The following is a 57,391-nucleotide window of genomic DNA, read 5'->3' as shown; positions in this document are numbered from 1 at the left end:
GGCAATTGCGACCTCACGGTCCCCGACCAGCGTGTGGTTTCCGACAATGGCGTCATCGTCATCGGCTACACCGATTTTCCGAGCCGCATGGCGGCGCAGGCCTCGACGCTCTATTCCACCAACATCCGCCACATGATGACCGATCTGACGCCCGCAAAAGACGGCAAGCCGGTTCACAATATGGAAGACGATGTCATCCGCGGCGCGACCGTCACCTATCAGGGCGAGATCACTTTCCCGCCGCCGCCGCCGAAGATCCAGGCCATTGCCGCGCAGAAGCCGAAGGAACGCGCCAAAGAACTGACGCCCGAGGAAAAACACGCGAAAGAACGGGCCGAGTTCAAGGCGCAGACCAAAAGCCAGGTCGGGCTGCTGGTCGTCGGTACCGCGCTTCTGCTTCTCGTCGGTCTTTTTGCACCGGCAAGCTTCATGAGCCATTTCATCGTCTTCGTGCTCGCCTGCTTCATCGGTTTCCAGGTCATCTGGAACGTCAGCCATTCGCTGCACACGCCGCTGATGGCGGTGACAAACGCGATTTCCGGCATCGTCATCATCGGCGCACTGCTGCAGATCGGTTCCGGCAACTGGCTGGTGGTGATCCTTGCCTCGCTTTCCGTCCTGATCGCGACGATCAACATCGTCGGCGGTTTCCTCGTGACACGGCGCATGCTCGCCATGTTCCAGAAGTCCTGAGCGTGCGGGGATTTAAATAAATGACCATTGGTATCGTTTCCGCGGCCTATGTTGCCGCAGCCGTTCTTTTCATCCTCTCGCTCGGCGGTCTTTCCGGACAGGAAAGCGCTAAGCGCGCCGTCTGGTACGGCATCGTTGGCATGGGCCTCGCCATCATCGCCACCGTCTTCGGCCCCGAAATCAGCAAGGGCGTCGGGCAGTGGCTCGTCGTGCTCTTGATGCTGGCCGGCGGCTCGGTTCTCGGCTACTTCGTCGCAAGCCGGGTGCAGATGACTGAAATGCCGCAGCTTGTGGCCGCCCTTCACTCCTTCGTCGGCCTTGCCGCCGTCTTCATCGGCTTCAACGCCCATATCGAGGAAGCGCACGTCGCCTCGCTCGATGAGACGGCACGATCGTTGCTGACCGGCTTTTCTGCCATTCTTGCCCACAAGACGCCGGTGGAACTAGCGATCATGAAGGTCGAGGTCTTCCTCGGCGTCTTCATCGGCGCGGTCACCTTCACCGGTTCGGTCGTCGCCTTCGGCAAGCTTGCCGGCAAGGTGGACGGCAAGGCGAAGAAGCTGCCCGGCGGGCATCTTCTGAACGCCGGTGCTGCGATCCTGTCGCTCCTGCTGCTCATCATGTATTGCAATGGCGCCGGCGCATGGACGCTCGTCCTGATGACGCTCGCCGCCTTCTTCATCGGTTATCACCTGATCATGGGCATCGGCGGCGCCGACATGCCGGTCGTCGTCTCGATGCTGAACAGCTATTCCGGCTGGGCGGCGGCGGCCATCGGCTTCACGCTTGGCAACGATCTCTTGATCGTCACCGGTGCGCTGGTCGGCTCATCGGGTGCGATCCTCTCCTACATCATGTGCAAGGCGATGAACCGCTCCTTCATCTCGGTCATCCTCGGCGGCTTCGGCGGCACGACGGGTCCGGCGATGGAAATCGAGGGCGAGCAGGTGGCGATCGACGCCGAGGGCGTGGCCGCAGCACTCAACGACGCCGACAGTGTCATCATCGTGCCCGGTTACGGCATGGCGGTGGCGCAGGCGCAATCGGCCGTGTCGGAACTGACCCGCAAGCTGCGCGCCGACGGCAAGACCGTGCGTTTCGCCATCCATCCGGTGGCAGGCCGTCTTCCGGGCCACATGAACGTGCTGCTCGCCGAAGCCAAGGTGCCCTACGACATCGTGCTGGAAATGGACGAGATCAACGACGATTTCCCGAGCACCGACGTCGTCATCGTCATCGGCTCCAACGACATCGTCAACCCGGCGGCACAGGACGACCCGAATTCACCCATCGCCGGCATGCCGGTTCTGGAAGTGTGGAAGTCGAAACTCGTCATCGTCTCCAAACGCGGCCAGGGCACCGGCTATTCCGGTATCGAGAACCCGCTGTTCTACAAGGACAATACCCGCATGTTCTATGGTGACGCCAAGAAGTCGATCAACGATCTACTGCCGCTGATCAAATAAATGAAAAGGGCGTTTCCGGGGGACCGGAAACGCCCTTTCTACGTTCAGGCAGGGAAAATTCCGACTGCGTTCAAAGCACCCGGTAACGCCGGTTGAAATACATCAGCGCTTCATCACCCGCATTGATCTTCATATCGACGACAGTGCAGATCAGAATGTCATGCGTGCCGCCGTCATGCGCCTCGCGGATGCGGCAGTCGAAAGAGACGAGTGCGTCTTCCAGAACAGGCGCGCCGGTTTCGAGCACGCCCCAGCTGCCGGCAGCAAAGCGTTCATCAGCAGGTGTCTTGCCGCCGAAAAGCGTGCTCAGAACCTCGTGATGGGCGGCAAGCGTATTGATGCAGATAACGCCATTAGACTTCACCACCTTGTAGGCTGAGGCATTGCGGTTGAGGCAGACGAGAAGCGTCGGCGGATTGTCGGAAACGCTGCAAACCGCCGTTGCGGCAAAACCGGCACGGCCTGCCGCGCCATCCGTCGTCACGATATTGACCGCCGCACCGAGCCGCGCCATGGCGTTTCTATAATCGAGGCTGCGCTGCTCAGCAGTCTTCGTCTCCATTTCCGCTTCCTTTTCAAGAGACATCATCTGCATCTAACCCATCCTTCCTTAACAGGCCATCAAGCCAGGAGACACGCGTCTTCAAAGCCAAGACGCGGCAGGCGGCCGAACAGCTTCGACGGATCGCCATAACCGAGATTGATCAGGAAATTGGATTTCCACGTCGTGCCCGCGAAAAATGCCGCATCCACCTTGGCCTTGTCGAAGCCGGACATGGCGCCGGTATCCAGCCCCAGAGCGCGCGCGGCAAGGATCAGATATCCGGCCTGAAGCGTGGCGTTGCGAAAAGCCGTTTCTTCGGCCACATCAGGGCTGGACGTGAACCACGAACGCGCATCGGCATGCGGAAACAGTTGCGGCAGTTTCTCGTAGAATTCGCTGTCAATGGCAGCGATGACAGTCACCGGTGCGGCCATGGTCTTTTCGAGATTGCCGGAAGACAGCGCAGGCTTCAGCTTTTCCTTGCCCTCCTGGCTGCGCACGAAGACGAAACGCGCTGGCGAGCAATTGGCCGAGGTCGGCCCCATCTTCGTCAGATCGTAAAGCGCCTTCAGCGTCTCGTCGCCAATTGGCTTGTCCATCCAGCCATTGTGGGTGCGTGCTTCGGTGAAAAGCGTTGCCAGTGCGGCGTCGTCAAGTGCCCCGTTGTCCAATACATTGTCATCAAGTGCTTTCGTCATCTTGCTCTAAAATCCTGTCATAGTGTCTGGTCGGCTGGCAGCAGGAACTGCAATAGCCGCTCGTTGAAAAGGTCGGGCTCGGTGATATTCACCGCATGGGCGCCGAAATCGAGTAGCCCAAGTTCGCTATGCCGCAGGCCTTCTGCCAGCCGCAGCGAGCGCGTATAGGGCACCAGAAGATCGTCCTTCGTTGCCACCACCAGCACCGGACTGCCGATCTCGCCAAGCCGGGCGTCGACGTCGAAAGCCCGTAGCGCCGCTATACGACGAAGCACGTTGGTCTTTCCCTGAAAATGCGCGACGCCATGGGCATCATCACGCGCTAGCCGCTCCTGATGTTCTGACATCCAGGCGGCCGGATAAAGAAACAGCGGCTGGGCTTTGACGAAGGCCTCGACACCGGATTTCTCCAGAAGCTCGATCCGCACGTCAAAGCAGCGTCCCGAATGCGGATCGGCCTTGCTCCACGCATTGATAAGCACCAGCCGGTCGATAAGGCCGGGCCGCCGCAGCGCGATATCGAGGCCGATCAGGCCGCCGAGAGCATGTCCCATGAAGTGGAATTTTTCGAGGTTCAAGGCCGAGACAATCTCCAGCACATCATCCGCCATGGCGGAAATCCCGCCATCCAGCGGCACCTCTCCGCCGGTCCTGCCGGTTCCGCGATGGTCATAAGTCACCACGCGGAAATGACGGGAAAGGGCTTCGATCTGCGGCGCCCAATAGGCACCCGATCCGCCCAGCCCCGAAGACAAAAGGATGGTGGGCGCCTCGGCATCAGTGCGGCCATGAACCTCGAAATGCATCATCTGCCGGTTCGCCCTATTTGCCGATATGGGCGACGGTGGCGATTTCCACCAGCGCATCTGGCTTCACAAGTCCGCACTGGATGCAATAACGCGCCGGCTTGTCGCCGGGGAAATATTCGGCATAGACCGTGTTGATGGCCTGATAATTGGCCCAGTCGGTGATGAAGATGTGGTTCATCGTCACGTCTTCCATCGTGCCGCCCGCGGTTTCGATGACCGACTTGATGGTTTCGAGAACGTGGCGGGTCTGGGCACTCGCATCGCCCACATGCACGACATTATTGTCCTTGTCGAAGGGCAGCGTGCCGGACACATAAACCACGCCATCGGCAAGCGTTCCCGGCGAAAAAGGGGCGATGGGTTTGCTGGTGCCGGCAGGCACGACGATCTTCTTCGGCATTTCGTTCTCCTCTTGTGGTTGGATATCAAGCGCTGACGGGTGCGGCCTGCGAGATGACGCCGCAGAAATCATTGACGGTGGCGACCCAGCCGAAAAATTTCTCGACATTGTAGACCGTCGCCTGCTGGATAAAATCCGGCCCCAGATGATGGGTGGCATCCTCCAGCATCACCCCGAAATATTCGAGATGGAAGGCATCGCGCAGCGAGCTTTCGACACAGACATTGGTGGCGATGCCAACGAAGACCAGATTGCGGATACCACGGGCACGCAAAACGCTATCCATATTGGTGTTGAAGAAACCGCTGTAACGCGTCTTCGGCACCAGAATATCGCCGGGCTGCGGCTGCAACTCGTCAACAATGGCATAATCCCAAGTACCCTTGGCCAACAGCTGGCCTTGTAGTTCTGGCCTTTTGCGCATGGTCTTCAGCGCATTGGACTTGTGCCAGTTGGGCGAACCCGGCCCGCCCGCCTCGACATAGTCCTTGTCCCAGCCATTCTGGAAATAAATGACCTGAACACCCGCCGCACGCGCCGCATCCAGCGTCTTCTTGATGTTGGCGATGGTGCCCTTGGCGCCTGATATGTCGAACCCGGCCAGATCGACATAACCGCCCTCGGTCGAATAGGCGTTCTGCATATCGACCACGACAACGGCGGTCTCGCTGGGTTTGAGGGTAATCGGCTCCGGCCTTGCGGGAAGTGTGACGCTTTCCGAACGGCTTTCCGGCCCCTTGTAACCCGCCACGACGGCTTCACTCATTCCGCTGCCTCCAGTTCGGCCAGCACATGCCGGCGGCTCTTCATCAGCGGCTGCACATATTTGCCGAATTTTTCGACACCCTCGAGGAAGTCGTCGAAAGTCAGCATTACGCCGCCGGTCCCCGGCACTTCGCTCATCTCGTCCAGCATGGCCGCCACTTCCTCATAGGAACCGATCAGCGTTCCCATGTTGATGTTGACCGCGGAAACGGGATTGGACATGTGCCGGACATTGGTGTCGGAGCCGGATTTGGTATCGACGGCGCTCTGCAGGCCGAGCCACTTGATAGCGTCTTCATCCGCACCCGCCTTGTAATGCTCCCACTTCGCCCAGGCGTCTTCGGATTTCTCCTCAGCAAGCACCATCGTCAGCACGACGGATTTGACCTCGCGGCCGCTTTTTTCCGTTGCCGCCAGAAGCCGCTCATTGGTGGGCGCAAAAGCCTTGGGCGTATTGACGCCAACACCGAAGCAGAAGCTGTAATCGGCGAACTTGGCCGAAAACGCCATGCCGGAATTGGAGGAACCGGCGCAGATGAGCTTCACATCCCCCTGCGGCACCGGCTTCATACGGCAATCGTCCATTTGGAAGAACTTGCCCTTGAAGTCCGACTGGCCCTCCGTAAGCAGCTCTTTCAGCACGGAGGTATATTCGCCGAGATATTCGTAACGATCACCAAAATAATCGTCACCCGGCCACAGTCCCATCTGGCTGTATTCAGGACGCTGCCAGCCGGTAATCAGGTTGATGCCGAAACGACCGCCGGAAATGGAATCGATCGTCGTCGCCATACGCGCAACAATGGCCGGCGGCATGACCAGCGTGGCGGCGGTGCCGAACAGCTTGATCTTGGAGGTAACGGCGGCGAGGCCTGCCATCAGCGTGAAGGATTCCAGATTATAGTCCCAGAATTCGGTCTTGCCGCCGAAGCCGCGCAGCTTGATCATCGACAGCGCAAAGTCGAAACCATATTGCTCCGCCTTCAGCGTGATCGCCTTGTTCAGGTCGAAGCTCGGCTTGTATTGCGGCGCGTTTTCTGAAAGCAGCCAACCATTGTTCCCGATCGGGATAAAAACACCGATTTCCATTTTGCTGTTCCCTTTTTTGCGTCAGGTGTCTCCTGACTTGAGAAAAGAGTAGCAGGTTCTGTGCCAGACCAAATACAATAATTTTATCAAATGGATAAAATTTTGGGACGCATCTAGCCTCGACCGAAAGGCAAAATTTTTATCATTTGGTAAAAATATTTGCCTGTTTATTCGGCAAATATTGAGAGCGATACGTCAAAGGTGAGCGGCTCTCGCAGTAGGCCTGAAAGTGCCGCAAGGCTCGCCTCACATTCTTCGTCATCCTCGGGCTTGTCCCGAAGATCTAACCATGTTGCGTAAAATCAATCGATTGCAGATCCTCGGGACAAGCCCGAGGACGACGAAGTACCGTTTCAGGAACTACGATCAACCCGCGGATAGCTCTCTGGAAGCTATGCCAAAACCTCAACCCATCCGCTGCTGCGCATAGGCATGCACCGCCCGGAATGCCGCCTCGGCACCTGCGACAACGCGCTCTTCCTCTTCCACCGTCAGCGAAATTTCATCAAGCGCCGCGGTGAAGGTGCGCCAGTGCAGGCCACGACCTTCGGGAGCGCCAGCGAGATGGCGGGCGCCGAATTCTTCGCCAAGCCCAAGCTTTGCCGCGTCCTTCAGCAGGAAGGCCGCACCGAGATTGGATCCTTCGACCACATAAAGCCAGCCCATGGCCTCCGGCAGATCGAAGGGCGTCTCGGCGGAAAAACGCGGCGCGGCCGTTTCGGGAATGGCAAGACCGAGATCGGAAAGATCCTGCTCGATCATGGAGAGACGACGGCGGCCCTTGAGGTCGGGCAGCAGGCCATCAAGCGTGGCATTGGAGAAAAAGGCATCGAGATCGCGATGGAAAAGATATTGCGTTTCGACGAACTTGCCGAATTTCTCGCGGCTCTCGAACGGCTTCGATGCCATGATGAAACTATCGAGATCGCCATGCGCCCCGCGCGTCGCTGCCTTCAGGCGCTTGACGCGGCTCTGCTCGGTCTCTGCTACAGGCGCTGCCGACTCCACAATAGTCATGATGATGGTCCCTTATCCCTATATTCAGACTGCCTGATAAAAATCTTTACTCCGACAGTCAAATTTTATTTTCGCATTTTTCCGTCTCCTTGCCCATGATGCTTGTGCGTCTCGCACCGCGATAAACCCATGCCCATCCAGACCAATCCAATCAATCCTCATCGGTGCTGGCAAGCCCACCCCAGAACTCATTTCCCCAGTAAAGTCCTTAACACTCACGCTCCGAGCAATCCTCTTGCAATTACTGCTTTACAACTAACATGTCAGTATGCCATCAATTCGCGGTCACCTTGGAGGAGCATCTTAATTGACCCAGAAATTCGGCCTTTCGGCAGCCCTGACAACCCCTTTCAAAACGGACGGAACGGTCGATATCGATGCCATGATCGCCCATGCCCGCCGCTGCCTGTCCAATGGCTGCGACAGCGTGACACTCTTCGGCACGACGGGTGAAGGCTGCTCCGTCGGCAGCCCCGAACGGCAGACGATCCTCTCCAGCTTCATTGCAGCAGGCATTGCACCGTCGCGTATCGTCACCGGGGTTCTGGTGGATTCCATCGAAGATGCGGCAGACCAGTCGGCGGAAGCCCTGAAAGCCGGCGCCCGCAATATTCTGCTCGCCCCGCCTTCCTATTTCAAGAATGTCAGCGATGACGGCCTGTTTGCCTGGTTCTCGGCGGTCTTTTCGAAGATCGGCAAGGATGCACGCGACATTCTTGTCTACAATATCCCCTCTGTGACGATGGTGACACTGTCTGTCGAGCTGGTCGGACGGCTGAAAGCGGTGTTCCCCGGCATCGTTACCGGCGTCAAGGATTCCTCCGGCAACTGGAGCCATACCGAGCGCCTGCTGAAGGAACACGGCGATCTCGCCATCCTGATTGGCGATGAGCGTGATCTCGCAAGAGGCGTCCGCCTCGGCGGTCAGGGCGCCATATCCGGCGTTGCCAATTTCCTGACGCAGGAAGTCCGCGCGATGGCCGTTGACGGCAAGGATGATCCCCGCATTGTCGATCTTGTTGTGGAACTTCTGAAATTCCCGGTTACGCCTGCCGTCAAGGTGCTGGTATCACACACGACAGGGGAAACTATCTGGTCGGATGTGCGTGCACCGCTCGTCGCGATTTCACCTGAGGATCGGCGGCAGATCGAGGGCGCTTTCGACGCGCTGTTTCGCAAACAGGCCGCCTGAACAAAGCTGAAAGGTTGAGCATGGACGATACCGGCGAACAGACATTGCGGGAACGGGCGTATGAGAGCTTTACGCACCACCTTCTCTCGCGCGACGTTCGCCCGGGGCAATTCATCTCGCAGCGCCGGCTCGTGGAACTGACGGGCCTGCCGCTCGGCGCGATCCGGGAAGCAATTCCGCGGCTGGAGGCGGAAGGTCTGATCAAGACGGTACCGCAGCGGGGATTGCAGGTCGCCCATATCGACATCAACCTCATTCGCGAGGCGTTCCAGTTCCGTATCTTTCTCGAGAAGGAGGCCGTGGCGCTCTTTACCCGTTCGGCCTCGGACGAGACCATCGCCAGGCTGCTGAAACAGCACCGCGATATCGCCGAGGCGACGGAAAACGGTGGGGAATCGCCGGAGCTCGATCAGCATGCCCAGCAGGTGGACTGGGGCATGCACGATGCCTTCATCGATAGTCTCGGCAACTCGATCATCTCGAACGCCTACAGGGTCAATTCCATCAAGATGCGCCTCATCAATCAGGAGCGCTTTCGCATCGCAGGCCACGTCAAATCGGTGATGAAAGAACACCTCGCCATTCTCGAAGCCATTGAGAAGCGATCCGTCGAAGACGCCGTAGAGCGCCTGACCGCCCATATCCGCAACGCAAGGGACAGGGCGCTGGCAGTATAGGGCAATTCCGGCAGGGCAGCAGAACGGTCCTGCGCCGGAATTGCATGAAAATAAGCAACAAGCCGGAGGTGAGGAGAATTTCCGGCTAACTGGAGGAGAACTGACATGAGGCATTCATTGCTCAACCCCACGCGTCGCGCCTTTCTGGCAGGCACGGCCGCGATTGGCGGCAGCGCGATGCTCGGCATTCGCCCGGCATCGGCGGCGGTGAACTGGAAAAAACACGCAGGCACGACGCTTGAAGTCAACCTCGTCAAAAGCCCGCGCAGCGAAACGCTGATCAAATATCTCGGCGAATTCGAAGAACTGACCGGCATCAAGGTCAATGCCGAAGCAACGCCGGAACAGCAACAGCGCCAGAAGGTGGTGATCGAGCTTTCCTCTGGAAAGCCCAGCTTCGACGTTGTGCATCTGAGCTACCACGTTCAGAAGCGCCAGTTCGAAAAAGGCAAGTGGCTGGCCGATATCAGCGGCTTCCTGAAGGACCCGTCGCTCACCGATCCGTCGCTCACCGAAAAGGACTTTGCCGAGGCCGGCATGCTGTTTGCGAAGGATAGCGACGGCGTGCTGCGCTCGCTCCCCTTCTCGGTGGATTACTGGATCGTCTACTGGAACAAGGAGCTCTTCGAAGCCAAGGGCCTTAAATACCCGGAGACCTTCGAGGAACTGGTAACGGCGGCGGAAGAGATCACCGACCCCGCAACCAACACCTATGGTTTCGTGGCGCGCGGCCTCAAGAACGCCAATACACCTGTCTGGACCTCGCTGATGCTGGGTTACGGCGCAAAACCAATCGTGGACGGCAAGATCAATACCGAATCCAAGGAAGCGGTTGAAGCTGCAAAGCTCTATCAGCGTCTGATGACCAAAGCCGCCCCTCCCGGCGTCTCCGGCTTCAACTGGGCGGAAGCGCAGTCGGCCTTCCTTCAGGGCAAGATCGGCATGTGGTTCGATGGCGTCGGTTTTGCGCCGCCGATCGAAAACCCGGAAAAATCCCGCGTTGTCGGCAAGGTCGGTTACGGCGTCATGCCGAAGGGTCCGGCAGCACAGGCCGCCGGCACCTTTGGCGATGGTCTCGGCGTCGTCGAAGCCAGCAGCAAGAAGGAAGCCGCCTATCTCTTCTGCCAATGGGCGATTTCGCATGAAATGGGCGCGCGTCTCTTGCAGGCCGGTGCGGGTGTTCCGTTCCGCCAGTCCATTCTCGAAGATCAGAAGGTCCGCGAAGGCGTCAAGATGCCGGCCACCTGGTTGGACGCCGTCGTCGGCTCCGGAAAGGTCTCGCAGCTGGCGCTCCCCGTCATCATTCCGGTGACGGAATTCCGCGACATCTACGGCGTCGGCCTCACCAACATGATCGGCGGCGCGGACCCGGCAACTGAGCTGAAAAAGGCAACGGAACAGTTCGCACCCGTTCTGGCGCGTAGCGAGGGATAATGGCCTCCGTGAGCATCGAAAACACCAAGACAGGCGCGAGCCGGAAAGAAGGGAGCAGGCCCGCAAGGCTTGCTCCCAATTACTGGCCCTTCGTCATACCGGCACTTGTCGTCATTTCGGCGGTGATCGTTTTTCCGTGGGTCTTCACCCTCTGGATGAGCGCGCATCGCTGGACGCTCGGACAGGAGCAGAGCTTTATCGGTTTCGAGAACTATATCAGGCTTGCAAGCGATATCAGGTTCTGGGAATCGCTCTGGCATACGCTCATCTATACCGTGCTGTCGGTCGTCGCTCCGCTTATCCTCGGAACATTGGCGGCGCTGGTTTTCGATGCACAGTTTCCGCTGCGCGGTTTTCTGCGCGGCGTCTTCGTCATGCCAATGATGGCGACCCCGGTCGCCATCGCGCTGGTCTGGACCATGATGTTCCACCCGCAGCTCGGCGTCCTGAATTATCTCCTGTCCTTCATCGGCATTGGGCCGCTGGAATGGATCTACAACCAGTCCACCGTCATCCCCTCGCTGGTGCTGGTGGAAACCTGGCAATGGACACCGCTCGTCATGCTGATCGTGCTCGGCGGTCTCGCCGCCGTGCCGCGCGAACCCTATGAAAGTGCTGAAATCGACGGCGCCAACGCCTGGCAGAAGTTCCGTTACCTGACCATGCCGATGATTGCGCCCTTCCTGATGATCGCCGTCATCATCCGCTCCATCGACGCCGTCAAAAGCTTCGACATCATCTATGCAATGACTCAAGGCGGACCCGGCACGGCATCGGAAACCATCAACATCTATCTCTACAACACGGCCTTTGCCTATTACGACATTGGTTACGGCTCGGCCATGGCGGTGGTCTTCTTCATCATCATCGTAGCACTTTCCTTCGTGCTTCTGATGGTGCGCCAGCGCTCGCAATGGAACGAGATGGAGGATCGCTGATGTCTGCAAAAATCCTGAAACGCAAAAATCTCGACCGGCTCGGCCTGTTCTTCGTGGCGCTGGTGATGATCTCTCCCGTCATCCTGTTCTTCATCTGGATGATCTCGCTGTCGCTGAAATATGAAATCGACAACGGCGCCTATCCGCCGATCCTCATTCCCGAACGCTTTGCCTGGTCGAACTATGTGAAGGTGTTCGAGGAGAATAATTTCTTCCTCTATTTCTGGAACTCTGTTCTCGTCACCGGCGCCGCCACCATTCTGGCGTTGGTGATCGGCGTGCCGGCCGGCTACGGCATTGCCCGACTGAAGGCTGAAAAATCGGCCGTCGTCATCATGATCGCCCGCATGACGCCCGGCCTTTCTTTCCTCATTCCGCTGTTCCTGCTGTTCCAATGGCTGAACCTGCTCGGCACACTCTGGCCGCAGATCATCATCCATCTTGTGGTGACGGTACCGATCGTCGTCTGGATCATGATCGGTTACTTCGAGACGACCCCGAAGGAACTGGAAGAGGCGGCAAGCATCGATGGCGCATCCTCCTGGCAGGTGTTCCGGCTGGTGGCGCTGCCGATTGCCAAGCCCGGCATCGTCGTTTCCTTTATCCTCGCGGTCATCTTCTCGTGGAACAACTTCGTCTTCGGCATCGTGCTGGCCAGCCGCGAAACGCGCACCCTGCCGGTCGCGGTCTACAACATGCTGTCCTTCGAACAGGTGAGCTGGGGACCGCTGGCCGCAGCCGCGCTGATCGTGACGCTGCCGGTGCTGCTGCTGACCATGTTCGCACAGAAACAGATCGTGGCGGGTCTCACCGCCGGCGCCGTCAAGGGCGGCTGAATTCAAGAAGGGCATTCCATGCCCTTACTCTTTTAACGCAATTCCGGACGCAAAACCGCGACGCACTTTTGCTGGAATTGCTCGTAACGGGAACCAAAAACATGGCACCGGTCAATATTCAAAATGTCCAGAAGCGCTTCGGCTCGGTCAACGTCATCCATGGCATCGATATCGACATCAAGGACGGAGAATTCGTCGTCCTCGTCGGCCCCTCCGGCTGCGGCAAATCCACTCTGCTGCGCATGATCGCAGGCCTGGAAGAGCTGAGCGACGGCGAGATCCACATCGGCCCGCGGGAGGTGAGCCACCTGCCCGCCCGCGACCGCGATATCGCCATGGTCTTCCAGAACTACGCGCTTTATCCGCATATGACGGTGAAGGATAATATGGGCTTTGCGCTGAAGCTGAAGAAGGTGAGCGCGGACGAAACCAAGGCCAAGGTCGACAGGGCCGCCGCCATTCTAGGGCTGGAAAAGCTGCTGGACCGTTATCCACGCCAGCTTTCCGGCGGCCAGCGCCAGCGTGTCGCCATGGGCCGCGCATTGGTGCGCGATCCGCAGGTCTTCCTGTTTGACGAGCCGCTTTCCAACCTCGACGCCAAGCTGCGTGTGCAGATGCGCGGCGAGATCAAGGCCATGCACCAGCGCATCGGCACGACAACCATCTACGTCACCCACGACCAGGTGGAAGCCATGACCATGGCCGACAAGATCGTGGTGCTGCATGATGGCGTCATCGAACAGATCGGCGCACCGCTGGAGCTTTACGACAATCCCGCCAATCTCTTCGTTGCCGGTTTCATCGGCTCGCCCGCCATGAATTTCATTCGTGGTCGGGTGGAGGAAGGCGTCTTCCGCACCGCAAAGGGCCTCAGCCTGCCGCTGCCCGCCCATGCCGATCTCGGCAAGCTCGGCGGCCGCGATCTCGTCTACGGCGTGCGACCGGAGCATATCCGCGCGGCCGAGACCGGCATCGAAGGCCGGGTCGAACTGGTCGAAGGCACCGGCTCGGAAATCTACGCCAAGCTCGATTGCAAGGGTGACGATATCGCCTGCCTGTTCCGCGAGCGCCTGAATGTCCGCTTCGGCGATACGATCCACATTGCCATCGACCCGGCAACGGTGCATCTGTTCGACAAGGACAGCGGCAAGCGCATCTGAACACGGCAGGACCGGAGAGAATGGTAAAGAAAGCGGGCGGCAAGCATGTGCTCTGCGTGGGTGCCGCCGTGCTCGACACCCTGTTTCGCGTGGCAGACATGCCGAAGGGCGAAGGCAAGGTCCTGCCTTATGAAATGTTGCAGATCGCCGAAGGCATGGCGTCCAGTGCTGCCTATGCCGTGCATCGCATGGGCGGCCGCGCCAGCCTGTGGGGCGCGGTGGGCGACGACGAGACCGGAAGCCGTATCCTGCGCGATCTCTCCGAAAGCGGCATTGATGTTGCCGGCATGACCGTTGCTTCCGGCGCGCGCTCGGCACTCTCGACGATCATCATCGATGATCGTGGTGAAAGGCTGATCGTGCCTTTCTACGATCACCGCCTTCACGAGAAAAAACGCGCCTGCACGCCGGAAGATATTGCCCCCTTCGATGCCGTTCTCGTTGATGTGCGCTGGCCGGAACTGGCGTTCGATGTGCTGACCGTGGCGCGAGCGCTTGGCAAACCCGCCATTCTGGATGGTGACGTTGCACCCGTCGAAACCCTTGAGAAGCTTGCGCCCGCCGCAACCCATATCGTCTTTTCCGAACCCGCCGCCGCCCGGCTGACGGGGCTTGAAACGGTGAAAGACATGCTGCCGGTGCTGCATGCCCGTTATCCGCAAACCTTCATCGCCGTCACCGCCGGTCCGGCGGGCTGCTGGTGGACGGAGGCCGGCGATCCGACGGTGCATTTCCAGACGACGATGCAGGTCAAGGCAGTGGACACGCTGGCGGCGGGCGATATCTTCCACGGCACCTTTGCGCTGGCGATGGCTGAAGGCATGCAAAGCCGCGCGGCCATCCGCCTCTCCTCCGTTGCCGCCGCGCTGAAATGCACCGTCTTCGGCGGCCGGGCCGGCGCGCCGACGCGCGAAGAGACAGAAGACGCGATGCGGCAATGGCTGGAGCGGGAAGGCGAAGCCGCGTTGCGCGCCTCCTGAGCGCATCCATTGCCCGCATAAAACTATTCCATTTTTGCGATGCCGTTTCACGGCGAAGTAGTCTAACGTCATGTCAGAGCAAAGCTTTTCATGAAGCCGCGCCTGTTCCACCTTGAGCCTGCATTCCGCAAAAGTGATCGCCCGATGCATCAGACGACCCGCCCGAGACTGCGCGATATCGGTTTCCGGCCCGGCCATTTCGAGACCGGCCCGCTCAACGCCATCACCGATGTCGAAGGCGTGACCATCGGCCATTCGACCGTCATCGAAGGCGAGACGATCCGCACCGGCGCAACCGCGATCCTGCCGCATGGCGGTAATCTTTTTCAGGACAAGGTGCCCGCCGGCTTCGCCGTCTATAACGGCTTCGGAAAATTTGCCGGTTCGACCCAGATCGACGAACTCGGCGAACTCGAAACACCTGTTATTTTGACCAATACGCTGGCGACAGGCCGTGCCATCGAGGCGATCAATCGCCATACGCTATCGCAACCGGGCAATGAAAAAGTGGTGTCGATCAACTCGGTGGTCGGAGAGACCAACGATTCCCGCCTGAATGACATCCGCGCCGGCCGCCCGACCGTCGAGGAGATCTCGGCCGCGCTGAAAAACGCTACCACAGGCCCGGTGGCCGAGGGTGGCGTTGGCGCCGGAACGGGCACGGTCGCCTTCGGCATGAAAGGCGGCATAGGCACCGCATCCCGCATCGTCCCCATCGCCGGGGAGACTTACACACTCGGCGTTCTCGTGCAGTCCAATTATGGTGGCCATCTGCTGGTCTGCGGTAAGCCCTATGTCAGCCCTGAGCATAAAGACAAGGACGGCTCCATCGTTATCGTGGTCGCAACCGATGCGCCGCTCTCCCCCCGCAATCTGAAGCGCCTCGCTGCCAGAAGCTTCGGTGGACTGGCCCGCACGGGCGCCGCACTCAGCAACGGCTCCGGTGACTATTCGCTGGCCTTTTCCACCGATGAGCGGCTGCGTCGCACGCCTGCGCGCCGCAAGACCGTCGCGGACTATCCAGAACTTTCCAACGATGCGATTTCGCCGCTCTTCGAAGCTGCGATTGAGGCGACGGAGGAGGCGATCCTCAATTCGCTCTGCGCAGCCACAACGACATCGGGCTTCAATGCCGGCACCGGCAAGGCCGCCACGGTTGAAGCCATTTCCATCGACACCCTTAAAACCCTTGTTTCAGCCTGATCTTCCAGACGGAGTTTTCATGACCAGCCCATCCGGCCGCATCGTTTACGTCAACGGCGAATTTCTGCCCGAAGCGGACGCCCGCCTTTCCATCTTCGACCGCGGTTTCCTGTTCGGCGACGGAATTTACGAAGTCACGTCGGTTCTGGAAGGCAAGCTGATCGACAGCGACCTGCATATGACCCGGCTGGAACGCAGCGCCCGTGAAATCGATGTGGCCCTGCCGGTCACGACGAAAGAGATCGTTGAAGCCGAACGTCGCCTGATCGCCGACAACAACCTCGTCGAAGGCATGATCTATCTGCAGCTGACGCGTGGCGCCGAAGACCGCAACTTCCTGTTCTCGGCCGATCTGAAGCCGACACTGGTCATGTTCACCCAGGCAAAAAAGCTGCTTGGCACCGCCGTCGAGGAGGCCGGTATCGCCGTCAAATCGGTTCCCGACCAGCGCTGGGAACGTCGTGACATCAAGACCGTCTGCCTGCTCCCACAGGTCATGGCCAAGCGCATCGCCAAGGCCGAGGGCTGTGATGAGGCGTGGATGATCGAGGACGGTTTCGTCACCGAAGGCGCGTCCTCGACCGCTTATATCGTCACCGCCGATAAAAAGATCATCACCCGCGGCAACAGCAACAAGACCCTGCCCGGCTGCACACGCCTTGCCGCTCTGGAATTGGCCAAGGAGGCCGGGTTTACGCTGGAAGAACGCCCCTTCACGCTGGAAGAAGCCATGAACGCCAATGAGGCCTGCCTGACGAGCGCCTCCAACTTCGTCGTCTCGGTCACCAAGATCGACGGCAAGCCGGTGGGCAACGGCAAGCCCGGCCCGATGGTAAGCCGCCTGCGCGCGCTCTACCTCGAAAACGCCCGCCGTACGGCGATTTAAGCAGGTATCAGCCTTCGAGAACCGCCCATATACGCTCGACAACGGGCCGGCGGTTCTCCTTCGAACGATAAAGCCTTATATCGACGGCAATGTCGAAACTCGGATCGGCGGCGCGCACAAGGGTGCCGCTGTCCAGCTCCTGCCGCATCAGGCTTTCCGGCACCCAGGCGACCCCCCAGCCTGCCATCGCCATGGCTTTCAGCCCCACCGACATGCTGCCCTCATGCACCCGCTCGAATTGCGGCAGCCTTGCGCTTAAGAGATCGCGCAGCAGCGGCCCGAAGAACGAGGCCTTTTCATAATCCAGATAGGCAAAGGGCTTTTTCGCATTCTCCACCAGCGCATGCAGCGGCGTGCCATCCTTAGTCGGGGCTGAGACCGGAATTATATTCTCTGCACCCAGCACACGAAATTCGAATAGCTGCGCATCAAGCAGCATCGGCACTTCATGGTGGGCATAGGTCAGAAGGAAATCGCTCTGCCCGTCCACCAGCGAGTTGAGGTTTTCCTCCATGCTGCCGGAGTCGGGCCGCAGCACGGAAAACAGGGGGCCAGCTGTGTCATTCAACCGTTTCAACCAGCCAGGAAAAAAGGTGAAGGACAGAGTATGGAGGGCGGTCAGCCGTACGGTCTTCGCATCCTCGCCATCTTCCTGCAACAGGGTGCGCCGCGCATGGTAGAGCTGTTTGAGCGTCTCCTGCGCCACTGGCACGAACTTCGCTCCTGCCTCCGTCAATCGTGAGGGATAGGATGCGCGGTCGACCAGCGTCGCGCCCACCCAGGCTTCCAGCTGCTTGATGCGCCGGCTGAAGGCGGATTGCGTCACATGCCGCTCATCCGCCGCCTTCGAGAAATTGAGCGTTCCAGCCAGCGCCAGGAAATCCTCGAGCCATTTGACTTCCAAGGGCCTGTTCTCCCACAAAGATGTTGTCCCGGCCTGCCGGGAACACGGGTCTTTATTAGGAGCAATGGAAGCCGATTGAAACCCTTTAGAAAGCTTCGGGTCGTTTAACAAACTGACTAGAGCCCGCTTGCGTCATCCTCGGGCTTGACCCGAGGATCCACAACCAAGTGCGACAATGGATCCTCGGGTCAAGCCCAAGGATGACATCGAGTTTGTAGGGCGCACCGGGATAGGCCTCAGTCGTTAGCGGCTTCTGGAATATTCGATCATCCGCGCCCGGCTGGACACCAGTTCGATCCGGTAGTCACCCAGCCGGTTGAGGCAGACCCGCTTCGTCCAGGGCCCATCGGTGAGCGTAAAGAGAAAACGGCCATTGCCGAGCGCCTTGAGCGGCATGCTGCGGCGGGTCGGGCCGATGCCCATTGTCAGCGAGGAACCGCCGATGATAAATTCCGCGCCCTCATCCGAACGCCATGCTCCCGAAAGATCATTCGGCACCATATGCTCTCCGACAGGCAGGAAACGGCGGGTGGCGTGACCGGCCTCGCCCACAATCGCATCGCCGTCTAACCTGAGACGCATGGGAGATGAGGCGGAACGGGAAGAAACCCAACCATCGACATCTTCATAAAGCGTGTCGTCGCTATCGATGAAGGTGGCGGTGCTGCCCTTGATCTCCAGCCACCACGGCCCGCTTTCGGTCACATAAAGACCATCAGGCAGGCTGGCGGCGGGTTTGGGCAAAGGCAGACCGGTCAAAGCCGCCATGCTTTCCAAAGCGATCTTGAAGCCGTTGGTATCCTCGCGGTTCGACACAATGACGAAGCCTGTGCCGTTTTCCGGATCGAGCAGAAAGTAAGTCTTGTAACCGGGATGCGAACCGCCGTGTCCGACAAACCGGCGCTCGCCCAAATGCGACCAGCGCAGGCCGAGGCCATACTCGCTCATCCGCCCGTCGGCGAGCGGCCGCTCAGCCGAAAGCCTGTCGAGAACACCCGCAAAGCTGCCCTCGCCCCGCATCAGCCCCTGCAACCAACGAGTAAGTGCTTCGGCGCTGCCGGCAAGGCTGCCGGATGCAGAGATATGCAGGCCGGCGGCAGAGAGCTGCCAATTCTCTTCAGACTTCCAGTAACCCGGGACAAGTCCATTGACCGGATCGTTCCAGACATCCGGCGCCTTCAGAAACACGCCGAACGGCCCGGAAATCTGTGTCTGCACGAAATCATCGAAACGGAAACCCCGGCGCTCCAGCACCGCTTCCACCAGACGATAACCCGTGTTGGAATAGGACACCTCGCTGCCCGCCGAAAAATTCAGCCGCGTCAGTCGAGAAAGATAGTCGAGGAGCGGCCCGGCTTTCGTTTCGGTATAGACGGAAAGACCAAGCAGCGACAGGCACTCGCGCGTATCCGGCAGGCCGCCGCTCATATCCAGCGCCTGCCCGACCGTAACGTCGCGCAGCGGCGATTGCAGCTCCGGCAGATGTTTGCCGAGCGGATCGTTGAGCCCGATCAGATCGGAATGGGCGAGCACCATGGCGCAGAAGGCGTGTTTGGTGACTGAGGCATAACGCACGACGCTCTGCGGCGTGAAGGGTGCGAAGGTCGAGAGACTTTCGACGCCGCCCGCATGGGCAAAACGAATGCCATCGAGATCAAAACCAATGACCGCTCCGCCCGGCTCGTTGCCCGCCCATTGCGAGACGAAGGTCTCTGAAAGGGTTGACGCGGCGTTCCAATCGAATTGATGTGGCATGGTTTGGTCTCGTGTGTTTATGGGTCGAATGCACACGCGAGGACAACGGTTTATCGCCGCCATCGCAGCTTGTTTCTTCTCCCCGCCGGGGAGAAGGTGGCCCGAAGGGTCGGATGAGGGGGCAACGTCAGCGATAAACTGAGAGCTTGCCCCCTCATCCCGCTGCCGCGGACTTCTCCCCGACGGGGAGAAGAAACGAGCAGCACCCGCTCGATCTATTAGCGACCCGACCTCAGGCCGGTTCTTCCAACCGGATACTCAGGCTGCGCAGCTCTTCCGTATGCGGATGTTTCGTGCGGCCCTCGCGCAGATCACCCGCGCTCAGTTGCTCCACCATTTCCCCGTTCAGCATCACGCCAACCTGCGGGCACAGATGCGCGATGACAGCCAGATTGTGGCTGACGAGAATATAGGTGAGGTTGCGCGCCGCCCGCAGATCCTGCAACAGGTTCAGGATTTCCGCCTGTACCGAGACATCGAGCGCCGAGGTCGGTTCATCGAGCAGCAGCACCTCAGGGTCGGCGATCAGGGCACGGGCAATCGCCACGCGCTGGCGCTGGCCGCCGGAAAGCTGGTGCGGGAACCGGAAACGCACGGCCTGCGGCAGCGCCACATCCGAGAGCGCCTGCTGGATGCGCTTTTCGATATTGTCCATGCCGTGCACCAGCGGCAATTCGCTGAGAATACGGTCGATGGTCTGGCGCGGATGCAGCGAGCCATAGGGGTCCTGAAACACCATCTGCACCTGCCGGAAGAATTCCGGCGTACGGCGCAGCGGCGCGTCCTTGCCGGCAAAGGCGATGCGGCCTTCCCAGCTTTCATTGAGCCCGGCCATGGCGCGCAGGATGGTGGATTTGCCCGAGCCGCTTTCACCGACAATGCCGAAGCTGCCGCCCTTTTCCACCGAAAAGGACACGCCCTTCACCACTTCACGGTCGCCGAACTTGATACGGAGATTATCGACGTCGATCATTGGCTGGACCACGCTGCATCACGGTTGAGAACGGGAAGACGCTCACGCGGATGCGTCAGCGAGGGAATGCAGTTCAGCAGTCCCTTTGTATAGGGATGTTCGGCTTTCAGAAGTTCGGACGCCTTCAGCTCCTCCATCACCCGGCCGGAATACATCACGGCGACGCGGTCGCAGAAATGCGAGACGAGCGGCAGGTCGTGGCTGATGAGGATGAGACCCATGCCGCGTTCCGACACCAGCTCCTCGATCAGCCGCAGGATTTCCGCCTGCACCGTGGCATCGAGAGCACTCGTCGGTTCGTCGGCGATCAGAAGCTCGGGATCGGGCGCCAGCATCATGGCAATCATCACGCGCTGACCCATGCCGCCGGAAACCTCATGTGCATAGGACGAGGCGACCTGACGCGGATTGCGGATCTTCACCTGATCGAGAAGCGCGATTGCCGCTTCCATGGCTGCCCGCTTGCTGCCGCCCTTGTGGGCACGCCAGGCTTCAGCGATCTGTGCGCCCATGGTCTTGACCGGGTTCAGCGAATATTTCGGATCCTGCAGAATGAAACCCGCCCGCTTGCCGCGGATCTGGCGCATCTGCCTTTCGCTGGCAGACAGCACGTCGATGCCGTCGAAGGCAAGCTTATCGGCGCGGATATCGGCATTGGAGGGCAGAAGCTTCATCAGCGCCCGGGCCGTCAGGCTCTTGCCCGAACCGGATTCGCCGACGATCCCGAGCTTTTCGGTACCAAGCTTCATGGAAACACCACGCACCGCCTCGAAACGGCTGGTGCGGGTCTGGAAGGCGATCTTCAGATTTTCGATTTCGACCAGCATGGCTCAATGTCCCTTCGGGTCGAGAACGTCGCGCAGGCCATCGCCGAGGAAGTTGAAGGCGAGCGAAACGAGGAAGATGGCGATGCCGGGAATGGTGGCGACCCACCATTGTTCGAAGATGAAGCGCTTGGCCGTCGCAATCATCGCGCCCCATTCCGGCGAAGGCGGCTGCGCGCCCATGCCGAGGAAGCCGAGGCTTGCGGCCGTGATGATGATCGAGCTCATGTCGAGCGTGATGCGCACGATAAGGCTCGGCACGCAGAGCGGCGCAATATGCCGGGCAATGATGCGCCAGGCGGAAGCACCGGTCAGGCGATAGGCCGCGACGAAATCACTGCCGCGCACCGTCATGGTTTCGGCGCGGGCGAGACGCGCATAGGGTGGCCATGCGGTGAGCGCGATGGCGAGAATGGCGCTTTCGACGCCCGGCTTCAGCGCCGCAACAAAGGCCAGCGCGAGGATGAGGCGGGGGAAGGCCAGGAACACATCCGTCACCCGCATCAGCACCGTATCGACGATACCGCCAAAATAACCGGCGATGCAACCGATGGCGAGACCGATGGGTGCTACGAGAACGACGACGGCAATGACCATGCCGAGTGTGACGCGGCCGCCATAGAGAATGCGCGAGAGAATGTCGCGGCCCAGCTCATCAGTGCCAAACCAGTGCTCGGCGCTCGGGAAGGCAAGGCGGTTGCCGAGGTTCTGCGTCGCCGGATCGTAGGGCGCGAGCAGCGGCGCCAGCAGCGACAGGGCGATGAAGAGGACGATGATGGTCAGACCGACCACCGCCAGCGGATTGGACTTGAGATTGAGCCAGATGCGATACCGGTTGCCCCAGGCAGCCTGTGTTCGCGAATGCGGCGTCTCATCCAGCGCCCAGTTTCTGAAATTAGCTAACATCATCGAACGCGAGGATCCATAACTCTGTAAAGCACGTCTGCGAGCAGGTTGAGGGCGACATAGATGAAGCCGATCAACAGGGTTGCTCCGACGACCGGGTTCATGTCCGCGTTCATGAGCGAGACGGTGAGATATTGGCCGAGGCCGGGCCAGCTGAAGACGGTCTCCGTTACCACGGCACCTTCGAGAAGGCCGGCATAGGTCAGCGCGAGAACGGTAACAAGCTGCACGGCGACCGTCGGGAAGGCGTGGCCCCATATAACGGTCATGGCCGAAAGCCCCTTGGCGCGGGCGGTGATGACATATTCGCCCTTCAGCGCGTCGATCATGAAGGCGCGCGTCATGCGGGTGATATAGGCCATGCTGAAATAGGCGAGAATGCAGACGGGCTGCACCATATGGGCGATGGCGTCGTAAAAGGCGTCCCAGTCGCCGGCAAGCAGCGTATCGACCGTCATCAGGCCGGTGACCTGCGTGATCATGCCGTCATAGATGATATCCTGCCGGCCCGGTCCGGGTGCGACGCCGAGCGTGGCGTAAAAGACAAGCAGCGAAATCAGCGCCAGCATGAAGACCGGCACGGAGTGACCGGCAAGGCAGACGACGCGGATCACCTGGTCGGTCAGCTTGCCCTGCTTCACGGCGGCCCAGACACCCAGCGGAATGCCGATGAGAGCGGCGAGGATAAGCGCTGCGGTGGCAAGTTCGAAGGTGGCGGGGAAAACGCGCTTGATATCGATCCAGACCGGATTGCGGGTCAGGATCGAATTGCCGAAATCGCCATGCAAGACCTGCGAGACATAGTGGAAGAACTGCACGACCAGCGGCTGGTCGAGACCCATTTCGGCCCGCACCCGCACGATGACGTCTTCGGGCGCATTGTCGCCGACCGCCGCGATGACCGGATCGACAGGCATGACGCGCCCGATCATGAAGGTGATGATCATCAAACCGAACAGCGTCAGGAGGACGCTGCTCAGTATCGATGATATGCTTTTAACGCGCTTGTTCAATGTCACGCTTTCTTCGCATCGTGGTAGGAATTGCCCTCGGAGAGAACGCCGAGTTCGAAACCGGAAACGCCCTTGCGGAAGGCAGCCGTCTTCGTTGTCTGGAACATGAACACGAAGGGGCTGTTTTCCATGTGCTCGCGCTGCAGGGACTCATAAAGCTCCACGCGCTTTGCCGGGTCTTTCTCGTCACGGGCAGCTTCTGCCTTCGCGGCAAAGTCGTCGTTCTTGAAGCGCGAACGCCACAGGAAGGGCTTGGACTTGGCGTCGTCGCCATTGTCCTTGTTGATGTTGAAGACATCGGCGTTGGAATGCGGATCGAAATAATCCGTGCCCCATGCCGATAGCGCCATCTGGTGTTCGCGGGCGCGCATCTTGGTCAGAACCTGACGGTTCTCGGCCGATTGCAGGCGCACCTTGATGCCGATATCGGCAAGGTTTGCCTGAATGGCCTGCGCCAGATCCGGATAGGGCTGGGCGGAATAGTGATCCATGGTGATCTCGAAACCATCGGCAAGGCCGGCTTCCGCCATCAGCGCCTTTGCCTTCTCGACATCGCGCTGGAACGGCGTGTCGTTGACGGCGCCGGGGAAGCCCTTCGGCTCGAAGCTCTGGTGGATTTCGTGCGTCAGCGGCACGATGTTTTCCTGCATGCCCTTATAGTCCAGCGCCCACTTGATGGCCTGCCAGACCTGCGGCTTGGCAAGGTTCTCATTACCCTGATTGAGCGAAATCAGGACCAGCGAGGCGATGGACTTGCGCTGCAGCTCGATATTGGCGTCGTCCTTGACGGTGCGCAGCTGCTCCGACGTCAGGTCGCGGGCGATATCGATATCGCCCTTTTGCAGCATCAGAAGCTGGGAAGACGGATCGGTGACGTGGCGCAGCACGATGCGCTTGATGTTACCCTTATAGGGACCGTTGGGGTTGACGGTGAGCGCAACGCTTTCGCTGGGCTTCCAGGCCTGCAGCATGAAATCGCCGGAACCGGCGCTGTTCTTCTGCAGCCAGCCATTGCCGAGGTCTTCGCCGGAAGCATTGGCGAGAACCGCCTTCTTTTCGACGATCGCGCCGATATTGGCGGAAAGGCAATACAGCAGAAAGGAGATGGCGGTCGGCTTGGCCGTCGTCAGCTTCACCGTCTTGTCGTCGGCGGCAACAATGGTCGTTTCGGCATTTTCAGGCGTGAAGCCGAACTGACCGATGATGAAGGCCGGGCTCTTGTTCATCTTGATCGCGCGCTGCAACGAGAAGGCAACGTCTTCCGCAGTCACTTTCGCACCGCTGGAGAAGGTCGCATCGTCACCGATCGTGAAGGTAAAGACCTTGCCGTCCGCATCGGCTTCCCAGGATTTCGCGATAACCGGATCGACCTTGGTGGAATCCTCACGGTTGGCCCGCACCAGCTTCTGGTACATGTTGGAGATGATTTCACCGCCAACGGCCTCGAAACCTTCATGCGGGTCAAGGCTCGTCATATTGTCCAGCTGCTGGGCAACCACCAGAATATCCTTGGGCGTTGCGGCAAAGGCCGGAATGCGCGCATAGGACAGGAACGGAACGGCAGCGCCGGCGATCAGCAGGTTGCGTCTTGAAATCATCGAAAATCCCCTTTCGGACCTTATTTTTCAGAAAATGATGGGTTTGCCCCAATCCAGTCGTTTTTTTTATGTTTTCCCGCGATTACCACGAGCAAACGAGGCCCGACCAATTCCAAATTTGGCAGAGCCTATGCATGGATTGCATTTGCTCCCGCCTTGACCTTTCCTCTACCAATTCCCAAAAGTCTGATGGACGCGCGTCCGCGCCCTCCCGCTATCCGAAGGTGAATGACCATGACCGATCAAAAACCCGTACCCGTCTTCGACGGTCACAACGACGTACTTCTGCGGTTATGGAAATCGGGCAATGTCTCTCCCGAAACGCTTCTCATCGAAGGCGACACCGTTGGCCATATCGATCTGCCACGTGCGAAAAAGGGCGGGCTGGCCGGCGGTCTCTGCGCCATGTATGTGCCGTCGCCCAGCATGGAGAAGGACGCCAACGGTGACTTCCCGACACCTGCCGAGGCTGATGCGCTAAAGGCGACGCATGCCATGGCGGCCCTGCTGTTCCGCGCCGAGAAACAATCCGCAGGCGCACTCAAGGTCTGCCGCACCGCCGCCGATATCCGCAGCGCCATGGCAGAAGGCGCCTTCGCCTCCATCTTCCATATCGAGGGGGCGGAAGCGATCGGCGCCGATCTGGATGCGCTGCACGTTCTGCACGAGGCGGGCCTGCGTACGCTCGGACCGGTCTGGAGCCGGCCGAACATCTTCGCTTATGGCGTTCCCTTCCGTTTCCCCTCGACGCCGGATATCGGCCCGGGCCTGACGGATGCCGGCAAGCGGCTGGTAAAGACCTGCAATGAGCTGAAGATCATGGTCGATCTCTCACACATGAACGAACAGGGTTTCTGGGATATCGCCAAGATATCAGACGCGCCGCTGGTGGCCTCGCATTCCAACGCTTACGCAATCTGCAATCACAGCCGCAACCTCACCGACCGCCAGCTGGACGCCATCCGCGATACGGGCGGCCTTGCCGGCATCAACTTCGGCGTGCTGTTCCTGCGTCAGGACGGCGTCAAGAACCCGGACACCGACCTCAACGAACTCGTCCGCCATGTGGACTATATCGTCAACCGCATCGGGATCGACCACGTCGCGCTCGGGTCGGATTTTGATGGCACCACCATTCCCGCCGCCATGAAGGATGCGGGCGACCTGCAATTGCTGGTCGAAGCCCTGCGCAAGGGTGGTTATGACGACGAGGCGCTTGCCAAAATCTGCCACGGCAACTGGATTCGCGTGCTGGAAAAGACCTGGGGCGCGTAAGACCTCCCATCAAGTGCATCTCCGGCGCAGGACGCCGGAGACATCAAGCGGCAGGCCGTTAAGCCTTTGCCGCTTTTTTCTTGCCACTCACCCGGAAGGCCAGAAGCCCGGCGACGACACCGACCATCGCCCATTTCATCGGCAGCACATCCGCCGTCTCGCTGCGGATCGGCAACACGGTCACGGTACCCGGACGGGATTCATAACCCATCTGCCCTTTCGCCTTGGCCTCCGCAATCTGCTGCGGCGAAACGACCCATTCGGCGCCGCGCATCTTGTCCACCGCCATGTATCCGCCGCCCGCCACAAGGGCGACGACCACCGAAAGCGCTATTCTTGATGGCGTATTCATCTGCATCTCCTTCAATCAAAAGGAGCGTGTAATGGCATCAAACACCACCACCAGGCAACCGCCGCGGTCAATTTTGTCCCTTTGGGAACGATCTCCAAAATCTTGCATTCTTCAGTTGTATTTGCGCGATTAAACTGCTGGTTATTCCCGAATAACCGGCGACAAAGTTCACATCGACACTTCATGCTTTTCTGCTAATCACATTTCCTCAACCGCAACGAATTAGCGACACAATCCTGTGGTTCGCCAACAGGAACTGGCGCTGGGCAAAATAAATGGCAGACAAGAGCGAAATTACACAAACCGATGTTACGGAATCTGCGGTTGAAAGCTTTTTTGCCAGAAACCGCCCCTATCTGACTGCGATCGCCATTACGCTGGTCTTCGTGATGATGACGTTCGCCATCTATCACCTGACCTCCGAAGTCCGTTATGACGACGTCATCGATGCGCTGACGCAGACCTCGGCGTCGGCGGTGCTGCTCGCCATCGTCTTCACCGGGCTCAGCTTTCTGGCGCTGATATTCTACGACGCCAATGCCATCGAATATATCGGCCGCAAGTTGCCCTTTCCGCCCATGGCCGCAACGGCGTTTGCGGCCTATGCCATCGGCAATACTGCCGGTTTCGGCCCCTTGAGCGGTGGCGCGATCCGCTTTCGGGCCTATTCCCGGCTGGGTCTTTCACCGGGTGAAATCGCCCGCGTCATCGCCTTTGTCACGCTGTCCTTCGGGCTTGGGCTGCTTTCGGTCAGCGCCATCTCCACCTTCATCGTCGCGCCGCGCATCGCCGCAATCATCGACGTCGATGCCGCTATCCTCAGAGGCACGGCGCTTGCCATAATCGCGGCTCTCGGGGCGGCGGCCTTTGTCGGGCGCAACGGGCGTATCATCCGGCTCGGCGCATGGCGTCTGCGCCTTCCGGACAGCCGGACATCATCGCGGCAATTCCTCGTTTCCGCCTTCGATATCGCCGCTTCCGCTTCCGTGCTTTATGTCCTCCTGCCCGACACACATCTCGGCTGGCCGACATTTTTCGCCATCTACGCCACCGCCGTCGGCCTTGGCGTCCTCAGCCATGTACCCGCGGGCCTTGGCGTCTTCGAAACCGTCATGGTTGCGGGGCTTGGCAATGCCATAAGCGTCGATCAGTTGCTCGGAAGCCTCGTTCTCTACCGCGTGATCTATCACGTGCTGCCGCTGGTGGTGGCCATTCTGGTCATGCTCGTCTCGGAGATGAAGCAGTTCGCGGCAAAGCCTGTTGTCTCCGATATCAGCCAGCTTGCCGTCAGGCTCGCGCCGCCGCTGTTATCGACCTTCGCGATGATCCTCGGCGCCATGCTGATCTTTTCGAGCGTGACGCCGACACCGGACAGCAATCTGGATTTCCTCTCCAATTTCGTGCCGCTTCCCATCGTCGAGGCCGCGCATTTTCTGACAAGCATTCTCGGCCTCGTACTTGTCGTTGCCTCGCGCGGCCTCGGGCAGCGGCTGGACGGCGCCTGGTGGATTGCGCTGGTCGCCGCCTCGCTGGCGCTGGTCCTCTCGCTCCTCAAGGCCATCGCCGTCTTTGAAGCCGCCATCCTCGGCGTCTTCATCGCGGCCCTTTCCGTCAATATGCGCAGCTTTAACCGCCATGCCTCGCTGGTGAAGCAGGCGTTGGGGCCAAGCTGGCTCGCCGCCATGGCCGTCATCATTGCGGGCGCGGCGACAATCCTGCTCTTCGTCTATCGCGATACGGATTACAGCCAGACATTATGGTGGCAGTTCGAATTCTCCGAGGAAGCGCCGCGCGGATTGCGCGCCCTTTTAGGCCTCGTGCTCGCCTCCTCCACGATAGCCATCTTCAGCCTGATGCGGCCGGTGGCCTTCAGGCCGGAGGCCATCAAGGCCGACGACGTCACGAGCGCGACCGGTATCGTCATGACGCAGGATGCGGCCGACGCCAATCTGGTGCGCATGGGCGACAAACACGTAATGTTTTCCGAAAACGGCAACGCCTTCATCATGTATGGGATTCAGGGCCGCTCATGGATCGCTTTCGCCGATCCGGTCGGCGACGAGAATGATTTCCCCGATCTGGTCTGGCAATTCGTGGAAGCCGCCCGTGGCGCCGGCGCGCGCGCCGCCTTCTATCAGATTTCGCCTTTTCTCCTCTCCCATTGCGCCGATGCGGGCCTGCGCGCCTTCAAGCTCGGCGAACTGGCATTGGTCGATCTCACCGCATTCGAACTGAAGGGCGGAAAGCTCGCCAATCTTCGCCAGTCGCTGAGCCGAGGCGCGCGCGACGGACTGACCTTCGAGGTGGTCGAGCAAGCGCAGGTCGCGGATATTCTGGATGAGTTGAAACAGGTCTCCGACGGCTGGCTTGCCCACCACAATACCCGGGAAAAGCGCTTCTCGCTCGGTGCTTTCGAGCCGAATTACATCCTGTCGCAACCAGTCGCCGTGCTGCGCAAGGATGGAAAGATCACCGCCTTCGCCAATCTCATGGTGACGGACACGAAAAAGGAAGCCACCGTCGACCTCATGCGTTTTTCGCCGGATGCGCCGCGTGGCTCGATGGATTTTCTCTTCGTCAGCATCATGCAATATCTGCGCGATGCGGGCTATGCGAGCTTCAATCTCGGCATGGCCCCCATGTCCGGCATGTCGAAACGCGACGCCGCCCCCGTCTGGGACCGCATCGGCAGCACGCTGTTCGAACACGGCGAACGGTTCTACAACTTCAAGGGACTTCGCGCCTTCAAGGCAAAGTTCCACCCGAAATGGGAACCGCGTTACCTTGCCGTGCAGAACGGCGCAGACGCCGCTATGGCGCTGATGGATGCGACAGTTCTCATCAGCGGCGGCGTCAGAGGAGTGATCGGAAAATGAGGAAATCCAGCATGCTGAAAGCGGTTCTTGCCGCCTCCGCTCTGTTCGCCGCCCCCTTGTTGGCTTCTGTCACCGTTTTTGCGCAGGACAAGCCCGCTTACGAGACCGGCATGATCCCCGCCGGACACATCATGGTGCCGGATGGCGAAATTCTCGCCAGCGTCTTCCTGATTTCCGATGCGGACGGATGGACGGCCACCGATGAGACCCGCGCCAAGGCGCTGGTGGAAAAGGGTGCTGCCGTGGTCGGCATCGACTTCAAGGAATATCTGAAGGCGCTCGAGGCCGATGACGACGAGTGCATCTATATGATCTCGGACATCGAGTCGCTCTCGCAGCAGATTCAGCGCACCGCCGGCACGAGCAGCTATCGCCAGCCCATCCTCACCGGCATCGGCAAGGGCGGAACGCTGGCGCTGGCGATGATTGCGCAGAGCCCCGTCTCCACCGTCCGCGAAGCCATTGCCGTCGACCCCAAGGCCGGCCTGCCGCTTGAGAAAATTCTCTGTACCCCCGCCACCAAGGACAAGGCGGATGGCGAAACGGTCTATGGCCTGACCGACGGCCCGCTGCCTGCACCCGTCAGCGTGCTGTTCACCTCTGCCGCGGATCAGAAGGGCCGCGACCACGTCAATGCGCTCGTCAAGCTGCATCCCGATATCGACGTGACGGATGTGGATGACAAGGCGGACGAGGTTCTGACCCAGACCCTGTCCGACCAGATCGACGCCGCAGGCGACACCGACAGCCCGCTCGGCCTGCCGATCAAGGTTCTGGAAACCAGCCCGGTGATGGACACCATGGCGGTGATCTATTCGGGCGACGGCGGCTGGCGCGATCTCGATGAGGAAGTGGGCGGCGCCTTCCAGAAGGAAGGCATACCCGTCATCGGTGTCGATTCGCTCCGCTATTTCTGGAAGGAAAAGAAACCGCAGGAAGTCGCCACAGATCTCGGCCGCATCATCGACACCTATCGCAAGGAATGGAAAGTCCGCAATGTGGTGTTGATCGGCTATTCCTTCGGTGCCGATATTCTTCCCGCCACCTATAATCTGCTGCCTGACCGCGACAAGTCGCATGTCGTGCAAGTGACCCTGATGGGACTTTCGACCGAAGTGGATTTCGAGATTTCCGTCGAAGGCTGGCTTGGCGTTGCCGGTGAAGGCAAGGGCGGCAAGACGGTGGATGACATCGCCAAGATCGATCCGAAGCTGGTGCAATGCATCTATGGCACGGAAGAAGAAGATGAAGACCCCTGCCCCGGCCTGAAAACCAAGGGCGTGGAAACGGTCGGCATCGAGGGCGGCCACCATTTTGACGAGGACTATGAGGGGTTGGCCAAGCGTATCGTGACATCGCTGAAGACCCGGCTGCCGAAATAGCCTGCATCACCACAGGCCGATATTCCACATCTCGGATAATCTTTGACGGCGAACGCATCGACGACGCGTCTTCGCGTCGCGGCCGTGCTTGCGGAATCGCCTAAACTATTATTCAAAAGAAACCGGCCTGCAGTGGATGTTCATCACATTTCCGCAACCGTGCTGCTGTTGATCGCCAACCATGGATTTTGTATTTCCGGACGGGTTCAGGGAGCCGCCGCATGCCCGCTTTAAAGCGAAAGACGAAAACACCAGTCCTCGTGGAACGCATCGATAATTTCGTCGGCCAGGTCAAAGAGGCGATGAAAAGCGATGAGACCCTGCGCAACAGAAAAATCCGCGACCTGTGGGATGCCGAGGTCCGCTACCATTTCGAAAATGGCCGCACCGAAAAGACGCTCGAACTCTACATCATGAAATATCGCAATGCGCTAAAGGCCGAGTTCGGGCCGAAGAGCACGCCGCTTGCCATCTGCAACATGAAGAAGCTGCGCGAGCGGCTGAACACCTATATTGCGCGCGCCGACTATACGAAGACCGGCGTGGCGACCTCCATCGTCGAGAAAATCGAACGGGCGGAGTTCAATACCGCCGGTCGCAAGCCGACCGTTCTGCTGCGCATCGCGGATTTCATTTCGGCGATGAACGGTATGGGAACGAAAGAAGAGATGCAGACCCTGTGGAACGCTGAAATCAGCACCATGCAGGGCAGGGCCCAGACAACGATCATCTCCTACATCACTAAATATCGCAACGCCATCCGCGAGGCCTTCGGCGACGACCATCCGATGCTGAAGATCGCCACCGGCGATGCCGCGATGTATGACGATGCGCGCCGGGTCAAGATGGAGAAGATCGCCAGAAAGCACGGCGCGCTGATCACCTTCGAAAATTACCGGGAGGTTCTGAAGATCTGCGCCGATAAGCTCCTGTCCGCCGATCCGCTGATGATCGGCATCGGCCTGATCGGCATGACCGGACGCCGCCCCTATGAGGTCTTCACCCAGGCCGAATTTTCCCCTGCCCCCTATGGCAAGGGCGTCTCCAAATGGAGCCTCCTGTTCAACGGCCAGGCCAAGACGAAACAGGGCGAAGGAACGAAATACGGGATTACCTATGAAATCCCGGTGCTTGCCCGCTCGGAAACCATTCTCGCCGCCTATAGGCGCCTGCGTGAAAGCGGCCAGGGAAAATTGTGGCATGGCATGTCGATCGACGATTTTTCGTCGGAAACCCGTCTGCTGCTCCGGGACACGGTTTTTAACCTGTTCGAGGATATCTGGCCGAAGGAAGAGCTTCCCAAGCCCTATGGCCTCCGGCACCTCTATGCAGAGGTGGCCTTTCACAATTTCGCGCCGCCGCATGTGACCAAGAACAGCTACTTCGCCGCCATTCTCGGACATAACAACAACGACCTCGAAACCTCGCTGTCCTATATGACTTATACATTGCCGGAAGATCGCGACGATGCGCTGGCACGGGCCAAACGCACAAACGAGCGGACGTTGCAGCAGATGGCGACGATAGCGCCGGTGTCCCGTAAGGCATGATGCTTCCGGGCGTAAAATCGCTCGGCAGCGTTATCGGAGATGGTCCGGCCGCAGAGTTCAGTCCTCCGCGGCCGGCCGTTTCATTCATCAAGCCCGCGCATCACCGGAGGTGCGGTAAAGCAGGGTCAATACCGTCAGCATCAGCCCTACAAGTGCGACCGAGCCGAAAATATAGAAGTTCCACTCCGGCGCCAGACCCCGCTGCAGCACAACGCCGCCGATCATCGGGCCGGCAATGCCGCCAAGCCGCCCGACCGCCAGCGAAAAGCCGAGACCCGTACCGCGAATATGGACGGGATAAAGCCGCCCGACCAGAACATTGGCCAGGATCTGCGTTCCGATGGTGCCCGCACCCGCAAGGGCGACGAAGGCATAAAGAAGCGGACCCTTGTTCACCGTCAGGGCAAAGATCGAGGCGGCGCCGATGGCAAACAGGATCGCCACGACCACCTTGACGTTCCCCTTATCCGCAAATCGCCCGCCGATGAGAATGCCGATCGCAGCCCCGACATTGAGCATGACGGAAAAGCTGAGCGCGGAACTGATGTCATAACCCATCTTGTTCATGATGGTGGGCAGCCAGTTGACCATGCCGAAGGTGAGAAGCAGCGAGCAGAAGTGGATGCCCCAGGCATTCAGCGTCGAGAGCATCCGGCCTTCCGAAAACAGCGCGCCGACCCCGCCCTTTTGGATTTTTGCATGCGGCACGATGCGTTGCAGGCCATAGCTGTCGCAAATGCCATCAGCCTCCGCCTGCCGACCCTTGCTTGCCAGCCATTCGGGCGATTCCGGCAGGAACCGCATGAAGATCGGTAAAAGAACAAGCGGCAGACCGCCGATCAGCATCAATGGCCGCCAGCCATAGGTCTCCAGAAGAAGGATGCCCATGACGCCGGAAATGATGCCGCCAATAAGATAACCGAGGAAAGACAGGGAGTTGGCCTGCGCCCTGCGATGCGGCGGCGAAAATTCCAGCACCAGCGCGGTGACCGTCGGCAAAAGCGCGCCAAGCCCGAGACCGGCGAAGAAGCGCGTAATTTCAAAGGCGAGAAAATTCGGCGTCATGGCCGAGGCGATCATCATCGCCGAAAAGCCGGCGAGGCTGAGAAGAACCACCTTGCGGCGGCCGATGCGGTCGGCCATGGTGCCGGCAAACAGCGCGCCCAGCAGCATGCCCACCAGCGTCAGCGCGGCGGCGCGCCCGACCATGGCCGGGTTCAGCGCCCATGCGCTTTCTTTCAAGAGTGCCGGTGCGACGGCGCCATAAACGACAAGATCGTAACCATCAAACATGATCATCAGGCCGCATGTCGCGATAACGCCGGCCGGGTTTTTCGTCCGCACTGACGCGGCGCTCAGATAATTCGTGGACATGTTCCTCCCTTTCACGCAAGAACGCGCCATCCGGAATGGATAAGCGTCTTCCCGTCCCTGCGATATCCTCCGTGAGTGCCCGGCTTGCTCCACCCTGATACATGCCTCGCTCCCGTCAAGCACATATCGCCAGTATCACCCGCCTTCGATTAAATGTTGCATTTGCAAAAATTGCAAATGAAATGTTAGCCGGCCTCCAGCCCGGAAATCGTCGACAGCGTCGGGGTCCAGTTCAAAATACGAATCCTGTTATAGACACCGTGAATGACGAAGGGGTCGGCCTCGCTGAAAGCGATGATGTCCTCGATCGAGAGAGCTTCGGCAATGACAAGCGCGGCCGAAGAGACGCCGGAAACGGCGCTCATTGGGCCGGAAGCGAGAATTCTAAAACCGTCGGCCATCGCGTCGCCATTGCGCAGGTGGGCCTTGTGGGCGTCCAGATGGGCTGCACGTTGCGAAGCCGTAGCGGGATCGCTTTCGGCGAAACGCACGTAAAGCCGTGTTGGGTTTCTCGGGCCGCTCATCTGGCAAGTACGAAATCATGGTTCACCGACCAGAACCAATCGTTGGTAAAACCCAGTTCTTTCGCCTTCCGCGCATCGTCAACCCGCTGGAAATCGGCAAGCAGGCTTTCTTTTACGCCGAAGACCGCATCCGAACGGATATAGGGGTCATCGGGATCGAAAATATGCGTGACGAGCGTGGTAAAGCCTTCCGCCGAGACGATATAATGCAAGTGCGCCGGCCGGTAGGGATGCCGCCCCATGGCGCGCAACAGCTGCCCGACCGGACCGTCATCCGGGATCGGATAATATTTCGGCTTGGCGGCCCGGAACCAGTAGCGCCCGTCCTCGCCGGTGATGAAGACGCCGCGCAGGTTGAAATCGGGCTGGATGCCCTTCTGCTGCACATCGTAAAAACCTTCGTCATTGGCTTGCCAGACATCGATGCGCGCGTCGGCGACCGGCGCCCCCTCGGTATCGAGGATGCGGCCGGTGACCACCATATCCTCGCCCTTGCCATCGAGGCAGATGTTTGCACCCATCGGCATTTCCGGCGCATCGGCCACATGGAAGGGGCCGAGAACGGTCGATTCCGACGCACCGCTCGGCTTGCGATGGTTGATGGCGTCAACCAGCATGGAGACGCCGAGAATATCGGAAAACAGGATCCATTCCTGCCGCCATTCATTGCAGATCTGGCCGACCTCGGTGAGAAAATGAATGGCCTTCATCCACTCCTCCTCGGTCGGTTCGATTTCCTTCACCGCCTCATGCAGCTTGCGTGTTACGACCGCCATGATTTCCTTCAAACGCGGATCGTCACAATCGCGCATGCGCGCGATCACGGTTTCAGCCGAACGTTCCTCGATGAAGTAGCCGTCATCATTGCTCATCTTCATATCCATCGTCTCCTCCTCCCGTTACTCCGGACGCGTGCCCTTGAAGGCGCGTTGCAAAAGGTCGCGGATCGCAGTTTTTTCGATTGGCCGCGGGCACCAGTAAGGATTGGCCGTTGCAAGCTCTGCCATGGGATCGAGATCGTCCGACCGGACCCCGAGAGCCGCAAGGCTTGCCGGCGCGCCAAGTCGGGCGGCGAAATCATAAAGCCCCGCCCCTGCCCTGCCGCCGACAAGAGCGGCAAGGGGTGCAAGCAAATCCGGCACCGCCTGTTCCACATATGCGATGATGTGCGGCAGAAGCACCGCATGGGTTTCCGCATGTGGCAGATCGAGACTGCCGCCCAGCGTGTGACAAAGCTTGTGATGCAACGACATGCCGACGGCGCCAAGCACCGAGCCGCACAGCCATGCACCATAAAGCGCGGTTTCGCGCGCCTCGATATCCCGCGGCTCGGCCTTCACGCCGGGAAGGGCTCCGATCATCGCCCGCAGCCCCTCGGCCGCCATCAGGCTAGCGATGGGATTGCGGTCCTGCGCATAAAGCGCCTCCGCCGCATGCGCCATGGCGTTCAGCCCGCTCGTCATGCTGATGTCGACCGGCAACCCAAGCGTCAGTTCCGCATCGTAAATCACCACTTCCGGCAGGATTTCCGGCCCGCGCATGGTGGTCTTCACCCCGTTTTCCGTCTGGCCGAGAATGGGCGTCACCTCGGAACCGGCATAGGTGGTTGGGATGACGATCTGCGCCGCATCGGTGCGCAGCGCAATGGCCTTGCCGAGGCCGGTGGTGGAGCCGCCGCCGAGCGCCACGACGCAATCCGCACCGGCGGCGCGATAGGCTTCGACCGCGTTTTTCGTCACCTCGACCGGCGTATGCATGGCCGCATCGGAGAAGACGCCGGCAGCAAGCCGGCCGAGCCGGGCAGCAAGCGCCTCCGCGTCACTCTTCTGCTGTGGCGTGGAAAGCACCAACGCCCGCGACAGGCCAAGGCGGCGGATTTCCTCCGCCGCGCCCGCCGAGCTGCCCGCCCCGAAAACGATGCGGGCGGGCGCGGCCGTATAGACGAACGGCTGCATGGATCAGTTCCCGTCGAGTTTGAACAGGCGGCGCGCATTGGTGCGGCCGATCTTCACCCGGTCGGCCTCGGCAATGGTCGTCGCGTTGAACCAGTCGGAGGCATGGTCGATATTCTCGAAGGGCCAGTCCGTGGAAAACAGAATGCGGTCGGCGCCGATTTCCAGGATGGCGTCGATCAGCGTCTGGGTGCGGAAATTGCCCGAGGTGGTGATGTGGAAGTTTTCGTTGAAATAATCCACGAAACGGCGCTTGGCCGGATAACGCGGCGGCAGCTTCACCCAGGCATTGCGGTGGTCGATACGCCACATCATGTAGGGCAGGCCCTCGCCCATATGGCCGAGAATGATGTTGAGGCGCGGATGCTCGTCGAACAGGCCGGACGCCATCAGACGCAGCGCATGCACAGCCGTTTCCTGCGCGAAAGCCCAGGTGGGGCCGAGCAGCCAGGGATGGCCGTCATAAATGCGAGAGTCCTGGGGCAGCGGATTGCGCGGATGCAGGTAAAAAGGCACGTCGAGCTTTTCGACTTCGCCCCAGAACGGGCGATATTGCGGCAGGTCGTAATAAAGCGGCGTCTGCCCATCGCCCTCCTGGCTGAAGCCGTTGACGAGCGCGCCGACGAAACCGAGATCGTTGACACAGCGCTGCAATTCCTCCGTCGCCGCATCCGGGTCCTGCAAAGGCAATGCTGCGAAGGCAAGGAAGCGATCCGGCCGCTTGGCGCATTCTTCGGCAAGCACGTCATTCGCCCGCCGCGCGATTTCGATCGCCTTCTTCCTGTCGGGGATTGCCTGCACCGCCGGTGCGTTCAGCGACAGGATCATGGTTTCGATGCCATGCGCATCCATCAGCTTCAGGCGCGTATCCTGAATGTCGAGCAGGCGGTGCTGCAATTCCTTCCAGTAGTCGCCGGGTACGAAACCGGCCGAGTCCTGAAGAGTTTCCGGGATTGCGAAATGCTCCTCGAGAGCGACCTTGCCTTGCATGTTATTTCCTCCGAATTCACTGTATGATTTGCCGCCTGAGAAGCGATCAATATTGGCCCTTGGGTTCCAGCCCGAGCATGCTCTGACCGATCATGGTGCCGACGGCGTCCCAGTTCATGCTGATATGGCGGCCGACCGCATTGGCATCGCGCCACGCCCGCTGCACCGGGTTGGAAAGATCGAGCCCGACGCCGCCGGTGGAGTCGTTGAGCGCCTGCACGGCGCGCAGGGCGAGAGACACCGCAAAGGACTGGCCGCGGCGGCTGAGAAGGCGGTCATCCACGGTAAACTCCGCCCGACCTTCGATCCTCGCCTGCGAAAGCGCCTGCGCCCGGGCGACATCGCGCAGCAATATTTCGCAAGCCGCATCGACGCTCGCCGCTGCTTCCGCGACGCGCAGCTGGATGGTTGGAAATTCGGCCATGCGATTATTGCCGCCCGCCACCGCACCGCGCGTCACCCGGCCGCCGACGTGATCGACATAGGCGGCAAGCGCCCCCCTCGCCGCACCGACGCCCGCCGCCGCAAGACAGGAGGGGATGCCGGTCAGAAGCGGCATGTTGAACAGACCCTCTTCCGCATAATATCGTCCGCCGGGCGTCTTCCCACTGGTGGCGTCGGGGAAGGTCAGAACCCGGTGTTTGGGAATAAAGACATCATCGAGAACGAGCGTCTTGGAACCCGTGCCGGCCAGGCCCACCACGTGCCAGGTGTCCTCAATCACATATTGCCCGGCGGGAACGAGCAAGAAGGCCGGAACCGGCTTTCCCTCGCCCTGCGGCGGCAGGATGGCGGCGCAGAGCGACCATTGCGCGTTCTCACAGCCTGAGGCGAAGGCCCATTTGCCGCTCAGGCGATAGCCGCCATCGGCAAGCTCCGCCATCTTCACCGGCGCATAGGAACCGCACAGCAGTGCGTCGGGGTTTTCACCCCAGACATCGGCCTGCGCCTCTTCGGGAAACATCGCCAGAAGCCATTGATGGGCAGACAGCAGGCCGGCGACCCAGCCCGTCGACGCACAGGCCGCCGAAAGCTCGATATTGGCCTCGACCAACTCGGCGAAATCTCCGCCCTTGCCGCCGAAGGCGCAGGGCTTGACGATATCGAAATAACCGATGTCGCGAAGCGCCTCGATGTGGCTGGCGGGAACGCGCCGGGCCTCCTCCGTCTGTCTGGCGCTCGCCCGGAAAAGATCGGCTATGCCGGCAACGCGGCTGGCGAGGCGGGCACGCGGGTTCGTTTGCACCGGCTGCGGCGCATGGCTCATATCGTTCATGATTGTCTCCTTGCGGGAATGCTCTGATCGCGGAAATTCAGGCAGGTTCGTGCGAGGGGCTTGCCGCGCAATATTGGGCGTTTTCGTAAAGCAGCGGCCGTGTCACCTCGCTGACATCGGCCGAAAAAACCTGCCCGATGAAAACGGTATGGGTTCCGTAAGGCATGGCCGCGACCCGGCGGCAGGCGATGGCGGCATGGGCCGCGGGCAGATAGAGAACGCCATTGTCGTGGCGATGCCATTGACCGTCGCGGAAACGCTCTTCCGGAGACACCTTGCCGCTAAAGGCATCCGATAGGGCAATCTGATCCTGCGTCAGCACATTGACGATGAAATCGGGCCGGCACAGCAACAGCTCATGCAGCAGGGTGCGATTGTTCAGGCAGACCAGCAGGGACGGCGGCTCCATCGAGACCGAAGTGACGGCCGTGACCGTCATGCCGTGATCGCGCTGATCACCCGAGGCACAGGCCGTGATAATCGTCACAGTCGCCGGAAAACGGCGCATCGTTGAACGGAAATTCTGACCGACGCCTTCGGGCGCAAGGCTGCCGAGGCCAAACAATGCTGATGTCATGAGATCCTCCCAAATCCTGTGCTCTTATTTATTTGCATTTGCAACGTTTGTCAATGCAAATGTTATTCGCCATTTTTTGTGAAAGGGAGAACGCCGCATTCCCCCGTCTTATGGGGCGAAGCTATTGAAACGGACGGATTGTGCCGGTACAGCCGATAGGCGCACATCAGCATCTGCGCAGATGGCTCTCAAACGGGGATTTGCTCGTGTCCTATCAATTCACCGACTCGGTACCCTACCTGCTCAACTGGGTGGGCGTTCGGCTTGGCGAGCGCTTTTCCGTGAGACTGGCCTCCTATGACATCACCCTGCCGATGTACCGGGTGCTGGCCACGTTGCGGCAGCAGGAGAGCAAGACGCTGACCGAGCTTTCGGACATGGTGTCGGTGGAGATTTCCACGCTTTCCCGGCTGGTGGGGCTGATGGTCCGGCGTAACCTCGTCAGCCGCGAACGACCGCTCGACAATGCGCGCATCGTGCGCATCACCCTCACCCCGAAGGGCGAGGAACTGGCCGATGAACTCATGCCCATCGCCGCCATGTTCGAAAAAACCGCGATCGAAGGCCTCGACCCGGCCGAAGTAAAACTCTTCAAAAGCATACTACGCCATATCGGCCGCAACATTGCCGGCCTCTGACACAGATAACCGGCGAACTAGCTAAGACCAACCGGCAGTCACGGCCCGCCCAGCGATCTTGCCGTGCAATGTACTTGCAACAAGCTGGTCCTATCCCTGCGGTATGTCCCCGCAGCTGAAAGGAATTCCCATGTCCAGCAGAGCCTCACTCGCAGTCCCGACAGCAATCATCCTTATCGCCGGCGCGTCCATGCTGCTCACGGCCTGCGCCTCAACCGTCATGAAAAGCTATATTGGCGCGCCCATTACCAGCGTGATGCTGGACTATGGGCCGCCAGACAATATTTATAGTCTGGGCCCCGGCCAGCAGGCCTTTCAATGGCGGAAGAAAAAGACACAGGTTGTTTCCGGGTCATCGAGTGGCGAGGTGCGGACAACGCGGCGCGGTGAGCGATATGAAGTGTCGGAAACGCCAGGTTATGTCGAACGCATCGATTGCTATTATACGTTCTATACGCGCAGTTCCGGCAACGAGTGGTACGTAACAAGTTTCCGGCAGCCGTCGCTTGAATGCGAATGATCATTTCCGGATTTCATCTGGCGCCGCCTGTTTTGCGGTCCATGTTATTGTACCGCCGCCTTCACCTTGAAAGCGGCGGCGTTCTTTTGAGAATTCTCCCTGGGCCTGTCATGGGGCGGGCCGATCAGAAACGATAGTTCAGGCCGGCCTTGATGACATGATCGCTGATATCGGTCTTCGACCTGCCGCTTGAAGTCGTCGTGGCCACATTTCCTGTGCTCACATAATTATATTCGAACTTTGCCGACAGGCCGCCGCCGAAGCTCTGTTCAACGCCTGCCCCGACCAGATAACCCTGTTTCCAGCCATCGGGACCCGTCACGCCATTGCCGTCCTTGAACTTCGTCGTGGTCAGGCCGGCAGTGCCGTAAATGAGCGTCTGGTCAAGCGCCACGCCGGCCTTCATCTTGGCCGCGCCACGGAAACGCTCTCGCAACCGGCCGTTCGGCACACGCGCCTCGTTCCCGAGATAGGACCCTTCGAGTTCCGCACCGACCACGCCCGAACCGAACTGGAAGTTATACCCGGCCTGCACACCGCCCGTCAGGCCGCGGCCGCTGGCCAGTGGGTTGAATTTCGGGGAGGAGACGCCACCATGCACACCCACATAGGCCCCGCCCCAGGAGAAGGCTGGCGTATTGCCATAATCGAAGGATTGCTGCGTATTGTAGTTGGTGAGATCAGCGGAGTAGGCATTGCCTGCAACCGCGACGGCGATGGTCACGGCGACAAGCGATTTCTTGATGATCGACATGAATGACTCCAGACGAAACCGATGCGCCATCTTGTGGCGCAGCCAAGTTTCAGTTCGCGTTGAAGAACCGGAAACCGGCTCCCGTTAGTCTGCTGCGCCAGCCGACATGACATGCGGATGCGTTCAGCAGATAAGGGAATTTTCCCCACGAGAATTGCGTCTGCATTACATCGGGCGAATTTTATTAGAAATTATTTATTTATTTAAATGGTTTGGATGTGTTTTCTTAACCGAATCGTAAGAAATTTCACTATCAGCGCGCGGTCGCAGCCCCTTTGGAAACTATCGATCGAATTTCGAGCCGGACACAGAAGCCGGGATTGAGATCGAGGAACAGAACGCGGCCGCGATGAAGCTCGGCGGCCTTCTGGACCAGATTTAACCCAAGGCCTGCTCCGGGCGAATTCGTGTTGATACGGTGAAACGGCTCGAATACCTGCCCGCGCTCCGAAACGGCTATGCCCGGCCCTTCATCGCAGACCTCGATGGCTCCGGCCGGATCGATCCGGATCGTAATTGCGCCTTTGCCCCCGGCATGGTCTATTGCGTTGCGCACGAGATTGACGACCGCCATCTCGATGATCGAAGTCTGCACCGTGAAAACGACGTCGCCCACGCCTGGCTCGAAATCGAATTCGTAACCGGCATCCATCGCAATCGGGGCGAGATCGGTCGCGATGCGCTCGACAAGCCTATTGAGATCGCGCGGCTCAGCCGGCAGTTTCACCGCACCCACCGCCTGCATTTCCAGCAGCTGCTGCGCAACGCGGGTCAAGCGGTCGATATCGGCCCTGATCTGGCGGCTCAGTGCATCATCGGGCAAGAGGTCGGCTCTGGTGCGTACGATTGCGATCGGAGTCCGCAGTTCATGCGCCGCATCGGCAAGAAAGCGGTTGCGGCGATTATACCCGTCATCGAGCCTCGACAGCGCGACGTTGAAGGCATCCACCAGCGGGATGATTTCAAGGGGAACTTTCGAACGGTCGATCCGCTCAGACCGGTTCTCGAAATCGATGGACTGCGCCTGTTTGACGGTTTCCATCAGCCCGCTCAAGGAGCGGCCGACCGCCCGAGGGGTCACGAGCAGTGTCGCGATGCCCGTCAGGATCAGCATGGGCACGACGGCGATGAGGATGATGAAACCCAGCGCTGGCAGCACGGTCAGCCAGCGGATGGCGCCCTCGGCATCCTTTTCCAGATCCAGCTGAACATTGATCCAGATACTCAGCCCGTCATTGGGAATTCCTTCCTCCGTCCCGGCAATGAACTGAAGCCGCCCGGCGGATGTATCGCGGTTTTCCACGGTGGCGCGCACTGTACCGGCCGCCTCCAGCCGCGCGCGGTCAAAACTCCAGGGAAAAGCCGCCGACAGGGCAGACGCCGGAACAACGCCGTATTGCAAGACGATGTCCTTGGCGTCCCGCACCACAAACCAGAGATTAGGATAGCGCCGTTTCAGCTCCGCCAGCTCCGGCGTCGCCGAAAGTTGCGGCCTGCCCTGTCCATCCTTCGTCACGCTCTCCGCGACAATTCGGGCGGCCTCTTCATTCGCACCTTCGAGCCGCGGATCAATGATCCATATCCAGCCTATGAGAAGGATGACGAAAAGCACGAGCAGAAACGCCTGCAATGCGAAAAGGCGCTTCATCAGCCCCCATCGCAGGGATCGATTGCGCTCCTGTGTCATGTCTTCAACCGGACGAGATAACCGATATTCCGCACGGCCCTTATCTCCACCGAGGCTTCCGCCTGCGCCAGCTTCTTCCTGATACGGGAAATGTGCGCATCGAGAGCGTTGGACTCGATCTCGTCATCGAGCGTATAGACCGCCTCGATCAGGTTCGCCCGCGTGACGATGCGGTTCGGACGACGCATCAGCGCCTCCAGCACCAGATATTCCCGACGCCGCAACTCGATGATGGAGCCGGCAATGCTGACCTCATTGCTGCGCGGATCGATGCTAAGATTTCCGAAATGCGCATATTTGTCGGAAAGAGAAGAGCCGCGTCTATGCAGAGCCCTGAGGCGAGCGAGCAGCTCCTCGATTGCAAAGGGCTTGGCAAGATAATCATCCGCTCCGGCATCGAGCCCGTCGACACGGTGATCGACACTTCCAAGCGCCGTCAGAACAAGGATAGGCACGGAATGCCTGCTCCGGCGAAGCGAAGCCACCAGATTCAGCCCCTCGCCATCGGGAAGGCGGCGATCCAGAACCAGAACATCGTATGACCCGTCCCGCGCAAGGGCTTCAGCATCGCTGATGGTGCGGACATGATCGGCAAGCACATCGCGCCGACGCAGGGCTTCAAGAAGCGCGCGCGCCATTTCGGGTTCATCCTCAAGAAGCAAGATACGCAATGACGTTCCCCAGATGAATCCTTGCCACCCTCACCACTGTTCGCTGAATGTTGCAGCTACATTGCACGAGGACGCACGGACAGTTCATCTTCTACCACCCTGCCTGCCAAAATCCGACGGCATTGCGTGTGTTTTCGCAAAAGGGAGGTCTTATGGACGTGTCGCCTAAGGTTTACGAACCCGGTCTGTACCCGTGTCTCGCATAAAACCGGTCAAGCTCACGCTGCTGCGGCATCTCACCGGTATAGATGGCGATATAGTCTGGAATCCTCTGCATCCGCACCGCCACATCTTCCTCGGACTGCATGGAAATGTAGCCGATCTGCACCAGATAGGTGGTCCGGGCACGCACATCCGCCGTGTTTTCATTGTGACCGAACCGCACGAACATGCGTGAAAGCGCCGCCATTCTCATCTCGTCAGCCTTGCGAACTTCCGCAAGAATCTCATCGGACTGAAGAGCCCAGCTTCGAACGGCGAACTCAAATCTGCTGTCGAAGAGCGAGGAATCCAGCCAGCAATCGAAAACATTCAGCATGGCTTCGGCCATCGTCTCGGCGTAGGCTTCGGATTGCGTGACGATGTTTCCGGTGTTTTTTTCCCGCCAGCGGGCGACGAGCGCGGCCAGCAATTCCTCCCGGTCCTTGAAGAACCAGTAGAAACTCGTGCGCGACAGATTTAGCTTCTTCGCCAACGGCAGGATTTTGACGGAATCCACGCCCGATTCCAGCAAAGCCTGATAGGCGGCCTCAAGCCACCCCTCCTGCGATCCACGCCAACCGGTGTCGTTCAATGTCGCTTCCATAACGAGTTCGTAGCAAATAGGCCTCTTCGCGACAAGCGGATGTACACCCATGTCGAAAAGAAAGACAATTGTGTTTTGTAAATTGACACAAGTGTACATTAACGCTTAGCCTTGAGATAGAAACCTTTTGGAGCAGGCTATGTCGAGCGATCCACTTCTGCAGCCCTACCAGCTAAAACACCTCACGCTGCGCAACCGCATCATCGTCACATCGCACGAACCCGCCTATCCCGAGGATGGCATGCCGAAGGGACGTTACCGCGCCTACACGGTGGAGCGGGCAAAGGGCGGCGTTGCGCTGACAATGACAGCCGGTTCCGCCGCTGTCTCCAGGGACAGCCCGCCCGTCTTCAACAATCTGCTCGCCTATAAGGATGAAATCGTCCCATGGATCCGGGAAATGACCGACGCCGTGCATGAACAGGGTGCGGCGATCATGATCCAGCTCACACATCTCGGCCGCCGCACCCGCTGGGACAAGGGGGACTGGCTGCCAATCCTTGCGCCGTCTCATCATCGCGAAGCGGCGCATCGGGCTTTTCCGAAGAAGATCGAGGACTGGGATATCGAGCGTATCATCAAGGACTTCGCCGACGCCGCCGAACGCATGAAGGCGGGCGGAATGGACGGCGTGGAGCTGGAAGCCTATGGCCATCTGATCGACCAGTTCGTCTCGCCGCTGACCAATGAACTGGACGGTCCCTATGGCGGCCCGCTCGAAAACCGCCTGCGCTTCTGTCTCGACGTCTTCAGGGCGATGCGCGAACGCGTGGGCGACGATTTCATCCTCGGTGTCCGTTATACCGCCGACGAATGTCTTGAGGGCGGCACCGGAAAGGCAGAGGGCATCGAAATTGCCAGACGATTGAAGGATAGCGGCCTGATCGATTATCTCAATGTCATCAGGGGCCATATCGATACCGACCCCGGCCTGACCGACGTCATCCCAATCCAAGGCATGGCCAACGCGCCGCATCTCGATTTCGCCGGTGAAATCCGCGCCGCGACCAGTTTCCCAACCTTCCACGCCGCCAAGATCCCCGATGTCGCCACCGCGCGCCACGCCATCGCCGCCGGCAAGGTGGACATGGTGGGCATGACCCGCGCCCACATGACCGACCCGCATATCGTGCGCAAGATCATGGAAAAACGCGAGGACGATATTCGCCCCTGCGTGGGCGCCAATTATTGTCTCGACCGCATCTATCAGGGCGGTCTCGCCTTCTGCATTCACAATGCGGCAACGGGCCGTGAGGAAACCATGCCGCACGAGATACCCAAAGCGGCGGAGCGCCGGAAGGTGGTGATCGTCGGCGCCGGTCCGGCCGGGCTCGAGGCCGCGCGCGTTTGTGCCGAACGCGGCCATGAGGTCGTTGTGTTCGAGGCCGCCAACAATCCCGGCGGCCAGATCCGGCTAACCGCGCAAAGCGAACGCCGCCGGGAAATGATCAGCATCATCGACTGGCGCATGAGCCAGTGTCAAAGGCTGGGCGTCACCTTCCACTTCAACAACTGGGCCGAAGCGGACACGGTTCTTTCGGAAAACCCTGACGTCGTTATCATCGCCACCGGCGGTCTGCCGCACACCGATGTGCTTTCCAGCGGCGCCGATCTCGTCGTCTCGGCATGGGATATCATTTCCGGGGACGTCAAACCGGGAACGAATGTGCTGGTTTTTGACGATGCCGGCGACCATGCAGGTCTGCAGGCCGCCGAATTCCTCGCAAAAGCCGGGGCGAAAGTGGAGATCATGACGCCTGATCGCTCCTTCGCCCCGGAAGTCATGGCCATGAACCTCGTTCCCTATATGCGCTCGCTGCAAAAGCTCGACGTCACCTTCACCGTTACCTACCGGCTGGAAGCGGCCGAAAGAAATGGCAACCAGCTTGTCGCCCATGTCGGCAGCGACTATGGCGGCGTGGCGAAATCGAGAACCGTCGACCAGATCGTCGTCAACCACGGCACGATCCCGCTGGATGACCTTTATTTCGAACTCAAGCCCGGTTCAAAGAACCTTGGCGAAATCTCCTATGACGCCCTGCTTGCGGGAACGGCCCAGACGGTTGAGCGCAACCCGGAAGGCGCCTACCGGCTCTTCCGGATCGGCGATGCGGTCGCCGCGCGCAATACCCATGCGGCGATCTACGACGCGCTGCGTCTGGCAAAGGATATTTGAGACCGGCGCTCCCGACGGACAGAGGCAGAACAAATCTGCCTCTGTCGCCATGTAATCCTGAGTGCAGGAGCGGCTTCAAGCCTGAATCAAGGCAATGCCCCTGTTCTTGAACCCCAGCGTCACATTGCTCGCTGCCGGCAGGCTGGTCTCCACGGCATGGTCGACAATGAAAAGCGTACCGATATCGGTTTCCACCTCATATTCGACGTGACCGCCGAGGTAGGCGCTGTGCAGCACCCGGCCGGCAAGGCCCGGCCCGCCAAGCTGTCCGATGGAAATCGAGCCGGGACGCACAGCAAGTTTCGCCGGGCCGGGTTTTGCGTTGCGCGCCGAAACCCGATGATCGATGCCGCCAACGCGGATCAGTGCGTCCGAACCCTCAATGCTGATCACTTCGCAGCCGACAACATTCGCCTCGCCCATGAAATCGGCGATGAAGGCGGAGGCCGGGGCTTCGTAAAGATCGCGTGGCGCACCCGACTGAGCGATCTCGCCATCCTTCATCACGATGATCCGGTCGGAAACAGCCAGCGCCTCATCCTGATCATGCGTCACATAGACGGCAGTAAAGCCAAGCCGCTGCTGCAATTCGCGGATTTCCGTGCGGACCCGGCGGCGAAGGCGGGCATCGAGGTTGGAAAGCGGCTCATCGAGCAGCAGAACCTGCGGCTCGAGCACCAGAGCGCGGGCGACCGCGACACGCTGCTGCTGCCCGCCGGAAAGTTCGGCGGGCAGGCGATGCCCCATGCCGGCAAGGCCGACAAGCTTCAAACCCTCTTCCGCCTTTTCCCGCGCTTCCGCCTTGCGCAGCCCGGAGGATTGCAGGCCGTAGGCAACATTGTCGAGCGCCGTCATATGCGGGAAAAGCGCATAGGACTGGAAGACCATCGAGACATCGCGCTCATTGGCAGGCAGCATGGTCACATCCTTGTCGCCGATGAGGATACGGCCCGAGGTCGGATGCTCGAGGCCCGCCAGCATGCGCAGCGTCGTCGTCTTGCCGCAGCCGGAGGGACCGAGCAGCGTCACCAGCGTGCCGGGCTCAATGGTGAGCGACAGGTCGGGAATGGCGGTGAAGGCGCCGAAGGTCTTGCGGACATTCTGAAAGGTGACGGAGCCGGGCTTTACGGAAATCATGCGGTTTTCTCCTGGGCAAGAGGAACGGAGGAAGCGGAGGGCAGGCCGGCGACGCGGTTTTCACGCCGCAGGCGACGCTCGCCGACAATGAGCTGGAAGCCTGTGATGACGGTGATCATCACCACGATCAGCATGGAGGAATAGGCGATCGCCACCCCATATTCACCGTTCTCGACAAGGCCGACGATATAGGAGGTCGCCATGTTGTATTCAGCGCTGACGAGGAAGATGACAGCGCTGATGGAGGTGATGGCGCGCACGAAGGAATAGACCAGCGCGGCCGTGATTGCGGGTCTCAAGAGCGGCAGGATGACCTTGCGGATGGTGCGGAAACTATTGGCCCGCAGCGTCAGCGAGGCCTCGTCGAGGCTCTTGTCGAGCTGGCTCATCGCCGCAATGCCGCCGCGCACGCCGACCGGCATGTTGCGGAACACGAAGCAAGCGATGAGGATGAGTGCCGATCCCGTCATTTCCACCGGCGGCAGGTTGAAGGCCATGATGTAGCTGACGCCGATGACCGTGCCGGGAATGGCAAAGCTCATCATCAGCGCGAATTCGAAGAGGTTCCGCCCGGCAAATTTCTGCCGCACGATGATATAGGCGGTCAAAAGACCGACGGCGGCGGTCAGCGGTGCGGAAACCAATGCGATCTTCATGGTCGTCCAGAACGAATTCCAGGCAACGCCTGTCCAGGCAATCGAGCCATTGGAGAAGCTGATGGAAAAGGCGCGGACGTAGTGGTCTAGGGTCATGGAATTGTCGAGGCCCCAGGTCTTCACGAAACCGCCCACAAGGATCATGCCATAAACAACGATGGTGAAGACCATCCACGGCACGACGACAGCGTGGACGCCGATGGACAGGCCACGCGGAAGCGCGATATGCGCGCCGCTGTCACCCTTGCCCGTCACCGTGGCGAAATTCTTGCCCGCCAGCCAGAAGCGCTGGGCAAGGAAGGCCGAAAGCGTGAAGCACAGCAGGATGATCGCCAGAACCGCAGCGCGGGACGGATCGTTCTGTGAGCCGACGACGGCAAAGAAGATTTCCGTCGACAACACGCCATGCGTGCCGCCGAGCACCAGCGGATTGCCAAAATCCGCCATGCTCTCGATGAAGCCGATGAGAAAAGCATTGGCGAGACCGGGCTTCATCAACGGCAGAGACACCCGCCAGAAGGTGCGCCAGCGGTCGGCGCGCAACGTCTGAGAGGCTTCTTCCATTGACGGGCTGACGCCTTCGACCACGCCGATCAGCACCAGAAACGAGATAGGCGTGAAGGACAGAACCTGTGCGATCCAGATGCCGGTCATGCCGTAAAGCCAGCGGCCCGGTTCGATGCCGAAGAGGTAAGAAAGCCATTCGGTGACAACACCGGCACGGCCGAAAAGCAGCGTCAACGCGAGTCCGATGACGAAAGGCGGCGTGATGATCGGCAGAACGGTGAGAAGGCGCAGGCCCTTCTTGAAAGGAAAGCGCGTGCGGGTGGCGATCAGAGCAAAGCCGAGACCGAGCACGGTCGAACCGAAGGCCGTCATCAAGGCAAGAAACAGCGTGCGCCAGGCAACGCCGCAACGCTCTTCCCCCGTAACGCAGCCAAGGCTCCAGATGCCGGGATCCTGAATATTGCGAATAAAACCATCGGCATTGAAGGAGCCGTCGAAATCCTGAACGGACGCGATCAGCATGCTGCCGATCGGATAGAAGACAAAAACCGCGACGAGGAAGACCAGAACCGAAATGGCGGCGACGACAAAGGCGTCGCCTTTCATGACTCCGCGTTCTGCAAGCCCGAAGGCGAAGAGAAGCACGAAGACCAGCGACATGACGACGGCACCGGCGCCCATGGAGGGTTGGCCGTCGGCAAGCATGCCGAAGAGGTTTTCGCTCGCCGTCCAGGTCCAGCCGCTGAAGCCGATCGCCAGCCCCTGCAAGGCGAGGAAAAAGAGACCGGCGGCGCCTATGAAGGCAAGCAACCCGCCACGCCGCATTGGATCACGCATCGGCCGAACAAGGCACGCGGCAAGGAAAAAGAGGACGATGCCGACGAGCCATGGTTTTCCATAGGACAATATTTGCAGCACACCGGGCGCATCGCTGGCCGAAGAGAAAAATCCGGACAGCCAGCGGAAGCTGAAAAAGCCGCCTTCGATGCGATACCAGGGGAGAAGAATGAGGGCAAAAGCCCCGAGCGCCAGGACGATGTCCAGCCTGCGATTGCCACGTGTCATGGCCGACCTCGCTTGTTTCATGCCGATGAAAGAGTGGCGGACACCCCGGCTTAAAAAGCCGGGATGCCTGTCGCCTGAGTTCAGATCAGTGGTTCAGATCAGTTTGCGATCGCACCGACTTCGCGGTCCCAACGCTCCAGCAACGACTTGCGCTTGGCCGGATCGCCATAGGTTTTGAAGTCATAGTCGATGAGCTTGATATCCTCGAACTTCGGCGCTTCCTTCGGCACTTCCGCCGTCTTGTTGGAGGGAAGCTGGAAGGACTTGGCGTCCTTCATGCGCGACTGGACTTCGGGCTTCAGCGCCCAGTCGTACCAGATCTTCGCATTGTCGAGATTGCGGGCGCCCTTGATGATCGACATCGAGCCGATCTCGTAGCCCGTGCCTTCGCACGGCGCGATGGACTTGACCGGAAAGCCTTCCGCCGTCTGCGCCACCGCATCGTGCATGAAGACGATGCCAAGCGCCGTTTCTCCGCGCGCCGCCGCCTTGACCGGCGCAGAACCCGACTTGGTATATTGCGAGATATTGGCGTTAAGCTTCTTCAGATAATCAATCGCCTGATCCTCGCCCATGATCTGCACGAGCGACGCGAGCGCCGTATAGGCGGTGCCGGACGAATTAGGATTGGCGATCTGGATTTCGCCCTTCAGCTCCGGCGCCAGCAGGTCGGCCCAGCACTTCGGCTCCTTGTAACCCTTGGACTTGAAGATTTCGGTATTGTAGCCCCAGCCAAGTGCACCGGCATAAACGCCGACAGTCTTGTAACCGGTGCTTTCCGCCTGCTTCACGGCCCAGTCCTGCAACTGGTCCAGCATCGGCGACTTGTATTCGAGCGTCAGGTTTTCGGATGCCGCCTGCATATGCGGATCGCCGGTGCCGGCCCACCAGATGTCTGTCTTCGGATTGCGGGCTTCCGCGCGAACCTTGGCGTAGGTCTCGCCTGAAGACAGGCGCACCATATTGACCTTGATGTCATGCGTCTTTTCGAAATCGCCCTTCATCTGCTCGCAGATGACGACATCGGCCGAGCAGATCAGGTTGAGTTCGCCCGCCGCCTGAGCGGAAACGGCGCTGAGTGCCGTGCCGGCAAAAAGCAGGGTGGAAAATATCGTCAGTCGCATGGTTATCCTCCTGTAGCTTGCGTCTGAATTCTTGGGCCGCGCGCAGACATGGCGCTGCCGGTCGCGGCGTCTTGCAGCACGCGCTGTCTCTTCGGGATGTTGGTTTTGGCCCTACTGGGTCTGGGTGGGGTGGATTTCGCTGTCGAAGCGGCTCAATAACCGACTTCGCTCTTCCGGCTGTCCGAAGGTGGCGAAATCGTAATCCACCATCTTGATCATCGATATGTCAGGTGCGGTCAGCGGCAATGTCGCCCGGGCATTGGAAGGCACCTGGTTCTGGCCGGCCTGGGCCCCGGTCGCCTGCCCTTCCGGGCTCAGCGCAAATTCCACGAAATCCTGTGCAAGGGCCGAATTGCGATTGCCCTTGACGATGCTCACAGCCCCGATTTCATAACCGGTGCCCTCGCACGGCGCGACGATGACCAGCGGAAAACCTTCGATCTTCTGGGTCACGGCATCGTGCATGAAGGAAATCCCGATCATGATCTCGCCCCGCGCCGCCGCCTTGACGGGCGCAGCGCCCACCTTGGTATAGCTCACGACATTCTGGTCGAGTTTCGCCATGAAACCGAAAGCCTCCTCCTCGCCAAACAGCTGGACGAGGGTGGCCAGCATGGTGAAGGCCGTACCGGAATAGTTCGGATTGCCGGTCAGGATATGGCCGCGATAGACATCCTTCGCCAGGTCCTTCCAGCAGGTCGGCGCCGGCAGATTGTTCTTCGCAAGCAGTTCCGAATTATAGGCAAAACCCAGCGCGCCAGCATAAATTCCCGCAGACCGCGATCCCGACATTACCGAGAAATTCTGCGCCCAGGGCAACAAATCCTGCTGGTGGGCGGGCCGGTATTCATCCAGCAACCCTTCCGAGCCGGCCTGCAAATGGGTGTCGCCGGTACCGCCCCACCAGACATCGACAGTGGGATGGGATCGTTCGGCGCGAATCTGGTCGAGGATTTCACCGGTGCTCTTTCGCACCATCGAAATCTCGAGACCGGTCTTGGCTTCGAAAGCCTGCTTCATGGTCAAACACCAGGCCTCGTCGACGCCGCACAGGACGTTCAACTTCGGCTCGGCCATGCCATGCCCTGCGCCGCACAGCCATAGGACCATGCTCGCCGCAAGTGCGGTCAATGCTTTCAATTAAGCCTCCCTGCCTGGAACCTCCCCGTTCCAGTCTCCACCAACAGCATGTCACATCCAGCCCGCACCGCAATCGAAGAATGGTTACCAATCTTTCACCGCACCGCCGAACAAGATTACAGATATTACATTTATGACAGCAGCGATAACCAGCGAGCCTTTGAAGATCGCCGCTGCCATGCCTATGATGGTGATGGGAGGAAAGTGCAGTGCTTAATCAGAAGGTTCGCATTCTGATCGTCGAGGACGATCCGGATATGGCCGAGCTCATCTCGGACCTCATTGAGGCGGAGGGCTGGCTACCCACCTGCGCGCGCTCCGCCGAGGAGGCGGACGAGATATTGGCGCGCGAAAGGATGCAGCTTGTGCTCGTCGATCACAATCTGCCCGGCACGTCCGGACGCACCTTCGCCCAGCGGCTGCGCAGCCAGATCGACATCGGTATCGTCATGGTCACCGCCGCCGGCAGCGCCGCTGACCGGGTTCTCGGTCTGGAAACGGCCGCCGACGATTATGTTGTCAAACCCTTCGAACCGATCGAACTCACCGCCCGGATCAAGGCCGTCCTGCGGCGAACGATCCCTTCGCTGAAACAGGACAAGGACAGCGATCAAGGGCGCGGGGCGCTGTGCCTTGGCGACTGGGCGATCGATCTCGACGCCCGCCGGGCGGTCTGCCTGAGCGATCATAGCCGAACGCTGACGACTGCGGAGTTCGCGCTGCTGGAAATACTGGCGCAAACACCCAACCAGCCCGTCAGCCGCTCCCAGATCCTCGACAGGCTGGGTTCGGAAAGCGACCGTTATATCGACCGAAATGTCGACGTGCTGGTTTTGCGGCTCAGGCGCAAGATCGAGATAAACCCCGACCTGCCGCGCCACATCAAGACGCGGCGCGGCAAGGGTTATGTTCTGCATACCGACGAGGGCGAGCTTTCCCCGTGATCAGCCGCTCCTTCCTGTCCTCCATCGCCTTCCGCCTGCCCTTTGCGATCGTCTTTACCTGCCTCCTCGTCTTCAGCCTTTCCGCCATCGCCATTTATGGTCTGCAGCGCGCCCGCGATGAAATGGCGGCTTATGGGTTGCAGGCCTTTTCCAGTCTCGCCAAGGCTTCGCTGGTCTCGCGGCAGGTCTCCGATCTCGTCTCCAGCGCACCATTTCTGATGAACGCCGCCTCACCCTACCGCGTTTCCAGCGAAAGCCGCTCGGTGGTCCAGCAGGTCGATATTTTGCTCGAAATGACAGGATCGGGCGGCGGCGAACGGATTACCCGCGGCTTTGCCAGCGAACGCATCGTTGAACTCCTCCAGATTATCCGGGAACAGACGCTCGATCTTGCGAAGGATGCCGATGCGGCACAGGGCCATAAAGCGGAAGCGGCAGCAGCACTCGGCGAAATCGCCACCGGTCAGGGCATCCTAGATCCGGAACTGCGCCGGCGAATGAACGGCATCGTGCAGGCCGCATCCGCATCCGACAGCCTCTTCCAGCTTGGTGAACTGCGCCGCCGTTACGTGGCGGAAACAACAGCGCGCCAACAGGGCTATCCCGGCGAACGCCTGCCCGTGTCCGAGCTGCACCCCTATGAGCGGGTCTTCGAGGCCCAGAGCCGCTACCTTCTGGAAATGTTCGCCATCCGTGCCTCGGTGTCCCGTCTTCACACCGTGTCGCGCGATCTTTCCCACGCAACCGAGACCCAGGGCGATGCGGTTGCGCGCAGGCTGAACGAAGACCTGATTTCGACCTCCGATGCTCTCAACCGACTGTTGATCATTGTCGCCGTCGCCTCGCTTCTGGTTCTCATCGTGGCGATCTTCTCGATCCGCTCAGTGATGCGTGTCTCGCGCGGGATAGTGACGCTCTCCAACGGCATGAATGCCCTTGCGAAAGGAAATAAGGATGTCGGCCCGCCCTCGTATACTGGTCCCGAGACGGAGTTGATCCGGCTGCTCGATGCGTTTCGCGCCTTCCATGACAGCGTCGACCGCGTCTCGCGCCTCAGGCGCACGGCGGAAGCGGCAGCCCGGACCATCCGCTCGACATTCCGCACCATGAATGAGGGAATAGCACTCTTCGATCCGGCCGGCAGGCCCATCACCATGAACCGCCGCATCATCGAACTCGTCGGACGCTCCGGCTCATCGCGAAAACTGCCGCTTCGCCGGTTTGTCGAGCCGATCCCGGAAATCGACCCGGCCCTGCTGCCCTTCGAGGCAGAGCGGGGAGAACTGCTCGACCGCGCAGTCCTGCGCCACCGCACTGACGATCAGCGGGTGATCGAAGTATCGATGTCACGCCAGCCGGACGGCGGCATCGTGCTGCTCGCCCGCGATGTGACCGCGCTCGATCGCCAGGAAGCGGAAGCCGTCAAAGCACAGAGACTTGATGGCATCATGCGCATGACCCACCAGGTCAGCCATGAGGTGGGCAACATGATCGGCATCATCACCGGCAGCCTCGGTCTTCTGGAGCGGGAGGCCGGTTTCAACGACCGCCAGAAGCGGCACATCGCCCGCATCCGCAAGGCGGCGGATCGCGGCCGCTCTCTGGCCAGCAGCATGCTTACCATCGGCAGCCAGCAACCGATACATCCAAGCGTCATCAATGTCGCCAGCCTGCTGCGCGGCATGGCCGATATTCTCGAAATCGCTGTCGGCCCCAAATGCCGGATCGCGCTCCATATCGATGACGATCTTCCCTCGATACCGCTGGACCCGGCCCTTTTCGAACAATCCATCCTCAATCTCTGCCTGAACGCCGCAGCCGCCATGCCCGATGGCGGCCTGATTTCAATCGAGGCCGCTTCGGGCAAAGATTCGCTGGTGATCGCTGTCGCCGACGAGGGCATCGGCATGACGCCGGAGGCCGTGGACAAGGCCTTCGAGCCCTATTTCACCACGCGGGGCGACCATGGCGGCGCAGGTCTCGGCCTCGCCATGGTCTACGGTTTCGTGCGCCAGAGCGGCGGCGAAGCGCATATCACTTCCAGACCCGGCGAAGGCGCAAGAGTTGAACTGACCTTCCCGGCAAATGCCGGCCACACCTAGCGGGCAAGCTGCGCGGATTCGATCGAATCCGCCAGTATCTCCAGCCCAAAATCGATTTCCGGCTCGGATACCGTCAACGCCGGCGCAATGCGGAAGACGCCGCCCATGCCGGGCAGCTTGACGATGTTCATGCTGAGGCCACGCAACATCGCCTCCTGCATGATGCGTGCACCGAGTTCGAAACCCGGGGCTTTCGTATGCCGGTCGGCGACGACTTCAAGTCCGAGTAAAAGCCCGCGCCCGCGCACGTCACCAACGCATTCGAAGCGCTGCTGCAACGAGAGCAACCCCTCCTTCAAACGGTTTCCGCGGGCAATCGCCTGTTCCACCAGCCCATCGCGTGCCACCACATCGAGAACCGTCACGCCGACAGCCGCCGGCAGGGGATCGGAAACATGGGTCGTATAGAACAGGAAACCCCTCTCGAAGGCCTTCTGTTCGACCTCCGCGCTCGTCATCACCGCCGCAAGCGGCAGGCCAGCGCCGAGTGTCTTCGACAGCGTCATGATATCGGGGGTCACACGATCGCGCTGGAAGGCGAACATATGCCCGGTTCGGCCAACACCGGTCTGGGCTTCATCGAGGATGAGCAGCATGCCGCGCTCCTCGCACTTTTTCTTTAGCGCAGCGAGATAGCCGACCGGCAGTTCGAGGATACCGCCACTCGACAGGATCGGTTCGGCAATGAAGGCGGCAAGATTGCCGGTCGACTGGCGATCGATCAGTTCGAAGGCATCGTCGAGTTCCGCTTGCCAGTCATTCGATCCATCGGGATTCTTGAAGCGCGGACGATAGGCGTTCGGCGCGGGAATAACGAGTGAGCCAGCCGCGGCAGGGCCATAGCCCCTGCGGCCGGCACTATAGGTAGCGGAGGCCGCAGCGCCCGTCATGCCGTGCCAACTCTGCGCGAAAGCGACGATTTCATGCCCGCCGGTCACGAGCTTCGCCATGCGGATCGCCGCCTCGTTGGACTCAGCCCCGGTGGTCAGCAATTGCACACGATCGAGACCAGGCGCAAGCGCCGCCAGCCGCGCCGCCAAGTCGACGACCGGGCGAGACAACATGCCCGAGAATAGATGCGCGACCGATGCCATCTGCCGGTTGACGGTGGCGACGATATCCGGATGGGTATGCCCGAGCAACGCGCTCATCTGGCCGGAGGTGAAATCGAGAATGGCGCGCCCATCCGCATCATAGACAAAACTTCCCTCAGCCCGCTCGACGATGATCTCCTCGAAGGCCGGTCCGTAGCGGGTCAGATGTTTATTGGCGGCCTCCCAGAAAGCCGGTTCGTCATTGAGCGAGGCGAAGGTCTTCGCAGGCTTGTCCATGGCACATTCCCCAAAAGTTTATCTTGCGGAAACATAACCGCCCATTGCCCCCTCAGTCCAATTGATAGTATTATACTCCGGTATCGATAATCTTGATATCGCCATGCTCGATCTCACCCTGCTGAAGAACTTCATCATCGTCGCTCGCGCCGGCTCCATCAGTGTCGCCGCAATGCAGATTGGCCGCACCCAGTCTGCGCTCAGCACGCAGATGCAGCGGCTGGAAGGGCTGGTAGGCCATACCCTGCTGCAGCGAACGGGTTCTGGAGTGCGTGTAACCGCAGCGGGAGAGAGACTGCTTGCCCATGCCAGTGCCCTGCTTGCCCGGCATGACGAAATCCTTGCCGATATGGGCGAGGCGACGCTGCAGGGAACCGTCAGCCTTGGCTGCCCTGAAGATTATTCCATTGCCTTCCTGCCGGAACTGCTAAGAGGCTTCTTCGGCACCTACCCTAAAATCGACCTGCGCATGGTCTGTGCGCCCACGACGGAATTGCGTCCCCTCCTGCAGCGCCGCCAGATCGACATGGCCCTGGTTTCGCAATCCGATCCGGATCACCGCGATGTGCTCCGCAGGGAAAGTTTCGTCTGGGTGGCGGACAGGCCTGAGCCGGATCTCCTCGCCAAGGATGTGCTGCCGCTCGCACTCTCCGCGCCCGTGACGCTGGATCACCGCGCGGCGTGCGCCGCCATGGAAACCGCCAATCGCCGCTACCGCGTCGCCTTCGCCAGCAACAGCCTTTCCGGCCTCATCGCAATCGCACGCTCCGGCCACGCCATCAGCGTGCTGACAAGGACAGCCGTTCCAGCCGACCTTCATATCGTCAAAAACGGGCTACCACCCCTACCGACGATCGGCATTGCCATCGAGTTTGCCGACGCGCAGACATCTTCAGCAGCCAGGGCGCTGGGTGACCACATCCGCACCGTTCTTCCGGATCTCAGCCTTTAGCCTGGAGCGTTCCCGCAACCCGCATATCCGGCTTTTCCACCATCTCAGGTGACAAAAGGCTAGAAATCGGGCCGATCATTGCAGGCGCAGACCTGAAGTGTTTTCATCAGTCCAGAAACGCAAAAAAGCCCTTGCGTGGCAAGGGCTTGGCGCAATCACAGGGATCGTTGGTTGCGGGGGCAGGATTTGAACCTGCGGCCTTCAGGTTATGAGCCTGACGAGCTACCGGGCTGCTCCACCCCGCGTTACCAGCGTAAATCCCTATGGGATTTATCGCGACAGCATCACAGGGAC

At 60.0% G+C, this 57,391-nt stretch carries 52 protein-coding genes and 1 tRNA gene (1 of these 53 cut by a window edge); 21 read left to right on the top strand and 32 right to left on the bottom strand.

What is annotated here, in order from left to right; translation table 11 throughout:
* A protein-coding gene (locus tag PL599_RS13535; protein ID WP_269824514.1) for a Re/Si-specific NAD(P)(+) transhydrogenase subunit alpha crosses the window boundary here: on the top strand, positions 1-693 show its 3' portion. The gene continues 882 nt to the left of window position 1, outside the view; 693 of the gene's 1,575 nt are visible here — the last part of the coding sequence; its start codon lies beyond the left edge, outside the window; the stop codon is at positions 691-693.
* A 20-nt stretch (positions 694-713) separates the two neighbouring features.
* Complete coding sequence (locus tag PL599_RS13530) at positions 714-2,159, top strand: NAD(P)(+) transhydrogenase (Re/Si-specific) subunit beta (protein ID WP_077981369.1); 1,446 nt, start codon at positions 714-716, stop codon at positions 2,157-2,159.
* A gap of 70 nt (positions 2,160-2,229) precedes the next feature.
* On the opposite strand, the gene rutF is transcribed toward PL599_RS13530, so the two are convergent.
* The 7 genes from rutF to PL599_RS13495 form a co-directional block, all read right to left on the bottom strand.
* Positions 2,230-2,754, bottom strand: coding sequence for an NADH-dependent FMN reductase RutF (gene rutF / locus PL599_RS13525; protein ID WP_269824515.1), 525 nt, complete (start codon positions 2,752-2,754; stop codon positions 2,230-2,232).
* A gap of 26 nt (positions 2,755-2,780) precedes the next feature.
* Complete coding sequence (locus PL599_RS13520; RefSeq protein WP_269824516.1) at positions 2,781-3,401, bottom strand: malonic semialdehyde reductase; 621 nt, start codon at positions 3,399-3,401, stop codon at positions 2,781-2,783.
* Positions 3,402-3,418: 17 nt separating this feature from the next.
* Positions 3,419-4,210, bottom strand: a complete 792-nt coding sequence (rutD, locus tag PL599_RS13515; protein ID WP_269824517.1) for a pyrimidine utilization protein D — start codon at positions 4,208-4,210, stop codon at positions 3,419-3,421.
* 13 nt (positions 4,211-4,223) lie between these two features.
* Positions 4,224-4,610, bottom strand: a complete 387-nt coding sequence (gene rutC / locus PL599_RS13510) for a pyrimidine utilization protein C (RefSeq protein ID WP_137410895.1) — start codon at positions 4,608-4,610, stop codon at positions 4,224-4,226.
* A 25-nt stretch (positions 4,611-4,635) separates the two neighbouring features.
* Positions 4,636-5,376 carry a pyrimidine utilization protein B gene (gene rutB / locus PL599_RS13505; RefSeq protein ID WP_006312121.1) on the bottom strand — a complete coding sequence of 247 codons (741 nt, stop codon included), beginning with the start codon at positions 5,374-5,376 and terminating at the stop codon, positions 4,636-4,638.
* Positions 5,373-6,464 carry a pyrimidine utilization protein A gene (gene rutA / locus PL599_RS13500; protein ID WP_269824518.1) on the bottom strand — a complete coding sequence of 364 codons (1,092 nt, stop codon included), beginning with the start codon at positions 6,462-6,464 and terminating at the stop codon, positions 5,373-5,375. The genes rutB and rutA overlap by 4 nt, the downstream gene beginning before the upstream one ends.
* 405 nt (positions 6,465-6,869) lie before the next feature.
* Positions 6,870-7,481 carry a biliverdin-producing heme oxygenase gene (locus PL599_RS13495; RefSeq protein ID WP_269824519.1) on the bottom strand — a complete coding sequence of 204 codons (612 nt, stop codon included), beginning with the start codon at positions 7,479-7,481 and terminating at the stop codon, positions 6,870-6,872.
* 307 nt (positions 7,482-7,788) lie between these two features.
* On the opposite strand from PL599_RS13495, the gene PL599_RS13490 reads away from it, so the two are divergent.
* From PL599_RS13490 to PL599_RS13450, 9 genes are all read left to right on the top strand, one after another.
* Positions 7,789-8,673, top strand: a complete 885-nt coding sequence (locus PL599_RS13490) for a dihydrodipicolinate synthase family protein (protein ID WP_269824520.1) — start codon at positions 7,789-7,791, stop codon at positions 8,671-8,673.
* 20 nt (positions 8,674-8,693) lie between these two features.
* A complete protein-coding gene (locus PL599_RS13485; protein WP_077981362.1) occupies positions 8,694-9,350 on the top strand; it encodes a GntR family transcriptional regulator in 657 nt (218 codons plus the stop codon).
* A gap of 105 nt (positions 9,351-9,455) precedes the next feature.
* Positions 9,456-10,784 (top strand): ABC transporter substrate-binding protein, encoded by a 1,329-nt coding sequence (locus tag PL599_RS13480; protein WP_269824521.1) that lies wholly within the window; start codon positions 9,456-9,458, stop codon positions 10,782-10,784.
* Complete coding sequence (locus PL599_RS13475; RefSeq protein WP_173990117.1) at positions 10,784-11,722, top strand: carbohydrate ABC transporter permease; 939 nt, start codon at positions 10,784-10,786, stop codon at positions 11,720-11,722. The genes PL599_RS13480 and PL599_RS13475 overlap by 1 nt, the downstream gene beginning before the upstream one ends.
* A 14-nt stretch (positions 11,723-11,736) precedes the next feature.
* Positions 11,737-12,558 carry a carbohydrate ABC transporter permease gene (locus PL599_RS13470; protein WP_170985582.1) on the top strand — a complete coding sequence of 274 codons (822 nt, stop codon included), beginning with the start codon at positions 11,737-11,739 and terminating at the stop codon, positions 12,556-12,558.
* Between the two features lie 101 nt (positions 12,559-12,659).
* On the top strand, positions 12,660-13,718 hold the full coding sequence (locus tag PL599_RS13465; protein ID WP_269824522.1) for an ABC transporter ATP-binding protein: 1,059 nt from the start codon (positions 12,660-12,662) through the stop codon (positions 13,716-13,718).
* A gap of 20 nt (positions 13,719-13,738) precedes the next feature.
* Complete coding sequence (locus PL599_RS13460; protein ID WP_269824523.1) at positions 13,739-14,698, top strand: sugar kinase; 960 nt, start codon at positions 13,739-13,741, stop codon at positions 14,696-14,698.
* Between the two features lie 144 nt (positions 14,699-14,842).
* Positions 14,843-15,901, top strand: coding sequence for a P1 family peptidase (locus PL599_RS13455; protein ID WP_269824524.1), 1,059 nt, complete (start codon positions 14,843-14,845; stop codon positions 15,899-15,901).
* A gap of 19 nt (positions 15,902-15,920) precedes the next feature.
* Positions 15,921-16,787 (top strand): D-amino-acid transaminase, encoded by an 867-nt coding sequence (locus PL599_RS13450; RefSeq protein WP_269824525.1) that lies wholly within the window; start codon positions 15,921-15,923, stop codon positions 16,785-16,787.
* Positions 16,788-16,794: 7 nt separating this feature from the next.
* Here PL599_RS13450 and PL599_RS13445 read toward each other — a convergent pair whose 3' ends face one another.
* The 7 genes from PL599_RS13445 to PL599_RS13415 form a co-directional block, all read right to left on the bottom strand.
* A complete protein-coding gene (locus PL599_RS13445) occupies positions 16,795-17,691 on the bottom strand; it encodes a LysR substrate-binding domain-containing protein (RefSeq protein ID WP_269824526.1) in 897 nt (298 codons plus the stop codon).
* A 243-nt stretch (positions 17,692-17,934) separates the two neighbouring features.
* Entirely contained in the window at positions 17,935-19,446 is a 1,512-nt protein-coding gene (locus PL599_RS13440) for a serine hydrolase domain-containing protein (RefSeq protein ID WP_269824527.1), read from the bottom strand.
* Positions 19,447-19,678: 232 nt separating this feature from the next.
* On the bottom strand, positions 19,679-20,419 hold the full coding sequence (locus tag PL599_RS13435; protein ID WP_191217806.1) for an ABC transporter ATP-binding protein: 741 nt from the start codon (positions 20,417-20,419) through the stop codon (positions 19,679-19,681).
* On the bottom strand, positions 20,416-21,246 hold the full coding sequence (locus tag PL599_RS13430; protein ID WP_137410907.1) for an ABC transporter ATP-binding protein: 831 nt from the start codon (positions 21,244-21,246) through the stop codon (positions 20,416-20,418). Before PL599_RS13430 ends, PL599_RS13435 begins: the two co-directional genes overlap by 4 nt.
* Positions 21,247-21,249: 3 nt before the next feature.
* Positions 21,250-22,152 carry a nickel transporter permease gene (nikC, locus tag PL599_RS13425; RefSeq protein WP_004443520.1) on the bottom strand — a complete coding sequence of 301 codons (903 nt, stop codon included), beginning with the start codon at positions 22,150-22,152 and terminating at the stop codon, positions 21,250-21,252.
* Positions 22,149-23,162, bottom strand: a complete 1,014-nt coding sequence (locus tag PL599_RS13420) for an ABC transporter permease (RefSeq protein ID WP_063950297.1) — start codon at positions 23,160-23,162, stop codon at positions 22,149-22,151. Before PL599_RS13420 ends, nikC begins: the two co-directional genes overlap by 4 nt.
* A 2-nt stretch (positions 23,163-23,164) precedes the next feature.
* Positions 23,165-24,760, bottom strand: a complete 1,596-nt coding sequence (locus PL599_RS13415; protein WP_269824528.1) for an ABC transporter substrate-binding protein — start codon at positions 24,758-24,760, stop codon at positions 23,165-23,167.
* Between the two features lie 234 nt (positions 24,761-24,994).
* Between PL599_RS13415 and PL599_RS13410 the strand changes: the two genes are divergently transcribed.
* Positions 24,995-26,035, top strand: a complete 1,041-nt coding sequence (locus PL599_RS13410; protein WP_269824529.1) for a dipeptidase — start codon at positions 24,995-24,997, stop codon at positions 26,033-26,035.
* A 58-nt stretch (positions 26,036-26,093) separates the two neighbouring features.
* On the opposite strand, the gene PL599_RS13405 is transcribed toward PL599_RS13410, so the two are convergent.
* Positions 26,094-26,387, bottom strand: a complete 294-nt coding sequence (locus PL599_RS13405) for a hypothetical protein (protein ID WP_269824530.1) — start codon at positions 26,385-26,387, stop codon at positions 26,094-26,096.
* A 275-nt stretch (positions 26,388-26,662) separates the two neighbouring features.
* Between PL599_RS13405 and mprF the strand changes: the two genes are divergently transcribed.
* The 3 genes from mprF to PL599_RS13390 all read left to right on the top strand — a co-directional run bounded on the left by mprF (position 26,663) and on the right by PL599_RS13390 (position 32,195).
* Complete coding sequence (mprF, locus tag PL599_RS13400; RefSeq protein WP_269824531.1) at positions 26,663-29,263, top strand: bifunctional lysylphosphatidylglycerol flippase/synthetase MprF; 2,601 nt, start codon at positions 26,663-26,665, stop codon at positions 29,261-29,263.
* On the top strand, positions 29,260-30,645 hold the full coding sequence (locus PL599_RS13395; protein WP_416172007.1) for a virulence factor: 1,386 nt from the start codon (positions 29,260-29,262) through the stop codon (positions 30,643-30,645). The genes mprF and PL599_RS13395 overlap by 4 nt, the downstream gene beginning before the upstream one ends.
* Positions 30,646-30,866: 221 nt before the next feature.
* Positions 30,867-32,195 (top strand): telomere resolvase, encoded by a 1,329-nt coding sequence (locus tag PL599_RS13390; RefSeq protein WP_269824533.1) that lies wholly within the window; start codon positions 30,867-30,869, stop codon positions 32,193-32,195.
* An 87-nt stretch (positions 32,196-32,282) separates the two neighbouring features.
* On the opposite strand, the gene PL599_RS13385 is transcribed toward PL599_RS13390, so the two are convergent.
* The 7 genes from PL599_RS13385 to graD all read right to left on the bottom strand — a co-directional run bounded on the left by PL599_RS13385 (position 32,283) and on the right by graD (position 38,888).
* A complete protein-coding gene (locus PL599_RS13385; protein ID WP_269824534.1) occupies positions 32,283-33,569 on the bottom strand; it encodes an MFS transporter in 1,287 nt (428 codons plus the stop codon).
* Positions 33,570-33,754: 185 nt separating this feature from the next.
* Positions 33,755-34,093 (bottom strand): YciI family protein, encoded by a 339-nt coding sequence (locus tag PL599_RS13380; RefSeq protein ID WP_269824535.1) that lies wholly within the window; start codon positions 34,091-34,093, stop codon positions 33,755-33,757.
* The gene (gene graB / locus PL599_RS13375) at positions 34,090-34,977 is read right to left on the bottom strand and encodes a hydroxyquinol 1,2-dioxygenase (RefSeq protein WP_137410914.1); all 888 of its coding nucleotides are present in this window, start codon (positions 34,975-34,977) and stop codon (positions 34,090-34,092) included. The genes PL599_RS13380 and graB overlap by 4 nt, the downstream gene beginning before the upstream one ends.
* A gap of 15 nt (positions 34,978-34,992) precedes the next feature.
* Positions 34,993-36,048, bottom strand: coding sequence for a maleylacetate reductase (gene graC / locus PL599_RS13370; protein WP_269824536.1), 1,056 nt, complete (start codon positions 36,046-36,048; stop codon positions 34,993-34,995).
* Between the two features lie 3 nt (positions 36,049-36,051).
* On the bottom strand, positions 36,052-37,035 hold the full coding sequence (gene tsdA / locus PL599_RS13365) for a gamma-resorcylate decarboxylase (protein ID WP_077981343.1): 984 nt from the start codon (positions 37,033-37,035) through the stop codon (positions 36,052-36,054).
* A 46-nt stretch (positions 37,036-37,081) separates the two neighbouring features.
* Positions 37,082-38,311 (bottom strand): FADH(2)-dependent resorcinol hydroxylase oxygenase component, encoded by a 1,230-nt coding sequence (graA, locus tag PL599_RS13360; protein WP_269824537.1) that lies wholly within the window; start codon positions 38,309-38,311, stop codon positions 37,082-37,084.
* Between the two features lie 37 nt (positions 38,312-38,348).
* Complete coding sequence (gene graD, locus PL599_RS13355; protein ID WP_269824538.1) at positions 38,349-38,888, bottom strand: FADH(2)-dependent resorcinol hydroxylase reductase component; 540 nt, start codon at positions 38,886-38,888, stop codon at positions 38,349-38,351.
* 206 nt (positions 38,889-39,094) lie between these two features.
* Between graD and PL599_RS13350 the strand changes: the two genes are divergently transcribed.
* Together PL599_RS13350 and PL599_RS13345 are read left to right on the top strand one after the other, a co-directional pair.
* The gene (locus PL599_RS13350; protein ID WP_004433168.1) at positions 39,095-39,526 is read left to right on the top strand and encodes a MarR family winged helix-turn-helix transcriptional regulator; all 432 of its coding nucleotides are present in this window, start codon (positions 39,095-39,097) and stop codon (positions 39,524-39,526) included.
* Between the two features lie 130 nt (positions 39,527-39,656).
* Positions 39,657-40,046, top strand: a complete 390-nt coding sequence (locus tag PL599_RS13345; RefSeq protein WP_142913583.1) for a hypothetical protein — start codon at positions 39,657-39,659, stop codon at positions 40,044-40,046.
* A gap of 124 nt (positions 40,047-40,170) precedes the next feature.
* Here the strand turns inward: PL599_RS13345 and PL599_RS13340 are convergent, their stop codons facing one another.
* From PL599_RS13340 to PL599_RS13325, 4 genes are all read right to left on the bottom strand, one after another.
* Complete coding sequence (locus PL599_RS13340; RefSeq protein ID WP_142913582.1) at positions 40,171-40,800, bottom strand: outer membrane protein; 630 nt, start codon at positions 40,798-40,800, stop codon at positions 40,171-40,173.
* Between the two features lie 253 nt (positions 40,801-41,053).
* Complete coding sequence (locus tag PL599_RS13335) at positions 41,054-42,448, bottom strand: sensor histidine kinase (RefSeq protein ID WP_269824539.1); 1,395 nt, start codon at positions 42,446-42,448, stop codon at positions 41,054-41,056.
* Between the two features lie 35 nt (positions 42,449-42,483).
* Entirely contained in the window at positions 42,484-43,158 is a 675-nt protein-coding gene (locus tag PL599_RS13330) for a response regulator transcription factor (RefSeq protein ID WP_142913580.1), read from the bottom strand.
* Between the two features lie 172 nt (positions 43,159-43,330).
* The gene (locus PL599_RS13325; RefSeq protein WP_162520551.1) at positions 43,331-43,963 is read right to left on the bottom strand and encodes a TetR/AcrR family transcriptional regulator; all 633 of its coding nucleotides are present in this window, start codon (positions 43,961-43,963) and stop codon (positions 43,331-43,333) included.
* A 139-nt stretch (positions 43,964-44,102) separates the two neighbouring features.
* Here PL599_RS13325 and PL599_RS13320 point away from each other — a divergent pair, with 139 nt between their 5' ends.
* Positions 44,103-46,139: an NADH:flavin oxidoreductase gene (locus tag PL599_RS13320; protein WP_269824540.1), complete on the top strand. Its 2,037-nt coding sequence runs from the start codon at positions 44,103-44,105 to the stop codon at positions 46,137-46,139.
* 75 nt (positions 46,140-46,214) lie between these two features.
* On the opposite strand, the gene PL599_RS13315 is transcribed toward PL599_RS13320, so the two are convergent.
* The 4 genes from PL599_RS13315 to PL599_RS13300 all read right to left on the bottom strand — a co-directional run bounded on the left by PL599_RS13315 (position 46,215) and on the right by PL599_RS13300 (position 51,738).
* Positions 46,215-47,276 (bottom strand): ABC transporter ATP-binding protein, encoded by a 1,062-nt coding sequence (locus PL599_RS13315; RefSeq protein WP_077981332.1) that lies wholly within the window; start codon positions 47,274-47,276, stop codon positions 46,215-46,217.
* Positions 47,273-49,504 (bottom strand): ABC transporter permease, encoded by a 2,232-nt coding sequence (locus tag PL599_RS13310; protein ID WP_271359111.1) that lies wholly within the window; start codon positions 49,502-49,504, stop codon positions 47,273-47,275. The genes PL599_RS13315 and PL599_RS13310 overlap by 4 nt, the downstream gene beginning before the upstream one ends.
* A 98-nt stretch (positions 49,505-49,602) precedes the next feature.
* Positions 49,603-50,628 carry an ABC transporter substrate-binding protein gene (locus PL599_RS13305; protein WP_077981331.1) on the bottom strand — a complete coding sequence of 342 codons (1,026 nt, stop codon included), beginning with the start codon at positions 50,626-50,628 and terminating at the stop codon, positions 49,603-49,605.
* A gap of 111 nt (positions 50,629-50,739) precedes the next feature.
* Positions 50,740-51,738: an ABC transporter substrate-binding protein gene (locus tag PL599_RS13300; protein ID WP_269824544.1), complete on the bottom strand. Its 999-nt coding sequence runs from the start codon at positions 51,736-51,738 to the stop codon at positions 50,740-50,742.
* Positions 51,739-51,977: 239 nt separating this feature from the next.
* Here PL599_RS13300 and PL599_RS13295 point away from each other — a divergent pair, with 239 nt between their 5' ends.
* Together PL599_RS13295 and PL599_RS13290 are read left to right on the top strand one after the other, a co-directional pair.
* On the top strand, positions 51,978-52,712 hold the full coding sequence (locus tag PL599_RS13295) for a response regulator transcription factor (protein WP_137410927.1): 735 nt from the start codon (positions 51,978-51,980) through the stop codon (positions 52,710-52,712).
* Positions 52,709-54,814 carry a sensor histidine kinase gene (locus tag PL599_RS13290; RefSeq protein ID WP_137410928.1) on the top strand — a complete coding sequence of 702 codons (2,106 nt, stop codon included), beginning with the start codon at positions 52,709-52,711 and terminating at the stop codon, positions 54,812-54,814. Before PL599_RS13295 ends, PL599_RS13290 begins: the two co-directional genes overlap by 4 nt.
* On the opposite strand, the gene PL599_RS13285 is transcribed toward PL599_RS13290, so the two are convergent.
* The gene (locus PL599_RS13285) at positions 54,811-56,145 is read right to left on the bottom strand and encodes an aspartate aminotransferase family protein (protein WP_269824541.1); all 1,335 of its coding nucleotides are present in this window, start codon (positions 56,143-56,145) and stop codon (positions 54,811-54,813) included. The two genes, PL599_RS13290 and PL599_RS13285, sit on opposite strands and share 4 nt — an antisense overlap.
* Positions 56,146-56,248: 103 nt before the next feature.
* Between PL599_RS13285 and PL599_RS13280 the strand changes: the two genes are divergently transcribed.
* A complete protein-coding gene (locus tag PL599_RS13280; RefSeq protein WP_269824542.1) occupies positions 56,249-57,097 on the top strand; it encodes a LysR family transcriptional regulator in 849 nt (282 codons plus the stop codon).
* 168 nt (positions 57,098-57,265) lie between these two features.
* Here PL599_RS13280 and PL599_RS13275 read toward each other — a convergent pair.
* A tRNA-Met gene (locus tag PL599_RS13275) sits at positions 57,266-57,342 on the bottom strand.
* Between the last annotated feature and the right edge of the window lie 49 nt (positions 57,343-57,391).

Source organism: Agrobacterium sp. ST15.16.055, assembly GCF_027956555.1.
GTDB classification, from domain to species: Bacteria; Pseudomonadota; Alphaproteobacteria; order Rhizobiales; family Rhizobiaceae; genus Agrobacterium; species Agrobacterium salinitolerans.
Note: the sequence above shows the minus strand (reverse complement) of the source record. Positions and strands in the feature narration are given on the sequence as shown.

Bases quoted from the DNA above. Each gene is read 5' to 3' on its own strand.
- PL599_RS13530 (WP_077981369.1), top strand. From the start codon at position 714: ATGACCATTGGTATCGTTTCCGCGGCCTATGTTGCCGCAGCCGTTCTT.
- rutF (WP_269824515.1), bottom strand. From the start codon at position 2,754: ATGCAGATGATGTCTCTTGAAAAGGAAGCGGAAATGGAGACGAAGACT.
- PL599_RS13520 (WP_269824516.1), bottom strand. From the start codon at position 3,401: ATGACGAAAGCACTTGATGACAATGTATTGGACAACGGGGCACTTGAC.
- rutD (WP_269824517.1), bottom strand. From the start codon at position 4,210: ATGATGCATTTCGAGGTTCATGGCCGCACTGATGCCGAGGCGCCCACC.
- rutC (WP_137410895.1), bottom strand. From the start codon at position 4,610: ATGCCGAAGAAGATCGTCGTGCCTGCCGGCACCAGCAAACCCATCGCC.
- rutB (WP_006312121.1), bottom strand. From the start codon at position 5,376: ATGAGTGAAGCCGTCGTGGCGGGTTACAAGGGGCCGGAAAGCCGTTCG.
- rutA (WP_269824518.1), bottom strand. From the start codon at position 6,464: ATGGAAATCGGTGTTTTTATCCCGATCGGGAACAATGGTTGGCTGCTT.
- PL599_RS13495 (WP_269824519.1), bottom strand. From the start codon at position 7,481: ATGACTATTGTGGAGTCGGCAGCGCCTGTAGCAGAGACCGAGCAGAGC.
- PL599_RS13485 (WP_077981362.1), top strand. From the start codon at position 8,694: ATGGACGATACCGGCGAACAGACATTGCGGGAACGGGCGTATGAGAGC.
- PL599_RS13480 (WP_269824521.1), top strand. From the start codon at position 9,456: ATGAGGCATTCATTGCTCAACCCCACGCGTCGCGCCTTTCTGGCAGGC.
- PL599_RS13475 (WP_173990117.1), top strand. From the start codon at position 10,784: ATGGCCTCCGTGAGCATCGAAAACACCAAGACAGGCGCGAGCCGGAAA.
- PL599_RS13465 (WP_269824522.1), top strand. From the start codon at position 12,660: ATGGCACCGGTCAATATTCAAAATGTCCAGAAGCGCTTCGGCTCGGTC.
- PL599_RS13460 (WP_269824523.1), top strand. From the start codon at position 13,739: ATGGTAAAGAAAGCGGGCGGCAAGCATGTGCTCTGCGTGGGTGCCGCC.
- PL599_RS13455 (WP_269824524.1), top strand. From the start codon at position 14,843: ATGCATCAGACGACCCGCCCGAGACTGCGCGATATCGGTTTCCGGCCC.
- PL599_RS13450 (WP_269824525.1), top strand. From the start codon at position 15,921: ATGACCAGCCCATCCGGCCGCATCGTTTACGTCAACGGCGAATTTCTG.
- PL599_RS13440 (WP_269824527.1), bottom strand. From the start codon at position 19,446: ATGCCACATCAATTCGATTGGAACGCCGCGTCAACCCTTTCAGAGACC.
- PL599_RS13435 (WP_191217806.1), bottom strand. From the start codon at position 20,419: ATGATCGACGTCGATAATCTCCGTATCAAGTTCGGCGACCGTGAAGTG.
- PL599_RS13430 (WP_137410907.1), bottom strand. From the start codon at position 21,246: ATGCTGGTCGAAATCGAAAATCTGAAGATCGCCTTCCAGACCCGCACC.
- nikC (WP_004443520.1), bottom strand. From the start codon at position 22,152: ATGATGTTAGCTAATTTCAGAAACTGGGCGCTGGATGAGACGCCGCAT.
- PL599_RS13415 (WP_269824528.1), bottom strand. From the start codon at position 24,760: ATGATTTCAAGACGCAACCTGCTGATCGCCGGCGCTGCCGTTCCGTTC.
- PL599_RS13410 (WP_269824529.1), top strand. From the start codon at position 24,995: ATGACCGATCAAAAACCCGTACCCGTCTTCGACGGTCACAACGACGTA.
- PL599_RS13405 (WP_269824530.1), bottom strand. From the start codon at position 26,387: ATGAATACGCCATCAAGAATAGCGCTTTCGGTGGTCGTCGCCCTTGTG.
- mprF (WP_269824531.1), top strand. From the start codon at position 26,663: ATGGCAGACAAGAGCGAAATTACACAAACCGATGTTACGGAATCTGCG.
- PL599_RS13395 (WP_416172007.1), top strand. From the start codon at position 29,260: ATGAGGAAATCCAGCATGCTGAAAGCGGTTCTTGCCGCCTCCGCTCTG.
- PL599_RS13390 (WP_269824533.1), top strand. From the start codon at position 30,867: ATGCCCGCTTTAAAGCGAAAGACGAAAACACCAGTCCTCGTGGAACGC.
- PL599_RS13385 (WP_269824534.1), bottom strand. From the start codon at position 33,569: ATGTCCACGAATTATCTGAGCGCCGCGTCAGTGCGGACGAAAAACCCG.
- PL599_RS13380 (WP_269824535.1), bottom strand. From the start codon at position 34,093: ATGAGCGGCCCGAGAAACCCAACACGGCTTTACGTGCGTTTCGCCGAA.
- graB (WP_137410914.1), bottom strand. From the start codon at position 34,977: ATGGATATGAAGATGAGCAATGATGACGGCTACTTCATCGAGGAACGT.
- graC (WP_269824536.1), bottom strand. From the start codon at position 36,048: ATGCAGCCGTTCGTCTATACGGCCGCGCCCGCCCGCATCGTTTTCGGG.
- tsdA (WP_077981343.1), bottom strand. From the start codon at position 37,035: ATGCAAGGCAAGGTCGCTCTCGAGGAGCATTTCGCAATCCCGGAAACT.
- graA (WP_269824537.1), bottom strand. From the start codon at position 38,311: ATGAACGATATGAGCCATGCGCCGCAGCCGGTGCAAACGAACCCGCGT.
- graD (WP_269824538.1), bottom strand. From the start codon at position 38,888: ATGACATCAGCATTGTTTGGCCTCGGCAGCCTTGCGCCCGAAGGCGTC.
- PL599_RS13345 (WP_142913583.1), top strand. From the start codon at position 39,657: ATGTCCAGCAGAGCCTCACTCGCAGTCCCGACAGCAATCATCCTTATC.
- PL599_RS13340 (WP_142913582.1), bottom strand. From the start codon at position 40,800: ATGTCGATCATCAAGAAATCGCTTGTCGCCGTGACCATCGCCGTCGCG.
- PL599_RS13335 (WP_269824539.1), bottom strand. From the start codon at position 42,448: ATGAAGCGCCTTTTCGCATTGCAGGCGTTTCTGCTCGTGCTTTTCGTC.
- PL599_RS13325 (WP_162520551.1), bottom strand. From the start codon at position 43,963: ATGGAAGCGACATTGAACGACACCGGTTGGCGTGGATCGCAGGAGGGG.
- PL599_RS13320 (WP_269824540.1), top strand. From the start codon at position 44,103: ATGTCGAGCGATCCACTTCTGCAGCCCTACCAGCTAAAACACCTCACG.
- PL599_RS13315 (WP_077981332.1), bottom strand. From the start codon at position 47,276: ATGATTTCCGTAAAGCCCGGCTCCGTCACCTTTCAGAATGTCCGCAAG.
- PL599_RS13310 (WP_271359111.1), bottom strand. From the start codon at position 49,504: ATGACACGTGGCAATCGCAGGCTGGACATCGTCCTGGCGCTCGGGGCT.
- PL599_RS13305 (WP_077981331.1), bottom strand. From the start codon at position 50,628: ATGCGACTGACGATATTTTCCACCCTGCTTTTTGCCGGCACGGCACTC.
- PL599_RS13300 (WP_269824544.1), bottom strand. From the start codon at position 51,738: ATGGTCCTATGGCTGTGCGGCGCAGGGCATGGCATGGCCGAGCCGAAG.
- PL599_RS13285 (WP_269824541.1), bottom strand. From the start codon at position 56,145: ATGGACAAGCCTGCGAAGACCTTCGCCTCGCTCAATGACGAACCGGCT.
- PL599_RS13280 (WP_269824542.1), top strand. From the start codon at position 56,249: ATGCTCGATCTCACCCTGCTGAAGAACTTCATCATCGTCGCTCGCGCC.